The organism is Clostridium sp. CMCC3677 (assembly GCF_023845585.1).
Taxonomy (GTDB): Bacteria; Bacillota; Clostridia; order Clostridiales; family Clostridiaceae; genus Clostridium; species Clostridium aquiflavi.
This window is the reverse complement of record NZ_JAMQHS010000002.1, coordinates 1-57671: the sequence shown is the minus strand read 5'-3', so window position 1 is coordinate 57671 and position 57671 is coordinate 1. Positions and strand designations below refer to the sequence as shown.

41 protein-coding genes, 2 tRNA genes, 1 other RNA gene, 3 pseudogenes and 1 other annotated feature (1 of these 48 running past the window's edge) are annotated in these 57671 nt (G+C 27.3%); of the genes and pseudogenes, 12 read left to right on the top strand and 35 right to left on the bottom strand.

The window, feature by feature from the left end; translation table 11 throughout:
- From NG901_RS02320 to NG901_RS02305, 4 genes are all read right to left on the bottom strand, one after another.
- Positions 1 to 1591, bottom strand: the 5' portion of a protein-coding gene (locus NG901_RS02320; protein WP_252212138.1) for a [FeFe] hydrogenase, group A. The gene continues 350 nt to the left of window position 1, outside the view; only the first 1591 of its 1941 coding nucleotides appear in the window; it begins with the start codon at positions 1589 to 1591; its stop codon lies off the left edge, out of view.
- Between the two features lie 242 nt (positions 1592 to 1833).
- Entirely contained in the window at positions 1834 to 2934 is a 1101-nt protein-coding gene (locus NG901_RS02315; protein ID WP_252212137.1) for an anti-sigma-I factor RsgI family protein, read from the bottom strand.
- Position 2935: 1 nt separating this feature from the next.
- Positions 2936 to 3427, bottom strand: a complete 492-nt coding sequence (locus NG901_RS02310; protein WP_252212136.1) for a sigma-70 family RNA polymerase sigma factor — start codon at positions 3425 to 3427, stop codon at positions 2936 to 2938.
- Positions 3428 to 3737: 310 nt separating this feature from the next.
- Complete coding sequence (locus NG901_RS02305; RefSeq protein WP_252212135.1) at positions 3738 to 4418, bottom strand: SIMPL domain-containing protein; 681 nt, start codon at positions 4416 to 4418, stop codon at positions 3738 to 3740.
- A gap of 313 nt (positions 4419 to 4731) precedes the next feature.
- On the opposite strand from NG901_RS02305, the gene ssrS reads away from it, so the two are divergent.
- A non-coding RNA gene (gene ssrS / locus NG901_RS02300) (6S RNA) lies at positions 4732 to 4922 on the top strand.
- 79 nt (positions 4923 to 5001) lie between these two features.
- Here ssrS and NG901_RS02295 read toward each other — a convergent pair.
- From NG901_RS02295 to NG901_RS02280, 4 genes are all read right to left on the bottom strand, one after another.
- Positions 5002 to 5745 (bottom strand): hypothetical protein, encoded by a 744-nt coding sequence (locus NG901_RS02295; RefSeq protein ID WP_252212134.1) that lies wholly within the window; start codon positions 5743 to 5745, stop codon positions 5002 to 5004.
- A 395-nt stretch (positions 5746 to 6140) separates the two neighbouring features.
- Positions 6141 to 6944, bottom strand: a complete 804-nt coding sequence (locus tag NG901_RS02290) for a DUF4097 family beta strand repeat-containing protein (RefSeq protein ID WP_252212133.1) — start codon at positions 6942 to 6944, stop codon at positions 6141 to 6143.
- Positions 6944 to 7546: a DUF1700 domain-containing protein gene (locus tag NG901_RS02285; protein ID WP_252212132.1), complete on the bottom strand. Its 603-nt coding sequence runs from the start codon at positions 7544 to 7546 to the stop codon at positions 6944 to 6946. The genes NG901_RS02290 and NG901_RS02285 overlap by 1 nt, the downstream gene beginning before the upstream one ends.
- Positions 7539 to 7862, bottom strand: a complete 324-nt coding sequence (locus NG901_RS02280; RefSeq protein ID WP_252212131.1) for a PadR family transcriptional regulator — start codon at positions 7860 to 7862, stop codon at positions 7539 to 7541. Before NG901_RS02280 ends, NG901_RS02285 begins: the two co-directional genes overlap by 8 nt.
- Positions 7863 to 8184: 322 nt before the next feature.
- Here NG901_RS02280 and NG901_RS02275 point away from each other — a divergent pair, with 322 nt between their 5' ends.
- Together NG901_RS02275 and NG901_RS02270 are read left to right on the top strand one after the other, a co-directional pair.
- Positions 8185 to 8931 (top strand): hypothetical protein, encoded by a 747-nt coding sequence (locus NG901_RS02275; protein ID WP_252212130.1) that lies wholly within the window; start codon positions 8185 to 8187, stop codon positions 8929 to 8931.
- 248 nt (positions 8932 to 9179) lie between these two features.
- A complete protein-coding gene (locus NG901_RS02270; RefSeq protein ID WP_252212129.1) occupies positions 9180 to 10079 on the top strand; it encodes a hypothetical protein in 900 nt (299 codons plus the stop codon).
- 55 nt (positions 10080 to 10134) lie between these two features.
- On the opposite strand, the gene NG901_RS02265 is transcribed toward NG901_RS02270, so the two are convergent.
- The 3 genes from NG901_RS02265 to NG901_RS02255 form a co-directional block, all read right to left on the bottom strand.
- A complete protein-coding gene (locus NG901_RS02265; protein ID WP_252212128.1) occupies positions 10135 to 10482 on the bottom strand; it encodes a four-helix bundle copper-binding protein in 348 nt (115 codons plus the stop codon).
- A 228-nt stretch (positions 10483 to 10710) separates the two neighbouring features.
- Positions 10711 to 12639 carry an ATP-binding cassette domain-containing protein gene (locus NG901_RS02260; RefSeq protein ID WP_252212127.1) on the bottom strand — a complete coding sequence of 643 codons (1929 nt, stop codon included), beginning with the start codon at positions 12637 to 12639 and terminating at the stop codon, positions 10711 to 10713.
- 304 nt (positions 12640 to 12943) lie between these two features.
- A complete protein-coding gene (locus tag NG901_RS02255) occupies positions 12944 to 13402 on the bottom strand; it encodes a MarR family winged helix-turn-helix transcriptional regulator (RefSeq protein ID WP_252212126.1) in 459 nt (152 codons plus the stop codon).
- Between the two features lie 318 nt (positions 13403 to 13720).
- Between NG901_RS02255 and NG901_RS02250 the strand changes: the two genes are divergently transcribed.
- Complete coding sequence (locus tag NG901_RS02250) at positions 13721 to 14110, top strand: hypothetical protein (RefSeq protein ID WP_252212125.1); 390 nt, start codon at positions 13721 to 13723, stop codon at positions 14108 to 14110.
- A 218-nt stretch (positions 14111 to 14328) separates the two neighbouring features.
- On the opposite strand, the pseudogene NG901_RS02245 reads toward NG901_RS02250, so the two are convergent.
- Positions 14329 to 14891: pseudogene (locus NG901_RS02245) on the bottom strand (hydrolase).
- 498 nt (positions 14892 to 15389) lie between these two features.
- On the opposite strand from NG901_RS02245, the gene NG901_RS17070 reads away from it, so the two are divergent.
- A complete protein-coding gene (locus NG901_RS17070; protein ID WP_286674020.1) occupies positions 15390 to 15515 on the top strand; it encodes a hypothetical protein in 126 nt (41 codons plus the stop codon).
- Positions 15516 to 16104: 589 nt separating this feature from the next.
- Here NG901_RS17070 and NG901_RS02240 read toward each other — a convergent pair.
- Together NG901_RS02240 and NG901_RS02235 are read right to left on the bottom strand one after the other, a co-directional pair.
- Positions 16105 to 25341 carry a glycoside hydrolase family 94 protein gene (locus NG901_RS02240; RefSeq protein ID WP_252212123.1) on the bottom strand — a complete coding sequence of 3079 codons (9237 nt, stop codon included), beginning with the start codon at positions 25339 to 25341 and terminating at the stop codon, positions 16105 to 16107.
- 276 nt (positions 25342 to 25617) lie between these two features.
- Entirely contained in the window at positions 25618 to 26208 is a 591-nt protein-coding gene (locus NG901_RS02235) for a DUF2238 domain-containing protein (RefSeq protein WP_252212122.1), read from the bottom strand.
- A 276-nt stretch (positions 26209 to 26484) separates the two neighbouring features.
- Between NG901_RS02235 and NG901_RS02230 the strand changes: the two genes are divergently transcribed.
- Positions 26485 to 27408, top strand: coding sequence for a DUF5692 family protein (locus NG901_RS02230; protein ID WP_252212121.1), 924 nt, complete (start codon positions 26485 to 26487; stop codon positions 27406 to 27408).
- A gap of 127 nt (positions 27409 to 27535) precedes the next feature.
- Here NG901_RS02230 and trpS read toward each other — a convergent pair whose 3' ends face one another.
- The 3 genes from trpS to NG901_RS02215 form a co-directional block, all read right to left on the bottom strand.
- Complete coding sequence (gene trpS, locus NG901_RS02225; RefSeq protein ID WP_252212120.1) at positions 27536 to 28555, bottom strand: tryptophan--tRNA ligase; 1020 nt, start codon at positions 28553 to 28555, stop codon at positions 27536 to 27538.
- A gap of 52 nt (positions 28556 to 28607) precedes the next feature.
- Positions 28608 to 28886 (bottom strand) — a binding site (T-box leader).
- A gap of 323 nt (positions 28887 to 29209) precedes the next feature.
- Positions 29210 to 29800, bottom strand: coding sequence for an ECF transporter S component (locus tag NG901_RS02220; RefSeq protein ID WP_252212119.1), 591 nt, complete (start codon positions 29798 to 29800; stop codon positions 29210 to 29212).
- Between the two features lie 141 nt (positions 29801 to 29941).
- Positions 29942 to 31486, bottom strand: coding sequence for a hypothetical protein (locus NG901_RS02215; RefSeq protein ID WP_252212118.1), 1545 nt, complete (start codon positions 31484 to 31486; stop codon positions 29942 to 29944).
- A 127-nt stretch (positions 31487 to 31613) separates the two neighbouring features.
- Between NG901_RS02215 and NG901_RS02210 the strand changes: the two genes are divergently transcribed.
- From NG901_RS02210 to NG901_RS02200, 3 genes are all read left to right on the top strand, one after another.
- Positions 31614 to 32438: a hypothetical protein gene (locus tag NG901_RS02210; protein WP_252212117.1), complete on the top strand. Its 825-nt coding sequence runs from the start codon at positions 31614 to 31616 to the stop codon at positions 32436 to 32438.
- Between the two features lie 128 nt (positions 32439 to 32566).
- Entirely contained in the window at positions 32567 to 33493 is a 927-nt protein-coding gene (locus NG901_RS02205) for a hypothetical protein (protein ID WP_252212116.1), read from the top strand.
- A 247-nt stretch (positions 33494 to 33740) separates the two neighbouring features.
- Positions 33741 to 34469 (top strand): 3'-5' exonuclease, encoded by a 729-nt coding sequence (locus NG901_RS02200; RefSeq protein WP_252212115.1) that lies wholly within the window; start codon positions 33741 to 33743, stop codon positions 34467 to 34469.
- A 127-nt stretch (positions 34470 to 34596) separates the two neighbouring features.
- Here the strand turns inward: NG901_RS02200 and mscL are convergent, their stop codons facing one another.
- Positions 34597 to 35013 carry a large conductance mechanosensitive channel protein MscL gene (gene mscL, locus NG901_RS02195; RefSeq protein ID WP_252212114.1) on the bottom strand — a complete coding sequence of 139 codons (417 nt, stop codon included), beginning with the start codon at positions 35011 to 35013 and terminating at the stop codon, positions 34597 to 34599.
- 175 nt (positions 35014 to 35188) lie between these two features.
- Here mscL and NG901_RS02190 point away from each other — a divergent pair, with 175 nt between their 5' ends.
- Positions 35189 to 35731 (top strand): hypothetical protein, encoded by a 543-nt coding sequence (locus NG901_RS02190; protein WP_252212113.1) that lies wholly within the window; start codon positions 35189 to 35191, stop codon positions 35729 to 35731.
- A 43-nt stretch (positions 35732 to 35774) separates the two neighbouring features.
- On the top strand, positions 35775 to 36653 hold the full coding sequence (locus tag NG901_RS02185; protein WP_252212112.1) for a metallophosphoesterase family protein: 879 nt from the start codon (positions 35775 to 35777) through the stop codon (positions 36651 to 36653).
- 103 nt (positions 36654 to 36756) lie between these two features.
- On the opposite strand, the gene NG901_RS02180 is transcribed toward NG901_RS02185, so the two are convergent.
- The 6 genes and pseudogenes from NG901_RS02180 to NG901_RS02155 form a co-directional block, all read right to left on the bottom strand.
- Complete coding sequence (locus tag NG901_RS02180) at positions 36757 to 38505, bottom strand: ABC transporter ATP-binding protein (protein WP_252212111.1); 1749 nt, start codon at positions 38503 to 38505, stop codon at positions 36757 to 36759.
- On the bottom strand, positions 38498 to 40312 hold the full coding sequence (locus NG901_RS02175; protein WP_252212110.1) for an ABC transporter ATP-binding protein: 1815 nt from the start codon (positions 40310 to 40312) through the stop codon (positions 38498 to 38500). The genes NG901_RS02180 and NG901_RS02175 overlap by 8 nt, the downstream gene beginning before the upstream one ends.
- A 404-nt stretch (positions 40313 to 40716) precedes the next feature.
- The gene (locus NG901_RS17220; RefSeq protein WP_252212109.1) at positions 40717 to 41682 is read right to left on the bottom strand and encodes a helix-turn-helix domain-containing protein; all 966 of its coding nucleotides are present in this window, start codon (positions 41680 to 41682) and stop codon (positions 40717 to 40719) included.
- Between the two features lie 301 nt (positions 41683 to 41983).
- Positions 41984 to 42145: pseudogene (locus NG901_RS02165) on the bottom strand (peptide-methionine (R)-S-oxide reductase); the annotation flags it as partial.
- Positions 42146 to 42198: 53 nt separating this feature from the next.
- The gene (locus NG901_RS02160; RefSeq protein WP_252212108.1) at positions 42199 to 43299 is read right to left on the bottom strand and encodes a PQQ-dependent sugar dehydrogenase; all 1101 of its coding nucleotides are present in this window, start codon (positions 43297 to 43299) and stop codon (positions 42199 to 42201) included.
- 115 nt (positions 43300 to 43414) lie between these two features.
- Positions 43415 to 44515 (bottom strand): response regulator transcription factor, encoded by a 1101-nt coding sequence (locus tag NG901_RS02155; RefSeq protein WP_252212107.1) that lies wholly within the window; start codon positions 44513 to 44515, stop codon positions 43415 to 43417.
- A gap of 201 nt (positions 44516 to 44716) precedes the next feature.
- Between NG901_RS02155 and NG901_RS02150 the strand changes: the two genes are divergently transcribed.
- Positions 44717 to 45517 carry an SDR family NAD(P)-dependent oxidoreductase gene (locus tag NG901_RS02150; RefSeq protein ID WP_252212106.1) on the top strand — a complete coding sequence of 267 codons (801 nt, stop codon included), beginning with the start codon at positions 44717 to 44719 and terminating at the stop codon, positions 45515 to 45517.
- A gap of 128 nt (positions 45518 to 45645) precedes the next feature.
- Here the strand turns inward: NG901_RS02150 and NG901_RS02145 are convergent, their stop codons facing one another.
- The 11 genes and pseudogenes from NG901_RS02145 to NG901_RS02100 all read right to left on the bottom strand — a co-directional run bounded on the left by NG901_RS02145 (position 45646) and on the right by NG901_RS02100 (position 56831).
- Entirely contained in the window at positions 45646 to 46410 is a 765-nt protein-coding gene (locus NG901_RS02145) for a protease inhibitor I42 family protein (RefSeq protein ID WP_252212105.1), read from the bottom strand.
- Between the two features lie 176 nt (positions 46411 to 46586).
- Positions 46587 to 46662, bottom strand: a tRNA-Lys gene (locus tag NG901_RS02140).
- A gap of 4 nt (positions 46663 to 46666) precedes the next feature.
- Positions 46667 to 46743 (bottom strand) — tRNA-Arg (locus NG901_RS02135).
- Between the two features lie 270 nt (positions 46744 to 47013).
- On the bottom strand, positions 47014 to 47835 hold the full coding sequence (locus tag NG901_RS02130; protein ID WP_252212104.1) for a phosphoenolpyruvate hydrolase family protein: 822 nt from the start codon (positions 47833 to 47835) through the stop codon (positions 47014 to 47016).
- A gap of 103 nt (positions 47836 to 47938) precedes the next feature.
- Complete coding sequence (locus NG901_RS02125) at positions 47939 to 49147, bottom strand: Tm-1-like ATP-binding domain-containing protein (protein ID WP_252212103.1); 1209 nt, start codon at positions 49145 to 49147, stop codon at positions 47939 to 47941.
- A gap of 146 nt (positions 49148 to 49293) precedes the next feature.
- Positions 49294 to 50481: a phosphoenolpyruvate hydrolase family protein gene (locus NG901_RS02120; protein ID WP_252212102.1), complete on the bottom strand. Its 1188-nt coding sequence runs from the start codon at positions 50479 to 50481 to the stop codon at positions 49294 to 49296.
- Positions 50482 to 50765: 284 nt separating this feature from the next.
- A complete protein-coding gene (gene hcp / locus NG901_RS02115) occupies positions 50766 to 52469 on the bottom strand; it encodes a hydroxylamine reductase (protein ID WP_252212101.1) in 1704 nt (567 codons plus the stop codon).
- A gap of 307 nt (positions 52470 to 52776) precedes the next feature.
- Positions 52777 to 54033, bottom strand: a complete 1257-nt coding sequence (locus NG901_RS02110) for a cytoplasmic protein (RefSeq protein WP_252212100.1) — start codon at positions 54031 to 54033, stop codon at positions 52777 to 52779.
- Between the two features lie 50 nt (positions 54034 to 54083).
- On the bottom strand, positions 54084 to 55358 hold the full coding sequence (locus NG901_RS02105) for a S41 family peptidase (protein ID WP_252212099.1): 1275 nt from the start codon (positions 55356 to 55358) through the stop codon (positions 54084 to 54086).
- Between the two features lie 403 nt (positions 55359 to 55761).
- Positions 55762 to 56127 (bottom strand): annotated as a pseudogene (locus tag NG901_RS17280) (RpnC/YadD family protein); the annotation flags it as partial.
- A 14-nt stretch (positions 56128 to 56141) separates the two neighbouring features.
- Positions 56142 to 56831 (bottom strand): hypothetical protein, encoded by a 690-nt coding sequence (locus NG901_RS02100; RefSeq protein WP_252212098.1) that lies wholly within the window; start codon positions 56829 to 56831, stop codon positions 56142 to 56144.
- Between the last annotated feature and the right edge of the window lie 840 nt (positions 56832 to 57671).

Sequence of the window (57671 nt, the reverse complement as noted above, 5' to 3'; positions counted from 1 at the left end):
CTTCAAGTTCACAAATTCTAAATCCATCCCATCCTCTAAGGCCTTCAAATTCTATATTATCAATTCTTTTTCCTGTCATATTTTCAATTGCTGTTCTAGTGGCAGCTTCTATAACGCCTCCAGTTCTACCAAAAATAATTCCAGCACCAGTATATTCTCCCATAACAGTATCTATTTCTTCATCTTCAATTTCTTTTAAATCTATTCCTGAATTTTCAAATATTTTTATAAGTTCTTTTGTAGTAATTACATAGTCAACATCGTAATTCATATCTACCGAAAATTCTACTCTTGATGCCTCATATATTTTAGCAACACATGGCATAATAGCAACTGAAGTTACTTCTTCTCTTGAAAGCCCTTTTTCCTTTGCCCATATTTCTTTTGCTATGGTAGCAAACATCTGCATCGGTGATTTTGCAGAAGAAGGAACTTCCAACATATCTGCATAATTATTTTCTATAAACTTAATCCATGAAGGACAACATGAAGTAAGAATTGGAAGCTTAACACTTTCATCTCCTGCCAAATATTTTTCAAGTCTTTCTTGAAGTTCTGCGGCCTCTTCCATTATAGTTAAATCAGCTCCCCAAGTAGTATCAAAAACATAATTCACTCCTAATTTTCTAAGACCAGCTGCTATCTTCTTTTCTACATTTTCCCCTGGTTCAAATCCAAATGCTTCACCTATTGCAACTCTTATAGCTGGTGCCATTTGAGTAATTACAATTTTATTAGGTGTAGCTAAATCTCTAAGAAACTTTATTGTATTATCTCCTGCTGTTATAGCATCAACAGGACAAGCTGATATACATGCTCCACAATGAGTACATTTGTTGTAATCTATATTATGTTGCTTTTTTAATTCTCCTTCTATGCAGTCAACAGGACAAGCTCTTTTACAGCTTCCACATCCAATACATTTTTTTGTAATTGTTAACTTTATAAGATGATTACATTGTGCTGTATAGCATTTCTTTTCTTCTATATGTTCTTCTATTTCTTCATAAAAATTTTCAACTATTTCTTCCATTATATTATGCTTTTGATTCATCTTATCTTTTACAATATCTGCAAGACTTCTTAAAATATACACATCACGCATATCAGATACACCCTTACTTATTCTGTCTAAAACCTTAAGCATTCTAGTTATTTCATCTTTAACTATTTTATAATTTTCATAAGTACCATCTTTAATTTTTGCTAGCAAATATTCTATGTAAAATTTTCCATATTGGATTATACAATCTTCTTCTGATAAAACAATAATAGCTCTACTAATATTTTCATAAAATAATCCAAAATCAAATTCTTTGTCCAAGCTACTTTCATTTAAAAAACCACCAAAAGGAATTCCTATCTGAGCAGATTTAAAACTACTATTGTGTACAAGACCTCCACAAAGCTCTAATATATCTCTAAGCGTTGCACCTTCTGGAACTTCTATTATTCCTGGATTATTTATTTTTCCGCAAATAGCTATACTTCTTTTTTCATTTCCTGTTATTTCTTTCAATTCCCCTTCACTAAAAGTTGAAAATACGGAACCTAATAAACTTTGTATATATGTATTCTTTTTGTGTGACATAATATCAACTCCCTAAATTTAAAATCATATTAAATAATTTTAAGTTTTTCATTAAAATTTATTTTATGTAAAGATAATTACTCTTTAATTATATTATACACTATATTTAACCATTAAAATAAGAGTTTATATATATAAACTCTTAAAAAAAATCTCAAGTTCACTTTAAAGCCGTCGATTTTTTAGCCATGTACCATTTCCAAACGCAGTGTATAAATAATGGTGCGGCATATGATTATTATTTACTTTTTATTTGAATTTTTGCTTTGTGAATTTAATGAAGAATTATTATTCTCTTTTTGTTCTGCTTTATTTAAATTATCATTTTTTGAATTTGAAGAATTATTTTCTTCTTGTTTTTCTGGTTTATTTTGATTAAACTCTTTATCTTTATTGTTATTACTGTTATTATCACTATTCTTCTTCTCTTGTTTAAGTACATTTTCTTTTTCTAAATAATTAGTAGAATCTTCTCGCTGAATTTTATTTTCTATTTCTTCATCAGAAATATTGTTTTCATAATTGTTATTTAAATCATCATTTATTTTATCACTATTTTCTTCATTAGTTACTTTTCTTAATTCTTTATTTTTCTTTTGTATTTCTTTTACAGAAAGATTTTTATAATCTTCTACTTTTATATTTGAATCTAATGCTTGAAGTTTTTGTATAAGATTTAATTTACCTGGTGTTATTCCTAGTTTTCTTGCTTCATCTCTTCTTTGTAATGCAATATTATCTTCTGCAATTTCTGCTTGAATTTCATTTTTATCTAAAACTTCATCTGCTGCAACTTTTAATGAGTCTTCAAGTTCTTCTGAAATTGTAGCATTATCTGTAGCAGTTGTAAGTGATATAACTGCCTCATTATCAGAAGTTATATAACCTTTATCAATAGCATTTTCAATTAATGTACCCACTGCTTCATTAACATTATCATTTTTTAAATCTGTATTTTCTAATATATTTTTACCATCTTCATTATATCCTTCAGCAGATACAACTTGGTCAAGTCTATTTACACCTAATTCAACACTTGGATTAATATCAAGACTTACATATGCTACTGGAGTATTAGCATAAGCGTATCCTCCACCCCCTATTATTACCATTGAACATAACATTACTCCACTTAAAATTAACTTTCTTTTCATAAAAAATCCCCCTAAAAATTCATTCATAAAATTATGATTTTTTCCTTTGTTTTTAACTTTTTTCTTTACAGATTTCATAATACGCCTTTTAGAAAATGAGTTTATAGATAAATTAATATCTTCCTCCAAAAGAACTGTAGTATCCTCAACATTTAAACCATCTAATATATTTGATAATCTATCTTCCAAATTACAAAATTCCTCCTAACATCTTTTTTAACTTTTTTATACACCTTGATACCTTTTTATCAATAGTATTAACTTTTAAATTAATATCCTTAGAAATTTCTTTTGAGCTTTGATTTAAGTAATATTTTCTTATAATTATTTCACTATCAGGTTCTCCAAGAGCTTTTATTGTATCTATTAATTTTGAATACTCTTCTTTTTTAGATACTAAATTAATAACATCATCCCTATGACTACTACAACATACATTATCCATAGATATACTAAATAAACTTTTATTAGCATCTTTTCTTCTATACATATCTATGGCTTTTCTTTTTGCTATAGTTGCTAAAAAACCCTTAATAGAACCTTTATTAAGATCAATTCTATTTCTATTATTAAATATTTCCATAAATACATCACTTACACATTCTTCTATGTCTTCTTTAGAATATATTCCTAAAATCTTATTAGATACTATTGTATAAATAAGAGGTGTATAACAATCCATAATTTCTTCTAATCCTTTTTCAAAATCACTATTAAGTAAATCTAATAACTCAATATCAGAAATAGATATTCACCGCCCTTTCCTTTAGGCATATTCAAAAAATAACACGTCAGTATGCCTTAAAATTTATTCTTACACAATACCATTCGTATTATGTGAAGTAAATCTGACAATAAATTTTAATTTATATTTTTTGCATTAAGTTATAAATAAAATTGAGAGAAAAAGAACCTATCAAAATAGTCTTTTTTAAGTGTCTATTTTATAGGTTCCATTTTACTAACTTAACTGCATTATTATTATATAATTATTAATACTCAGTATATATAAATACGGCTTCAATTTCTGCAGTTACTTTATTTTCTCCAGCTTCAATAGGTGTAGCTCCATTTACTGCTTTAACATTCATTAATGTTAATGGAGTTATATTCCCCTTATCCTGCTCATTTATTTGTATTGGTATAATATTTAATTTTACTTTAAGTTTATTAGCTATAACACTAGCCTTATTTTGAGTATCTTCAACAGCTAAGTTTAATGCTTCGTAATAATGCTTTGTTTGATCCCAAACAATAAACCTAATATCACCTACAGTATTTGCACCATTTTTTACTGCAGTATCAATTATTTCACCTACAGAACTAATATTTCTAACAAAAATTTTTAAATAGTTACTTACTTGATAACCTATAAAAACTCGTTTTCCATCAATATAATCATAATTAGGTCTAATATTATAACTTTGAGTCTGTATATATTTAGGCAATACTCCCATTCCCATTATACTATCTATAACTTGCTGAGTTATCTTAGCATTTTCTTCTTGTGCTACTTCTAATTGTGTATTTTCTGTTATAATACCAATTACCACTTCCGCTCCATCTGGTTTTAAACTTACTGTACCTGTTCCAAAGACTTTAAATTTATTATCACATTTAGTGCTTGAATAATCATTTAAGCTATAATTATCACTATCTCTTAATTTATACATGATTTTCGACCTTTCAAAAGAATTGAGGCATATCCATAAAAATAACCAGTCAGTATACTAGTATATCTGACTTGTTATTTTCTTTCATCTGCCTAATTACTTCATAATATGATTTCTTCTGTTAAATGTCTCCAAGTTGTAATATAACTTTATATATTTTTATATAAAAAATGTATACATCCTATCTTTAACTTGCTATTTTATTTTATTTTATATTCCTAAATTACCAATTATATATCTCTTGTACAGAAAATTTAAATATGTTATTATAATCTCATAGCAAAGAACAACTGTTTATAAATAGTTGTGGTTGTACTTTCTGAAATATTCGTCAACTCTTATTTTGAACCTACATTTAAATTTTGGGAGTTCAATATTTAGATGAAGAAATGTACTTTCATGTGAGTCCTTTTACGGCATTAAAGGTGATTGAAACATCTGTGAGGACACCCACCTATCGAGGGATAGGTGTCAAAATTAGAGTATCGGTATTTTGGATATAATAATTAAAAATTTCAAGCCAATACTTAGTGTTGTTAAGTATTGGCTTTTAAGTTTATTTAAAAATAATTAATTCTACTTTTTACCTTTTATTGATAGCCATTCCATTATCTAATACTAAAATAAATATTTCTTCAAATGATTCAAGCTCATCACTCTTAAATTTATAAGCCTTATATTTATTAATCAATTCATTAACTCCTTGCTCTGTCTTACAAAGTTCATCAAATTCAATACTATTTTCATATAAAGTTAATACTTTATGAATTATATTCATATTCTTTTCCTCAATAAAAACTACTTTTCTTGTTTTTTTATTTTCTTGTTTAAATTTTTTAAATCTCTCTTCACCTATGTTTTTTAATAATGATTTTTTATTCTTTGTATGACCTTCCTTTGCTAATTTAGGTCTATCTCTATATAATCTATATATCTCCTTTGAACTAACTATACCTCCTTTACTATATAGATATTTAAGGAACTCTAATTCATTTTTATTTATTTTAATAAATCTATATCCAGAAACATTTTCCCCAAACTCTTTTAAAATATGATATTGACCATCTATATATTTTGCTAATATCCAGTTATTTTGTATTTCTTCTTCTATATCAGCTAAAAGACAATGCTTGTTTCCATGAGATACAAAATTCCAATGATCTGATATTCTTAAACTTCCTTCTGGTTTATAATCCCAAGAAACTCCTGGTACATTATAATAACTTAAACTATATGGACTTTTATTAATATATTCAAATTTACTAATTTCATCTAATACTTCTTTTGGTGTCACCTTTGCACTTTGTGGTAATAATAATTTTTTCATAAATCTTCTCCTAACTACTTTATGTGAATAGTATGTGTATATTTAAACTTAAAATTACCCTATTATATACCTTTTAATTTTATATTACTTTTTCTATGTAAAACATATTTATAAGTTAATAAAGTTATACTGTATTTTTCTGATAAGTTTCCATGGATGATTATAGGCTTTGATGAAAATATAAAAAAAATGAGATTCTAAACCGGAAGAATTAATAGAATCTGTATCTTTTAATAAAACAAATTATCAAAATACAAATATTTAAAAATTTAATGCTTAAAAACTCTAAGCACATTCAATAGAGTTTTTAAGCATTCTTATTTTTTAATCAAATATAATTATAAAAGAAATTTTTTATAGATAATAATCTAATTCTAAGTAAATCATTATCTTTATTACTTAAAATCTACATTTATATCTCCATTATTGCTAGTAATATCTATACTATGATGAGCATTATTATTACCATTCTTCTCAACCTTATTTGTAAATTTATCTCCATCTATATTTATATCACCATAATCACATGAAGTACTATAATTATATAGTTCTTTAGATATATTAGTTCTAAGATTTATATCTCCATAATGTGATGATATACTAGTAACCCCTTTAAATTCTCCATCTAAATCAATATCTGAATTATTTGATGCTATTTTTAGTCCATTAGCTATAAGATTATTTGACTTTATTTCTCCATAACTACAATTTATAGAAATTTCATTAGCATTAATACTATCCATAGTGATCTTTGTATTACTTGATTTCACATTTATAGTATCTAAATCAGCCGCATCAGGAACATATACCTTAATATAACTAGGTATATGTGTGTTGCCTATACCAAAACTTATATTATTGAATGTATCTTGTGACTTATTTCCCTGTATTGCTAGCTTTCCATCTTTAATTGAATAATTAACATCACTTTCATTGCTATTATATTCAATTTCAATTCCATACTCATATGATTTTATTATATCTATTTTATCTACAGTCGAATTAATATCTATACTTTTAAAATCAGATGACGCCTCAATTTTTACAATTCCATCTTCTTTGTCCAAAATCTTATATCCTGATTTATCCCTTATAATTCCAAACTTTCCTCCCATTGAGAAGCCTATTACAGCAAGGATTAATCCTACTCCAATCATACATATTGAACATATTAACAATTTCTTCTTTGTTCTTACCATTATAGCTCCTCCTTCTTATTTGATTTCTTAACTCTATTTAATAATTTTCTAGCTAATGTTGCAATTCCTTTAAATATTTTCGGTACTAATCTTGAACTCAACACTAACACTAATAATCCCACTCCAATTAATACCAATCCAATTCCAATAAACATAATGGCTGTTGAAAAACCTTGAGTAATAACTGCAAAGCCTGCAAAACTAGTAACAACTCCTGCTACTATCAATGCAATTGTCGTAACTATAAATGTAAAAATAATAGCTCCTGCAACTATAATCATAGTTACTACTAGTATTATAAGTGTGAATGCTAATGGTAATGCTAGTGGTGCAGCTAATATTGCTAAGACAATAAACCATATTGAAGAAATACTTCTTTTAGGTTTAGTAATAGTTATCTCATCATTTTTAAATGCATACTCTGATAACAACTGTGATGCGATAACTGAAGGAGAATCCAATTCTTTTAAAATATCTTGACCATTATCTACTCCTGCATCTTCAAAGTATTCTACATAATACCCTATTGCATTTTCTATTTCTTCCTTTGGTAATCTCTTTAATTTTTTTCTTAACTCTTGAATAAAAATTTCTTTATTCATCTCCTAATATCCCCCCTAAAAGAACTTTATCAACATTCTCTTTATATTGCTCCCACTCATTAAGATACTGACTAAGCATAGTTTTTCCTTTTTCCGTTATCTTGTAGTATCTTCTATTTCTTCCTTGAAAAGCTTGATCATATGTTGTTAGACATTCATTTTTTTGTAATCTTCTGAGCACTGGATAAAGTGTTGATTCTGATATATTCATTATGGATCGTACTTGTTGAGTAAGAACATATCCATAAGTATCTCCCCTTGAAAGAACTGCTAACACACAAGCATCAAGTAAAGCTGCTCCTAATTGAAAAGCCATTCCTTTACCTCCTATATCTATACTATATTTTCTTATATATTATACAACGTATAATATACCCTATATATAATACTATACGTCGTATAATATTATATGTCAATATATTTCAACTTATTTGGATAAAGTATCCACAATGTACTTTATGTATGAATATCTTCTATTTTGAAAATTAAAATAGAAAAAGAGATAGACTACTTATCTAGCCCAAATCCATAATTTTTTATTAGTATACATATCCTATTTGTTTCAATTTATATATGAATTATATTTTTTTATCATATATGTTATAATTTAACTTGGTTTTACTGAAAGGTGTGATTAAATGGAATTTAAAATTAAACCTCCACATAAATTCAAATTAAGAAATATAATGCTTTCATTAATTTTTATATTAGCATATAGTATTTCAACATATGTGACTTTGCAAAAGCCTATCATAATTATTGATCAAAGCTTTATTAATAATAAGATTAAAAATCTATTTATATCTAAAAATGAAAATATATCTTCTAATGATAATACTGAAAATTATAAAGATAATGGTGTAAACTCAGAAAAAAACAATGGTACTTATGAGCAAAATGTTGAAAGTTATTCAGATAATTTTACGTTTTCTAAAAATGACTGTACTCCTACCGATTATAGTAAACTTACAATTAACCAATATGTTAGTACATGTGTTACCGAAACTTTTGGCAAAAAAGATAACCCTTATTTAAGTAGAATACTCTTTTCAAACAATAGTTACACTATATACATAAACATTGGTTTTTATAGAAATAGTGATGAATTAAAAGCAGCTGCAATTAATGCAAGTGTAGAACTTTACAAATCATTATATACCCTTTATCCCGAAAAATTTGGACATACCTTATTTGGAATTGTCGTTAGTGGTGATACCATAAACAAAAAAGGTGACACAACTCATATAGATGAGGCAGCAGTTAGCTGGTATAATGAAAAAACTCTTGAAGCTTTAGATATTAATAACTTAACTGTTAACAACTTTAAAGATACTGTTTATCGCTTTTATGATTATCAAAATCAAAGAGGTATTCAAAGAGATTAACTTATGAAAGGTAAGATACAATCATGAAAGATATTAATAATAAACTAAAATTAACATATTATTTTATTTCACTATTTATTCTTTTAATTTCAATTGATGTACTAATTTATGTGTTACTTCCTATACTAAAAAATAACTTTGCTTTTTTTCTCATTGGAATTTTTAATATCATACTTGATGTAATATTGTGGCTTTGTGTACAACATGGCTTTAACTGGGCTAGATGGACTTTTATTACATCTCTCTTTATGAAAGCAGGAATTTTAATTGGCAGTACTTTAGATGATTTATTTATAATTAATCACTTTAATGTTAAATATATAATACTTATATTGTATATTTTCATTATTCTTATGCTTTTACTTCCAAAAAATATCAGAAAATATTATAAATTATGTTCAATGCATAATTACTATGTTGAACAATGCAAGGAATATATTAAATCATGTTATGATATTCCTATAATATTAGATAAAAAATTTAATATTAGTTCTTTTTTGGACGATGTTATAGTAATATCAGCTCAGTCAATTGTTTATAATTGTTCATTTTCTATAATAATAAAAAATAATATAATTTATGATGACTATTTTCAGCATTACTTTAGAAAGCAAATTAATTCTAAAATAAAATCTGAAATAAACAAATATGCATTAAAATCAAATGAACCATATGCAAACAAATTATTAAACATATGTATAAAAAGAGAACCTGGAAATGATTGTATTGAATTCAGCATTGATTCATCTGTTAATCTATTTAAAGAATATAAAAGCAAAATTCCACCTTATGAAATATTTTATGAAAGAAATTCATCTAAAAATAATGCTTTAAATTTCACCTATTTAATGACTATAGATACTCATGATCTTGAACTTAATATTAAATATATTTATTTAATTTTACACACTCTAAAAAGCTTTAATTATAAATTTGATACTATAAGCTTTTATGGCTATGATACACATATAGGTCTTTCCAACAATAAAACATATAATGATTCAAATTATATTATAAAAGAAATGTCTTACTCTAAAACATGTAGTATTTTAACGAATCAAGATTTATCTTATATTAACGAAAAAGTTCATTCTTATATGATAAATATAGATAAAAATAACAACTTATTTAATACATATGTAGAATAAATATTATAATAAAAATAGCTAGTAACAAATGAAGTTACTAGCTATTTGGGAGAAATTACATTCCAGACATTTTTCTACATTCATCTGCACATGTTTTACATTCTTGTGCACATTTTTGACAATGATCATCTTTAAACATACTACATTCTTGTGCACATGTATCACAAACTGTAGCACACATTTTACAGTGCTCTTTTGCAAATTTTCCATTCATAGACATAATCCCTATTGACATTTCACACATCTTTGCACATTCAATTAGTATTTTTACACAAATTCTTCTATCTTTTAAATCTGGTTCATTAATACATGCCTCAAAACATTCATAACATGCTTGAGTACATCTACTACATTCATCAATACATTTTTGATAATTGTCTGTAGTTGTTGTTACTATACCCATTTAAATCACTCCATTCTTAAATTTAATCTATTAAACAATATTTATTATGTCAATAATAGAAGATTATATTCACATAAAGCTAATGAATATAATGTTAAATATTAAGTAGCCTTTAAATTGTTCTAGATGATCTTAAGCAGATATTTTGCAATTAAAAAGGAAAAAGAATGATACTTTCTCTATTTTTAGTAACTATTTTACAGGTACAATATATATTTTATTAATATATTATCTTTGAGTATATTCTAACAATCTTTTCCCAGTCAAGGATGAAGAACATCGTATAATATTTTCTGGATATCCCATATACATCAATTCTCCACCATTAAAGCCTCCGAAAGGCCCCAAATCAATAATCCAGTCAGCATGGCACATTACACTTAAATTATGTTCTAATGTAATGATTGTTTTACCTCGCTCAATTAATTTGGTTAATAATTCTATTAACTTTTGGATATCTGATTCGTGTAATCCAGTGCTTGGCTCATCCAATATATAAATTTCACCAGTATCATTTAAAAGTGTTGAAGCTATTTTCAATCGCTGAAGTTCTCCTCCTGATAGTGTATCAAGCGATTGTCCAAGTTTAATATAACTTAGATTTACTTCTTGGATAGTATATAATATTTTTTTTATATCTTTGTCAATAAAAACTGTTAAAGCCTCATCAACTGTGAGATTAAGAATATCACTTATTGTATATCCATTATACTTATAATTCAATGCTTCTTTCTTATAACGTTTTCCATCACATAACTCACAAGTTTGTTCCACATCATCCATAAATGCAAGGTCTGTTTTAATTATTCCTTTTCCTTTACACAAAGGACACCCGCCTTCTCCATTAGAACTAAATAATGAATTAGATTGACCACTTGTCTTTCCAAATATAGTTCGGATTTTATCAAACAAACCCATGTATGTAGCTAATATTGAACGAGAAGATGTATAAATTCTTCTTTGGTCTAAAAGGATGCTATCTGGATACTTATTACGGAAAAGACGTGTAATCAACGTACTTTTGCCTGAACCTGCTACTCCTGTTACAATTGTTAATGCGTTTTTAGGTATTTTTACAGATAAATTTTTTAAGTTAAACATTTTTACATTATTAAGTTCATAAAAATAGGTAAAATTTTTATTTGTTTCTTTTATATTATGTTTTTGAGATAAAGCAATACCAGTAGCAGTAGAACTGCTTAATACTTCTGAATATGTTCCTTGAAAAATAATTTTTCCACCATGAACTCCTGATTTTGGTCCCATATCAATAATATGATCTGCTATTTTTATTACATCAGGATCATGTTCGACGATTATAACTGTATTTCCCTTTTCTTTAAGCCCCTTGAATATCTTATTTATACCAGTAATATCATGAGGATGTAATCCAATACTAGGTTCATCAAATATATATAGTATATCATTAAGACTACTATTTAAATGTTTTGACATTTTAATACGTTGAGACTCTCCACCAGATAATGTATTAGTTGTGCGGTTTAGTGTAAGATAATCTAATCCTACTTCTTCTAATGTGCTTAAGTGCTTGAGAATATCATGAGCGACTGCCTGAACTTTTGGTTCGTGGATTGTTTGAATAAAAGATTTTAATTCATTTAATGGCATATCCACACAATCACCAATTGATTTTCCTTTAATTTTACAGGATAAAATCGTAGTATTAAGACGTTTTCCACCACAATGAGGGCAAATCTTTTCATCAACAAGTTGTTCAATTTCTTTTTTGTATTGTTTTTGCTCTTTTTCTAAAAAGGAACTTCTGATTCTGGGAATAAGTCCAGTATACTTGGCTGTTTTATGCCAATTGCTTGTAGGGTTATCAGGTATTTTTTCTTCTTCATAAAGCAACGTATTAAGCTCTAAATTAGAGTAGTCTTTAATAGGTTTTTGAATGTCAAAATAACCAGATTCGGTGTAACGACTTAATCGCCATCCGCCTGGTTTAAATGTAGGAAATTGAATAGCACCTTCATTTAAACTTTTATCAAAATTGATTAACTTATGAATATCAATATCTTTAACTACTCCTAAGCCTTGACAATAGGAACACATACCATTTGTATTATTGAAAGAAAAGTTCATTGAATAACCAACAAAAGGTTTTCCTATTCTCGAAAATAGAAGACGTAACAAGGTATAAATATCAGTAACTGTTCCAACTGTTGAGCGTACATTTCCGCCTATTTTCTTTTGATCTATAATAATAGACACAGGAAGATGATTAATCTTCTCAACATTAGGCCTGCCATAGTGTGGCAACAATCGTTGAATATAGGAAGAATAGGTTTCATTCAGCATTCTCTGAGATTCAGCAGCTAGTGTGTCAAAAATTAGTGAAGATTTTCCTGAACCAGATAGCCCTGTGATTATGGTGATTTTTTTCTTTGGAATATTTACTGATATATCCTTAAGATTATTTTCATTTGCATGAAGTATCTCAATCATTTCTTCTGTCATAGTATCCCCTTCTTTCTCCAAAAATTTTGCTTACTTTAATACATAGTTCAGCAAAAAGTACTTGTTCATTTTCAGTTAAAGCGGATGCTGAAATTTCAGCTAAATGTTCATGTCCTTTCTCAGTATCCTTTAAAAAATTAAACCCTTTATCTGTTAATTCTGTCCAAAGTTCTCTTGCATCATAATTACTTTTCTCTTGTTTTATATAGCCTATCTCTTTAAGAATTTTTAACCCTTTAGATATTTTAGAACGTGAAACACCTAATCTATTACTTAATTCTGCAGGGAGACTTCCATTTGTTTGATATAAACACTCCAATAAATCATACTGAAACCAAGAAATATTATCTGGGTTTATTCTATTTCTTTCAGCAACAAGTTCACATTGAAGTCGTGATAAACCTTCTTCTAATTTAGAATTATATAAATTTTTATTCATAAATAAACACCTCATTAATGTTAATAAAATATAGTTTCCTTTTAGAAATTATTTTAGCACTTTAATAAAATAATTGCAATAAAGAAATTATATATAATGCTATTAACTAACTCACCTTATTGAAGAGAAGTAAATTTTTCTTTATAGTAGACATAAAAATATTTTTTTACTAAAATCCATTATCTAAACAGCGTTATATCTAACTTTATAATATTTTTCCATAATTATTAAATAGTAACACTTTAAGTATAAAATCATATAATATAATATAAATAATAGTTACTAATTCTATAATTAGTGGGGGAACTAAAGATTAATATGGAAGATGCATTTGTTATTCAATTAAAAAACTTGGTAATTCAATTAGGGGAAGCTGGTGTTAAATATGCTATAGAATCATTAGCTGATTGGATTATTCCTAAAAACACACTTTCTTTAAATAGAGATGGTGATACTGAAGTAGTTCGTACAGTTTCTCTTGAAGATGGTACAACTTTTGATATAATTGTAAGATTAAAACAGGAAATGGTAACACAATTATTAAGTATAAATTCAAAACCAACTTATAATTCATTTATTATGCCATTTTCAGCAGATGAAAACCAATGTCCTAACTATGAAGATAATATATCTCTTCAAGTAAAAGCTTATTCACCTAGAAGAGGTGGAATTAACCTTATTAATGGTTTTATATCTATAAATTGGTAATTTAATGTAAAATAAAAAGGGTCGCCTTAATTTTGAGGCGACCTGTTTTTTTATCAAACAAACTAGATTAAAGTCTTAAATAAGCCATCTTTTCTAGTAAATTTGTTGTTGCAAATCAATTTAATACTAGAGTTTGGTGGTTTTCTATTATTTTTTTCTTAGAATTAATTTTGGAAATTATTTAGTTTTTAATTGCCATGAAGTCAGATATGTATTCACTAATTATTATAGATTTCCATTTGATTATATTAATATATTCTTCACAAGAACGCATAGCTAGAATTGTTTCTTCAAATAATTTATCTAATTCCCAACCAAGCATATCTGCACCTTGTTTAATTACATCACGTGAACATCCAGCCGCGAACTTCTTATCCTTAAACTTTTTCTTAAGACTTAAAAGTCCCATATCCATAACGCTCTTAGATGAACGAATTCTTGCAGCTGCACCAATTAATCCTGTAAGTTCATCCACTGCAAATAATACTTTTTCCATCTGATGCTCCGGTTTAGGTTGTTCTTCTGAGCAAAGTCCGTATCCATGACTAGCTGCTGCTCTTATTAATCTCTCATCAACACCGTATTCTCTCATAATTTCTTGAGTTTTGCTACAATGTTGTTCTGGATACATTTCAAAATCCAAATCATGAAGTAACCCTACTATAGACCAAAAGTCTGCTTCATCTACATATCCTAATTTTTCTGAAAAATAATGCATAGTACCTTCAACTGTTAAAGCATGTTGAATATGAAATACTTCTTTATTGTACTCAGTAAGCAAATTCCTTTCTTCTTACAACTCTTAAGTCATAGTAAATATCTTATCTAATAACTATTAAATCTAATTTCATAACAACTATACATCCCCAATAAAAATTTTAGTTAAAAATATTATTTACATAATATTTTATTTTTTTATAGACTTTAATTTTACCATATATTTCCTAATAAAACTATGTTACAATAGTAGCAGGGAGAGGAATTAAAACCAAAAAATTCAAATTAAAGGGAAATATAAATATAATCAATATTCTATAATTGTTAGCTTAAAGTTAAAAATTATATTTGAATGTATTTGCGTAAATAAAAATAGATTCCCATAAATAAAAACCTCTTTATTTTCTTATTTCTCCTTTTATATGTCTATTTACTGAAATATATCCGTATTCTTAACTATAAATCTTATGTAATAGTCCTTACATAGTTTAATAACAATTGTTAAGGTAGAATATTTCAGTTTTATATAGATTATATTGGACTAGAAAGAGAGGAAATGTATATGAAGGTCAAAGGACGTAAAGGAAATAGTTGGTTTGAGATTTTTATTGCAAAAGAAAATGAAAGGTTCTTTGGTATTCTTATATTTTTATTTGGAATTGTTATTGTACTACTTAAATATCTTTGAATATAACAAAAAGACCTTTATATAGTGCATCTCTCCCAAGAAAAACTATACAAAGATCTTAACCAAATAAAAATATTAATTGCATCTTGAGATGGTTCCTTAATTGGAACTATCTCAGCCAAAGTTTTAATCTATATAAATTTATTACATATCTATATAATATACCTAAATTATACCTTATATGTTACTTATTATACAAATATTTTTTTAATCTCATATTTTTATAAGTCTATTATTTATAATATACAAATTCCTACATTAAAATTCATACTATTAATTTTTTAAATTACTCTTTTTCTGTCTTCATTAAATTCATTATAAAAATAGCTTATTATATCATCTTTAATTATTATAGACCATTCTATATCATTGTATACATTATAAAAATATCTTGTTAAATATTTTTTATTTAATTACCATTTCATATAAAACTATTTTACTCATTTTTGATACATTTTATTCCAATTTGATTTTGTTAACAATTTTATCTAAAACTAAGAAGAAACTATACTCTTGATTAAAATTCAATCATTTTGTGACATCTCCTCTTAGTTCTGCCAATGGTTTATATCTTCCTTATTTCCATAAATTATATGTATACAAATACATCTATCTTACCTAAATTTCTTGGTATTATGTTTCCATCAATCTTTTCTCCATTTATAATTATCTTAGGTTTATCATCTTTAATTTGATTTGAATTACTTGTAACTTGTGAATTAACTAAATTATTTGAGTTTTTCCCTTTATCTATATTTCCAACTCTTATTACTTTTATAGCATAATCTTCTTTCTCATTTTGAATTTTTATTTCAAATTCGTTCCATGACTTTGGTATACATGGATTTACCTTATAACCTTTATCTTCAACCCTTTTTAGACCTAAAATATCCTCAATACCAACTCTATACATCCAGCCTGAAGCTCCAGTATACCAGCTCCATCCACCTCTTCCTCCGTGGGGCTCTTTTATGTACACATCTGCAGCCATTACATAAGGTTCTAACTTGTAGATACTACATTCAAGCTCCGTCTTTGTATGATTTATTGGATTAATCATATTGTAGTATTTTGTAGCTTTATCACCTAATCCAAGCTTAGTCAAAGCTAATATTACCCAAGCGGCTGCATGAGTATATTGACCTCCGTTTTCTCTTACTCCTGGTACATACCCTTTTATATATCCTGGTTCAAGATATGAATCACTAAATGGTGGTGCTAATAAAAGTATCAATCCTTTATCCTTTTTCACTAGATTTTTATCAACAGCTTCCATTGCTTCAAGTGCTCTTTCACTGTGTTTTTCTACTGTTCCTATATAACGTTTATTAGAATTGTAATCAGATTCACTACCAGATTTAATTTTCGTAGCACCTGAAATTATGGCCCAGCTTTGTGCTAAAGAATCAATTTGGCATTCAGGATTTTCACGGCTTCCAAGTGGAGTACCATCATCAAAATATGCTCTTCTATACCAGCCACCATCCCAAGCATTTTTCTCTAAGTTCTCCCTTATAAATTCTTTTTGCTCTTCATAATGAACTTTGGTTTCTTCATCCTCTTTAATCTGCGCAATTTTAATGAAACTTTCTAAAATAGAGTACAAGAACCAACCAAGCCATACACTTTCTCCTTTTCCCTTATTCCCAACAGTGCTCATACCATCGTTCCAATCGCCACTACCCATTAATGGAATGTTGTGTACTCCAAACTTTAGAGCTTTTTTTATAGCCCTTAAACAGTGTTCATATATTGTTCCTTCCTTTGAAGATTGGCTGACTATTGTATATCTCTCATCTTCACCATCTCTTAAAGGCTCATCTTCAAGATAAGGTGCAGTTTCTTGTAAAATTTCATAATCTCCAGTTGAATTAATATATTCAGCAGTAACATAAGGAAGCCATAATAAATCATCACTAAATCTAGTCCTTATACCTGAATTTACAACTGGATGCCACCAATGTTGCACATCTCCTTCTACATACTGCCTTGAAGCACTACGTAATATTTGAGCCTTTGGTATTTCTGGATCAACAACTCCAAGTGCCATAGAATCTTGAAGTTGATCTCTAAATCCATATGCTCCACCACTTTGATAAAATGCACTTCTACTTAAATATCTACAGCTTAAAGTTTGATATAAAAGCCATCCATTTAAAAGGTAATTAAAAGATTTATCTGGAGTTTTAACTTGTATATTTCCTAGGAAATTTTTCCAATATTCTTTAACCTTTTCTAATTCTATATCTGCATTTCCTTTAACTTCATATTTTTCAATAACTTTTTCTATGTTTTCTTTTTCTTCCTCACCAAATAAAATTAAAAGCTCTTTCTTTTCACCTTTTTTAAGTTTAATCTTTGTAGTAGCCGCTAAACAAGGATCATAAATTCCTCCACATCGATTTGATAAATTCTCATTATCTAAGGCTTTTGGTGAAGAAACTTCTCCATTAATTCCTATAAATTCTTTGCTATCTCCAGTAAAGCTTAAATTCTCTCCTCCTAAAATAGTTAAATAAGAATTAAATTTTCCAAAATACTCACTGTAAGGATTGAATCCTCTAATGAATCCACTGTGATATACATAGCTAGCACTATTAGATTCCTCACGTTCTACATTTATATTACTATTTTCTTCAAATTCTCCATGAATATATGTTGAAACATATCTAGTACTATCATACTCATAAACACCCATTACAAGCTTTGCATAATAAAATAAAGAAATTTCTCTATCATTTTCACTTAAATTTTCTAAAGTTACTTTCTGAATTTTTATCTTCTCTTTTTTAGGCGCAAATACTTCTAGTTTTCCTTTTAAATCATAAGCAGTATGACTAAATTCAGAATATCCAAAACTATGTTTTATGAAGTAATCTCCTGAATCTCTAACTGGTTTTGGTGTTATGGAAAAATAATTATAAGAATAATCATCTCTAATATAGAGTGCTTCTCCTAATGGATCCCTAATATAATCATTACTCCAAGGTGTTATCTTATTTTCTCTAGAATTTCCACACCATGTATAAGACGAACCACTCTCAGATATATGAAATCCAAAATCATCATTAGAGATGACATTAATCCAAGGTGCTGGAGTATTTTTCAAGTTAGAAAGTTTTATCAAATAACTATTATCAAGCTTACTAAAACCACCATATCCATTAAAGAAATCTAAATCTTGCATATTAAAATTTTTATCAAATTTCTCTATATTTAAGTCTTCCTTATTCATGGACTTTCCTATGCCATCTTCTTTTTCTGCTACCTTTAATCCGTGAATTAAATCCTGTTTTTCTAAAAAGTCTATATCATGATCATATTCTTTATATTCTGTTATATTATCATCTAGATTTGGTATTACTTCATCTGCAACCTCTAATTTATAGTTGATATTTAGAGGCTTAGCTTCCTCTTCTAAATTCTTAGTTTCTACCTTGTTAGGTCTTTTTTCTAACAAATTGTTCTTGCCTTGTGGCATAAAGTTTTCTTCATGATTATCATCTAATATGTTATTGTAATTACGTTTATAACTTTCTTCATCAACAGATTCCTTATATCTTGAAAATTCATTACTATTATTGACTTTAAGCTCTTCAATTTTCGTAATTTGTTCTAAAATTGACCCCTTCTTTGAATCAACATACAGCCTAGCAATTCCTATTATTAAATCTTTAACCTTTGCATCCATAGTAGCTTTATTGTGAACGAATATTCCTCCTGGTGTGTTTAAAGAATTACTTTCATTTGATGTACTTATTAATTGCATTATATTCTTTTGAAGTGGTTCATCATAAGAAATCTCTTCATTATTGTATATAATTAAATCTAATTTTACCCCTTTAAGTTTAAGATAATAATGTAAATTCAACATATTACCTACTAGATTAATATCATCTGTATTTTCAATAGTTAAAAATACAATAGGTAAATCACCTGAAATTCCATAAGACCATAAATCTTTTTGATACTTTGAAATATTTTTTATATATTCTTCTCTATCCTTTCTGCCACTGTGCAAAAAGAATATATATGAAGCTAAACTTTGGAATATATTTGCTTGAGCACTTCTTATACCTAAATTCTTAAGTTCAAGTTGTGTTCTTATACTATAGCCTTCAAAAATCTTCTCCAAATTAACAACTTCTTTATTTTGTTTACATATATCAATAGCAGATTCTCTAGAGTCTGTTGTTCCTGTTATAAAATAAATCTCTTTTTTTGAATTTCCTTCTAATCTTATCCTAGCTCTAATACTCATTATTGGATCTAAAACTGTTCCAACAGTATTATCTAATGATTTGTCATTATCCATAGCCAAGGGAAATTTAAGTTCTCTATTTCTTCCTATAAAATTAATTCTAGAAGTTTCATAACTTATGTTTCCTTCTAATTCTCCATTTACTATAACTTTATGAAATATGTAAGGAACTTTTGCTCCTTTAACTCTACCTCTTCTACTTCCTATAAGCACATCTTCATTATTATCATATTCTGTTTGAACAAATAAATTAGAGAAAGTTGGATGTACTGCATCTGCACTAAATGTGGTCAATGTCACTTCCATATAACTTGTTATTTCAAGGCTTCTTCCCTTATCACTTAAATTATTTAAAGTGATTTTTCTAACTTCAAAATTCTCATCTGGAGAAATAACAACTTCCATTTGAGTTTCGATATTTCCATCCTTTCTATTAAACTTAGCCTTATCTAAATTAAATTCAGTAACATATTTATCTCCATGATTCTTACATGGCTCAAAAGTTGAACTCCAATAATCATTAGAATTTAAGTTTTTTATGTAAAAAAACATACCACTATCATCGCTTGTGGTGTTTCCTTTCCATCTATAAAGCATCATATCATTCTTCTTAGAATAACCACTTCCAGCTACAGTTATCATTGACGAATATTGGCCATTAGATAACAATAAAACTTCAGGATTATCTTGATTTGCTCCTTTAAATTTCCTTGGAATCAAGTTTTCTCCTTCAAAATACGTATTCTTTATAGAAAAATCTTCATTTCTCTCAAAGGTTACATTATTAGGAATCTTTTCTTTTAATAAAAGCTCAGTTGCCTTAACCTCTGGCAAACTATGAAATCTATTAACTAAAATATCATTAAGAAGTACATTATCAAGAGCCATTAAAGACATTCCCAAATGGTGTACCATATATGTCATAATTCTATTAGGCTTTATACCATCACTATATACACTATCAACTATTTGTTCATTATTTAAGTTTTTTGTATCACTATCAATTAAACAATTATCCTTATTATTAGTGTCCATTGCATTTTTTATAACATATTTATCTTCTCTTGCCTTAGTGTAATCTATAGCTTCAATAAATCCATATATTCCAAGACAACCTATTTCCTCTAATTTTCTAAGATTTTTAATTCCACTGTTCTTAGAAAATGGTAATGTCATCAAGGTTGAGTAAGGTGATATTACAATTTCATCTTCAAGACCTCTCTTTAGTCCAATGCCTGGAATTCCAAAAGCTTTATATTGATAATTTTCATCTACATCAAATTTATAAAATGCACATTCTGATATTCCCCAAGGTGTTTTCTTCTGCTTCGAAAAACTTTTTTGGGCTTTTATTACAGATTTATATGTTTTGCTAAGCAAAGTTTTAGGATAACTTTTCATTATTAAAGAAGGCATAAAATATTCAAACATAGTCCCACTCCAAGATACAAGAGAATGAGTGTGAAATGCATTTGTCATAGATCTACCTAATTTAAACCAATGAGATATAGGAACATCATTTTTCGCTATAGCAACAAATGATGCTATTCTTGATTCTGATGCCAATAAATCATAGTAAGAATTTCCAAGTGAATCTTCCTCTACGTTATAACCAATAAAGAATAATTGTCTAGTTTTATCATAAAGAAATTTAAAATCCATCTTTTCTGAAATCACATTAATATCTTTAATTATATTATCTATTTTTCTACTATATATTTTGAAATTATCAATCTTTACCTCAAATGTATTATTAAAATTATCACCAAATTCATTCTTATATTCTTCACACCTATCAATTAAGTCTCTAATACTAGGAACTCCTTCAAAAAATTCTTTACTATATAATTTTTCTAATCCATTAAATATGTAATTATAATGTTTAAGCTTTTTATTAGCCTCGTCAAAAAACTTATCTATCCAATATTTACTTTCTTCATTCTCTTTTCCTTGTAAGTAAGCTTTATTTTTATTGTCACTATTACTTTCCTCACATTGTGTAAGTTGTTGAATTTCAGCTAATATCTTATTTAAAGCATCTTTATATTCACCAATACTAATATTTGAACCAAATATAGCTTCAATTGAAGCTTCATCTTTTTCAATTATATTATAGATATCTTTTAATGACATAAGTTCATTTATTCTTATAACTTCTTTATCCTTTAATTCCTCCATAGCTTGTTTCAGCACCCACAAATCTCCCAAAAGATTTCCGCTATCAACAGTTGATACATATCTTGGCCATAGTGGAGCTTTAGTTTTTGTATCATACCAATTTAGATAATGTCCATGAACCATTTGTAGATCTTTCATGCTATTTAATATCATCTCTGTTTTATCAATAAACTCCATCATTGTTATATATCCTAAGTCATAAGCCACTACATTTGAAACAAGCCCCATACCTATATTAGTTGGAGATGTTCTATGAGCAATTCCTTTAAAAGGTTTTTCTTGATAATTATCTGGTGCTAAATAATTATTTTCTTCATTAACAAAATCCTCATAGTAAGCATATATTCTTCTTGATATTTTCCTTAAATAAACAATTTCTTCATCATCTAAAATCATTTTATTTTTAGAAATTTTTCTACTTATACAATAAGCTACATATGGACTTACTATCCAAAGTGCAGCAACAATTACGCTATAAACAATAACCCCAATAGGATTATAGATAGATAAATATAATACTAATAATCCCATTATTGGAGCAATCCACATTCTTTTTAAATATGATTTAAAAGTATTACTATATTTTTTTTCTACAGAATCAGAAGATTGCCACTCTAAAAGATTTCTTTTAGATATACATAGTCTAAATAATGTTCTTATTATTGCATCCATCATTAAAAATGCTTGATACGGAATAAATGTAAATATTAAAAGTATTTGCTGAAAACTTTTAAATGTTCCCATAAGTTTATTTTTAGGGGTAACAACAAAATCTGTAACTGTAAACACTAAAGAATTCATAAGTGCTAAAAAGCAGAGTAATGCAATCTGACTTCTTCCATTTAAAATAGTCAAAGAAAGAATCAATGCTATTAATAAATTAGGTGCTAAAAGGCTTCTTCTTAAATTATCAAATATTTTCCACTTGTTAAGAGAACTTATTTTTTTAGAAAATAACCAACCTATAAGTTGCCAATCCCCCCTAACCCATCTATGCAATCTTCTACAACTACTCTCATAAAAAGCTGGATATCCATCTATGAATTCCACCTGACTAACTAAGGCACATCTTGCAAGAGCTCCTTCTAAAAGATCATGACTCAAAATTCTATCATCTTTTATTGAAGTATTTAGTATATTATAAAATTCATCTATATTAATTATTCCCTTGCCTGTAAAAGATCCTTGACCAAACAAATCCTGATATGTATCAGAATAAGCTACTGAATAACCATCTACGCCTCCTTCTCCACCAAAAATATTTGAGAAATATGTTTGATTTTTAGATTCTAAACTTATGCTAACCTTAGGTTGCATAACACCATATCCTCTTAAAACTTCATTATCCTTAACATAGGGTACATTAAGTACATGGCTCATGGCACCTATAAGTTTAAAAGTGCTTTCTCTTGGCATAAATGTATCTTCATCTAAAGTAATTAAATATTTAACATCCTTAAGTATTTTTATTTCTGAACTTAGAACATTATAAGTATGATTTGTTTTTCCTCTGATGAGAGCCATAAATTCCATAAGCTTTCCACGTTTTCTTTCTCTTCCCATGAAAACATTTTGCTTTTTATTATAAATTCTCTCTCTACTAAAAAAGAAAAATCTTGCTTCATTATTATTTAGGTAATTATCTTTAGAATATTTATTATTTAACTTTCTTGCACATTCAATTCCACATTTAATTATTTCCTTATCATTCTCTTCAACCTGAAAATTTGAATCCGCAAAGTCACTAAGTAATGCAAAATAAATGTTTTTGTCCTTATTTCCACAATAAGCAACTTCCAATTTTTCCATAAGAGATTTAACCTTTTCTTTGCAATTTACAATTGCAGGAATGACTACTACTGTCTTGCAATCATCTGGAATTCCTTCACTAAAATCCATCTTAGGTACTAATCTAATCTGTACGGTTTTACTTACAATCCAATTAATAAGTCCAATTATAATTTCATTTATAGGAATTATACTGACTAAAAATAAAATTAGGTACTCAGCCTTAGTATACTTTACGCCACCCAAGCTACTTATAAATAAAAAAAGTGTACTTATAAGAAATGTTCCCAAAATATTTATTGCTAAATATGTACCTTCAGAAATTGCATGATTTACATTATTATAATATCCATCCAATTCACTTATACCATTATCAATTAAGTAATATCCAACATGACACTTATAAGATTCCTTGTTCTCATTTTTGTTCTTTATTGAAAGTTGTAATACATTATGTGCTACTTTAAGTTCATTTTTATTAGTTATTCTAGCTATACTTTCAAGTTTATGCCTATAATAATCCTTAGATTCAAAATCCATGCTTCCATAAACATTAACAGGATCTTCTCTTAGAATCCTTTCTACTAAAGATGTATTTTCAAAGAAATTTCTCCAACTTATATTCTCAATTTTTCTAATTGAAGTTATATAGTTCCCAATATATCTTTCTAAAAATTCCTCTCTTAAGTTGCTCCTAGTAGTATAATTATTAAGATCTTCTTCTATTCCCCATTTAAGCCTTACAAAATCATAAATACTCTTATTCTCTATGGAATTCTCCCTTAAAATTCTAAAAAATTCTCTTAAAAATAACGGACTAACTTTAGCATTAATATTTTCAAGTTCCTCATTAAGTTTATTGTTACTTATAGCATCTACAACTCTCTCAGCAACAATTTTTCCCTGTAAGATTTCCTTTTGAATATCAACAAGATTATTAGTATATTGTGATAAATTTATTATTATTGCTGTTTTAAGCATAAGTGGAAAAGCCCAAAGTTCACCAATAGTAAAAGCCATATCTTTATTTACAATATTAATATCCTCTTTTGGTCCATCTATATTACTCCTACTGTTATCTATTTTACTAAACAATTTTTCACTTACATTATTACACTCTAAATCCACACCTAAATTTTCTTCCTGAATTTTATTAATATATTTAATAAAGCTCTCACCATCAATATCTCCGCCTAAATTTACATAATTCTTTGCAACTACAAAAATACGGGGAAGTTCATTTTCAGATTCATTATAATTTTCATAATTTTTCTTTTCAAAATCTCTTTTCTCATCAAAATTCTTACTTTTAAATGTATTATTAATTTCATGCGTTCTCTTATGATCTATATTATCAATAAATTCTGTCATGGACGGTAATAACTTAAAATAATCAATAGGCATTTCCTTCTTAATTGCCTTATATTCTTTTTCAATTAAATATATATTATCAAGAAGCCACTCAGATGCTCCAAGAACTTTATTTCTTCCTTTGGATAACTTTCTAAAATACTTAAAATTTTCATGAATACAAGAAAATCCTTGATTAAGCTCTCTTAAAACATTCCTTCTTAATCCATAAGAATTGTTTTTCTTCAAGTAAAAAACTCCCTTCTTAATTAAATATGACTTAAGCATAGTTCTCAATGAAGTTATTTTTACCAAAACTACAAAAAAAATTCTTAAATTTTAAAATAAGCAAAGAAAGAACTCGTCAAAATTAGCGTATCGATATTTTGGATATCATAATTAAAAATTTCAAGCCAATACTTATTGTTAAGCATTGGCTTTTAAGTTTATTAAAAAAATAATAGATGATTCCTTTAACAGCTAAAACTCTATTACCAATCATATTAGATCTAAAATTCACTATTTTTAGTTCCTCGATTCACTATAATAACATATTATAGAAGTAATAAAGGCAGATAAAACTTTTACAATGAGATCTGATAACGTATCTTCAAGGCCACCCTTTATCATAGTTGTTTTAAATAGATAATCTCCTACAAACTCAAATACTTCCCATATAGTACCTAAAGCAATTGAAAAACTAAATGCAAATATTAGGCTAAAAATAGTAAATCGTTGTTTAGTTGTTTGTTTATTCTTTGTAATAATTCCTTGAATTAAATTCAATGCTATAATAACTGCATAACTACCATATATAGCATGAATAAGTAAATCCCACCACCAAAATGTAATATAGAATTTCTTAAATTCTCCAAAGTATAGTGTAAGTAAAATAAATAATATCCATACTAATTGAAAGCTAGAAGGTAGTACTATATTCTTTCTATTAGCAATATTGGTAATTATAAAAGGAAGTATAATACATATAATAGCTAAGAGTAACAAAGCTGAACTCTTCCATTGTTTTGATATAATACTAAAAACAGCAGAAATCACTAAAATTATTTCAAATAATACTGCTATTCTAATAGTTAGCTTACTATTTCTATTATTCATTAAAAATCTTTTCCTTTCGAGATATTTTTATTTCTAAAAAAACAAATATAATTGCATATAAAATTAATTATTTATTTATATCTTTTCCTTTTACGTAAAAAATATAAATACAAAAATAAAAGAATTAGTAGAAATGAACATTAACTCTAAGATTATAAAAAATTTTAAATTTAGTTATAAAGCATTATATAGATGTGTATACTAATATTAGTAAATAATAACAAAATTAGTTATAAAATGCTATAACAATTGTATTTTTACTAAGGGGGATTAATTATGTTTTTTTTTGAAGCACAGCCTTTTTCGAATTGGCTTATGCTATTAACAGTATTCCTAATGTTAATTGTACTTAATGAATTAGGCCGTAGGTTTAAATGGGGTGGACTATTGCTTTTCATTATCTTACCGTTATTTCTTACTTTTGTTGTATGGCCCAAAACTACTAAAGGGACAAGCGTAAATGATTGGTTTCATTATGCTAAAGTATATTCATCACTAGCAGGATGTATTGGTTTCTTTCTAATTAGACATATAAAAGGTGCTAGTAGCAAAAAGTGGGCTTTATGTTTCCCACCATTAATTTTAGCAATCAATATTTGTGAAGCAGTAGCACGTGATTTTCAAATTTACGGACTACATCTTAATAAAGAAGTGTTTGAGGGAATGGTTACTGTAAGCGGTTCTTGGAATGTTATGAATGGGATTGCTGGTATCTTAAATATCATTACAATTACAGGTTGGTTTGGAATCTGTATCAGTAAGGATAAGAGCAAAGATATGTTATGGCCTGATATGCTTTGGTTCTGGATTATAGCATATGATATTTGGAACTTTGCATACACATATAATTGCCTACCTAACCATGCATGGTACTGTGGTCTAGCATTACTTTTTGCTCCTACAATTGCCGCTTTCTTTATAAAGAAAGGTGCTTGGTTACAACATCGTGCACAAACACTTGCATTGTGGTGCATGTTTGCAATGACATGTCCTAGTTTCATTGATGAATCTCAATTTGCAGTTAGATCATCACATAATACAACTGCTTTATTTATCGTAAGCTTAGCAGCATTATTATCAAATATCGCAGTATTTGTATACTATATTTATAAGATTAAGAAAACAAAACGTAATCCTATAAAGGGAGAACTTTATACAGATCTTAATAGCTACAAAGAAATTAAATCCTTATCTGAATAATACTATAATGAGGTGGCTGTATTAAAATAAATTTGATACAGCCACCTAATTAAATATTTATTTAGATTTTTTAAAATAATTCTGTCTATACTCTTTTTATTGATTTTTCATTTAAAATCTGAACTCTCTAATATTTAAAGTATTCTATTCCTATTGCTTCTCTAACTTCTGAAAGAGTATTTGCTGCTATATTTCTGGCATTATCACTTCCATTTTTTAAAACATCATATACATATGCTATATCTCTTTTAAATTCTTTTCTTTTATTTCTTATTGGTTCAAGTTCTGCTTGAAGTATTTCATTTAAATACTTCTTTACTTTTATATCACCTAAACCACCTCTCTTATAATGTTCTTTCATCTCTTCTAACTTAATCTTATCATTACAAAATGCATCTAAATATGTAAAAACAGTATTATTATTTACTTCACCTGGATCCTCTACCTTAATATGATTTGGATCTGTATACATAGACATAATCTTGTTTTTTATTATATCTGGTTCATCTGATAGATATATTGCATTATTTAACGACTTACTCATTTTATTCTTCCCATCAATTCCTGGTAATCTTCCTAATCCCTCCTTTGGAAGTACTGCTCTTGGCTCTATTAATATATCCTTTTTATAAATTGAGTTAAAACTTCTTACTATTTCCCTAGTTTGCTCAATCATAGGAAGTTGATCTTCTCCAACTGGAACAACATCTGCCTTAAAAGCTGTAATATCTGCTGCTTGACTTACAGGATAAATAAGAAATCCAGTTGGAATACTTACATTAAAATCTTTTTCTTTAATTTCACTTTTAACTGTTGGATTTCTTTCTAACCTTGAAACTGTAACTAAATTTAAATAATGCATAGTTAATTCATTAAGCTCTGGGATTTGAGATTGAATGAAAATTGTAGATTTTGATGGATCTATTCCAATTGCCAAATAATCTAATGCAACCTCTATTAAACTTTTCCTTATTTTTTCTGGATTTCGTGCATTATCAGTTAATGCTTGTTGATCTGCTATCATTATATAGTTATTATACAAACCACAATTTTGTAACTGAACTCTATTCATTAAAGACCCTACATAATGTCCAATATGCAATTTTCCTGTTGGTCTATCTCCTGTTAAAATTATTTCTTTTTTCATAAAACTCACTCCTTGATTTAATTTTATTAAACAAAAAAACTCCGTCCTAAATTAATAGGACGGAGATAATATCCGTGTTGCCACCTAAATTGTGTAATAAAAAATAATTGTAAGCAAACCCTAATTTTTTATAATTACACCACTCAAAATCAAGTACTAACATACTCTATCTGCTATAAGGTGCAGCACACCATTCCGATACTCTCTAACTATGATTTCTCTTTATTCCTCTGAGGCCCATTCATTAAATCTCTTCTTACTAGGATTTCACCGTCCCTAGCTCTCTTTATTGAAGCTTAATCTAATTACTCTTCCTCTTCATCAGATTATTAATATATTTTTTACTATTATAATTTTATTTTTCTAAATTGTCAATGATATCTACTTCAAGTACATCCCTATTCTTTATTATAGTGATAAACCGCTAGTACAACAAAAAAAGTCCTAATATATAGACTATTTTTTTAGTTAAAAGTTCTTTGTTATACTTAATAAATAAAAGTGTAAATTATATTCTCATTGTTGAAACTACCTCTGCCTTTCTTTAATTTATTATATTATATAATACTTATTATTCTATTAAAACACGCCAATAAAATTTAGTAGTAACTCGTACTATAAATATAAGTTACTACTTTTTTATTAATTAATGCTTTAATCATTTAATAGTAATCCTGACTTTATTAAAATTGGTCTTATTGCATTATATATAAAACTAACTAAAACCACAGATACTACTGCATTAATAAATGTAGTCACTGCACTTAGTTTTGCTAAAACAGAGGCCATTTGTTGAGGTTGACCTAATATATATTGTTTATAAAAATATCCAACTATAGGATCAAATACAACATTAAATGCTAAACCACAAATTGCAGCAATTGTACTCCATTTAAATATATATTGTTTATCACTGCTACTATCAATTTTTGCATATCTATGTGCTATGACTCCTGTTATTAAACCTATACAAAATTTTAATACAAAAGTTTTTGGTGCACCTAAAATATATACAGGATCAAGTATATCTGCTATTGTCATTCCAATAGCTCCTGCAAATCCACCATACCATCCGCCAAGAAGTAATGCTGCAAGTACACAAAAAGCATTTCCTATATGCAATGAAGTAGCATCTCCCCCTGGTACTGGAATTTTAATTTGAAGAAATGTAAATGATACAAAACATAATGCTGCAAGTATAGCTGTTTGTATTAATTTCATAATCTTTTTATTCTTATTTTCCATATAATTATCTCCCCTTGTAATTTATATCTTACTTTCAAAATACTGCAAAATAATTATATTACTCAAAGAGATTTATTGCAATTGTATGGATACAAGTCTTTCAAGTAAAATTCTTTATTAATCTTCCATTCTTCATATAATTTAATTTTTCTTAATTAAATTTACTATATGCTGAAATATTCTTATCATAATATTATTGGATTTATTTGATACTTCCATATATTCTACATTTAAAATTTCATTTTCTAATTTAACAAGCTTATTTTCTTCTTCACCTGAATCTTCATGATTTTCTAAATAATTCCCTTCAAATTGTTTATCTATTACCAGCTCTAATACCTCACATAATTTTTGTTGTTCCTCTTTTACAGATTCATCTGAATGTTTACTACCTTCATCAACTAAATCATCTATCTCTTCATTATATTTACCTAATTTATGGTTTTCTTCTTTTATAAATTCAGTATAATAAATATTATCACCTTTAAATTTATTACCTATTATTCCATTATGACCTCTCATCTGACCTTCTCCACCTTTTCCACCTTTTCCACCCTTAAAGTAAATATCACCTATAGCAACTTCCACTTTGAAATCATTAGAATTTATAAAATTACCACCATCCCCACCGTCATTTCCTAATATATTTTCATTATTAAAATAAACTCCAGAATTTCCACCATCTCCGCCTTTAGCTTGTACACAATTATCAATTTTTATTTTAACTTTTTTTAACTTTTCATCTAACTCACTTTCTGAAATTGAAATACAATCCCCACCTTTTCCACCCTTAGAAATAACATTTTTACACTTGGAGCTAATACTTCCACCTTTTCCGCCTTTTAAAATAGCTGGACTATTAATATTAATTAATCCGCTCTTAATTTTAATAGCATCTCCACCATTTGCACAATTGCCACAAGCATATTCTCCTATACTTTCTCCACTGTCCCCTCCTATAAGTTCTAAAACACCTAAACCTATTTTTTCAAAGCTGCTATTATCTCCTATACTTATTGCAGCACCACCACAACCACTACATTTATTTAATGCTATACTAGAAATACTTTGACCATTTCCACCTATTGCCTTTAAATTTACATTTTCTAATATCTTTATTGTTGAAGTGTCGTTAATATTTGTCTCACAAAATCCTATAGCATAAGAACCACACTTTCCTTTATGTTCTAAATTCTCATAACATTTACATCCAGCTCCACCTATTATTTCAATATTGCCATATCCTGAAAATATAAGATGTCCCCCTCCTGCTGTCCATTCGTTATTTCCTATTGCTGGCATCTCTGATCCACCATTTATATTTAATCTACAATTTTCACAACCTGTTATTTCAACAGTTTGATTATTACTTATACAAATACCAATATTATCTTCACTCATTATAGTATTAATTCCTGAATATACTAATTTATTTTTATAATCACAATTTTTTCCTCCTCTGAAATCAATCGCAATTTGATTAACAGAATTTAAATACACATTATTTATTTTAATTATTAAATCACTATTTCTATTCTTAACAAGTATTCCTGCATTGCATTCATTTCCTTCACTTGTAAAAGTAATTTCATTTATATCTGAAGTTATTATTATTATCTTGTTCTTATAATTAATTAAATTAATTATATCTTTATCTTTAATATTATTTTCTTCATCTTTATACATATAAAATTCCTTTCTATTAATCACTTATTACTTCATATTATGAAATAACAACTTACTTGTATTCATAAAATCCCCAATTAGTTGTATATGAATATACTGTAAGTATTAAAAATTTAAGGAGAAAAATATGCTTAAATTAAAAAAACAAATCAAAATTAATCCTGTCATTTCTACTTCCACTGATGAGTATCTACCTGTAGAATTTAATATTCCATTTTATGAAAATTGTCCTAAACAATTATATTTTAGCAATAATAATAATTATAATTTGTCCTCTAATTTTAAAATCAAAACTAATGATATAATATCAGTAAATTTAATTTTTAAAAATGAAAGTAATAGTACTATTTATCCTTTAAAATTGAAATTTTCAAATGACAGCAATTTTAAATTCATCCCAGGTTCTTTAATCAATTCTAATACAAAAGAAGTATATTCCTGTGACAATTTTAATGACAACTGTGTATGTTTATGTAAATTAGAACCAAATGAAAAGTTAGATGTTGTATTTTACATTAAAGCTATCTTCAAAAACTTAATTAATTCATCTATCAGTAATTATATAAATCTTTTATCTCCCCTATCATCAAATGAGCCTTTTATTGAGGAAGATAATATGCCTTTGATAATTACTGTTGACCAAGCTATTTTACAAATAAATACTGATTCTAATTGTGGAAAGATAGAAATAGAAAATACTGGTTGTGCACCTGTAAATAATATGATTTATAAATATTCAACACCTATAGGTTTTATTTCTGATATATCCTGTGTTACTGCTAAATTAAATAATAAACCTTTTAAAGTGTATGCAAAGAAAATAGATAATGATGTACTTTTTAATATAAGCAATATTCCAAAATGTGATAATAATATTCCATCAAAATTAATTATTTCTTTTGATTCCCAAAACTTCAAAAATATACATTCAAGTTCAATGACTATTATGTAAAAAAGTAAAATTTTGTTTTATATGTATTGTGTATCAATATTTAATAAATAATCATATTATATATTAATAATTATTCAAACAAAATTAATTATTAATTAAACTAACTTAATATATAGGGAGGATAAAAAATGCGTATTTCAACCGGTTCAATATTACAATTTGATGTTATATTTAATATCCCAGTAAATACAACATTTGACGAAATAACTATTACTGATCCATTAGCTGCAGGTTTATCTTATAATACAACTACAAAACCAGCTAAAATTTATATAAATGATAGTACTACAGCAACTACTGCTGGAGTCACTGATACTTCTACAGCAACTAGTATAGCATTAGCTCTTGACAACACAATAGTAGGAAATCTTACTGCAATAAAAAAAGTAAAAGCTTCAATTCCTGTTACTGTAACAAATGCTGATACTTTACTTGCTGCTATAGCTGCTGCTGCTGCTGCAGGTACTCCATTAAAAAATATCGCAACTATTAAAGCATTAAATGCAACTGGTACTGAATTATCTACTACTACTGCTGAAGCAACACTTAATACCTTTGGAAAATGTAATCTATTTGGATTTGGAAGTGCCTATACTGTAGAAAAAGCTCCTAACAAAGATTTATACCTTATGGCTAATATTCCTGGTATAGGCAGTATGGAAACTACTGAATTAGAATATGAAATAGTTATAACTGCTGAAAGCCACCTTGTTCCTGGACCTGAAGCAAATATAAAGGTATATATTGGAGATGCAGCTCAAACTCCAGTTACTCCAACTGTAGCTACAATTGTTGGTAATGTTATAACTATTAAATTTACTCAAAGCCAAAACATGAAGAATAACACAGTTTATATTGAAGTACCAGCAAAGACAGGTACTAACATCGCTGATGTAACTGATGATTTTGTTAATAGTGATGCAACTGCAAAACTTGTTTATACACCATCAGGTGGAACTGCTTCAACAGTATGTACTTCACCAGATTTCGTTATAACAACTAATTTAACTCCAGCAGCTCCTATTCTTAGTAGTGCTCAAAAAGTAATTGTATAATTGTATTAAAACAAAGAATCTCAGATTATTAAATATATTATTTTGTTATTAGCTTAAAACTATAATAGAATGTAAAATCTCAATTTAGTGCTATATAAGAAGTATTATTAAATATTACTCCTTATATAGCATTTTTTTATTCTTTCACTCCTGTAGTTTATTTAATAAATTTGTATTTATAGATTTTATTTTTATAGTGGTTATACTAATATTAATATATACGAGATATAAAAGGACGGTAAATATAATGAACTATATAGTATATGATTTAGAATTTAATCAACAACAGTCAAAGGACGCCAATGCTTCCAAACTTACTTTTGAAATAATCCAAATTGGAGCACTAAAACTTAATAATGACTTAGAAATAACTTCAACCTTTAATAGATTAGTTAAACCTACTATTCATACAGAAATTCATCCTTATATAGAAAACTTAACTAAAATAACAACTGCAATGGTAAATTTACATAATTATTTTCCTGATGTATATAATGATTTCGTAAATTTTATTAGTGATGAAGAATTTACATTATGTATTTGGGGAACTTCTGACATTAAAGAACTTATGAAAAATATAAAATTTCACAATTTAAGCTCAATAGATAACTTTAAAAAATATATCGATGTTCAAAAAATCGCTTCAAAATATATAAAAACTCCCAAGGGAACCAGAATCGGCTTAAGATCTGCTGTTGAATTTTTTAATATTCCTATTAAAGAAGATTTTCACGATGCGTTTAATGATGCTTATTATACTGCTGAAATATTTAAAAAACTTTATACTCCTGAAATAGAAGCTAGTACCTATAATAATATTAGTACAAAAAGAATTTCAAAGCCTAAGCAAGACGTTAATACTAAGGGATTATTTGCTCAATTTGAAAAAATGTATAATAAAAAAATGTCTGAAGAAGAAAAGTCAATAATAAAGCTTGCCTACAATATGGGCAGAACTAATCAATTCTTGAAATAATAAATATATTATCATGGTAAAATTTAACTTGCTATTATTAATATAACATTTTTAACTTCATAATTTATTAAAGGTACACATATTAAATACATGTACCTTTAATAAAATCCTATTAATAATTTAAATTTTATTCTTCTAACTGAGATGTACATTTAGGACAACGAGTGGCTTTTATGTCAATTTCACTACAACAAAAAGGACATTCTTTATTTGTAGGTTCTTTTACTTCTTCAACTTTATTTTTTATTCCTAAATCACTTAATTTGTTTACACCTTTAACAAGTAAAAATATTAAAAATGCCATAATTAAAAAATTTATGACTGCAGTTATAAAAGAGCCATATTTAATACTTACACTAAAAATTTCTAATGTTAAATCACTAAAATCCTTGTTGGCAAACACCCCTATTATTGGTGATATTATATCATTTGTTAATGATTTTACTATTCCTTGAAATGCACCACCTATTAATACACCAACTGCTAAGTCAATTACACTTCCTTTTAGTGCAAATTGTTTAAATTCACTCAAAAATTTCTTCATAAAGTTTTCTTTTTTCCTCCTTCGTTTTTCTAATGGCTATATATCTTGATATTTTATCACATAACGTGTCTAAAAAGGAAATACTAATTTTCCTGATGTGAAAAATAAAAAATAAATATATTAATCAAAAAATTATTCTTAATCATATATTAATCTTATATTACTATATGATTAGGTGATTATTATTAAACTATATGCTGGATTCAATATAAAACACTTGAAATTTTTAGGCGCTGGAACTCAAGGTAAAGTATACAAAATTGACTCACATAAATGTATAAAAGTTTTTAAAAGAAAACAAGTTTGCCATGATGAAATAGAAACTTTGGCTATGGCTCAAATAGATTCTCATTTTCCAAGACTTTATTCATTTGGTGAAGATTATATTATACGTGAATATATAGATGGTATTGAGTTAGATAAATACTTATCAACACATTGCCTTACTGGAAATATTTCAAATAAGATTATTGAAATTTATGAAGCTATGAACTTGGTAGGATATTCCCGATTGGATGCAGCACTATTTCATATTTTTCTGACATCATCAAATGAAATAAGACTCATTGATACTGCTAGAGCTATGAAAAAGAAAACTATATACCCATATTTAATTATTAGAAGCTTACAAAAACTTGGTTATAAAAAACAATTTTTAGATTTTGTAAAAACTAATAGACCTAATATTTATACTAAATGGTTAAATTACTCTAAGTAAATTATCATTAAATTAATCAATTACTATTATAAGAGGAGAAAAAATGAGATTTATAATTTTTAGTGACTCAAAAGGCAAAAAAAATGGTATAAATGAAAAAGTATTAAAAGAAATAATGAACGAGACATGCAAATTAGATCCTGAGCCTGAATTTATTGTAATGTGTGGAGATACTGTAGCTGGAAGTTGTAAAGAGGAAGTACTAACCTTTCAATTAAATAGATTAAGAAACTTAATAGAAAAATATCATCCAGATAAACCATTGATACCTGTAGTAGGTAACCATGAAGTTAATATAGAGCCTATAGATGATAGATTTGAAAAAATCTTTAGTACTATTTATAGTGATTTAAAACCTAGTGAATTTCTTGATGAATATAATAAGACAGTTTATTATATAGATTTTGATGATACTAGAATTATAGTACTTAATGCTTTTCACTATGGATCAACCCATAAAATTGATAAAGTTCAACTTAACTGGTTTGAAAAAAAAGTCTCTGAATATAAGAAAAATAAGCTTGTTTTTGTACATTCACCAGCATTTCCTACAGGAGCTCATCTTGGTCACTGTCTTGATTTATATCCTGAATATAGAGATTATTTTTGGAAAATAATTGATAAATATGATATAGATATAGTTTTCTCCGGACATGAACATAATTATTCTAGAAGAATAATTAATAATTCATTTAATAACGGAAAATTTGCTTACGAAAGAGAGATCATTCAAGTAATTGCAGGTGGTGGTGGTGAAAAACTTCGTGATAAATATAAAAGTAAACAAGGAGTTATAGTACCCCCTATTGCTATATATCATTTTTTAGTCGTAGATATAGATTCAGATTGTATAAAAGTATGTGCAATAAGCTCAAAAGGTAAAAAACTTGATGAATTTAAAATAGACAAGACTTTTTTTTAATTTTTAAGCCAATGCTTAGTATTATTAAGCATTGGCTTTTTAATTTATCACTGTATTTTAAAAAAGTGTTAATATTCTAGTATAAGGCGAACTGGCATTAGAATTACTTAATTAACTTCCATTCACTACTTTTCTTTTGTAGTCTTACCATGTTAGTATAAATTCCATCATTATTTAATAATTCTTTTGGTGATCCCATTTCTGCTACATGTCCATCACTTAAGACAACGATTTTATCAGCTCCTGCTACTGTCCTCATTCTATGAGCAATTACAAGAACTGTTTTATTCTTAACAAGTTCACTAATTGCTTCTTGGATTTTTGTCTCATTTTCTACATCAAGTGACGCTGTTGCCTCATCAAGGAGTACAACTGGAGCATCCTTTAATAATGCTCTTGCAATAGACAACCTTTGCCTTTCTCCTCCAGATAATGTACAACCATTTTCACCAATAATAGTCTTATATCCTTGTGGCATTTTAGATATGAATTCCTCACATCTTGCAGCCTTAGCTGCTTTAATAACCTCTTCATCTGTAGCATTTCTTTTACCTATACGAATATTTTCCATAACAGTGTTATTAAATAAAACTACGTCTTGAAATACTATAGAATAATTTTTAAGCAAATGTTCAGGATCAACCTGTGAAATATCAGTACCACCTAAAGTAATTGTGCCTTTATCAATATCCCAAAATCTTGCTGCTAACTTAGCTGCAGTACTTTTACCTCCACCGCTTGGACCTACTAATGCAGTAATTTCTCCTTGCTTTGCTATAAATGATACATTATTTAAGACTTGTTCATTATCATTATAAGAAAATCCAACATTCTCAAAGCACATATCATATCCATTGTATGTGGCATTATCTATTCCTGTTTGAATCTTTTGACCTTCAATTTCTTGCATACGCTTTATTTGAAGTAATGTACTAAATATAGCTGCAAGATTAATAAGTGATGAAGAAAGAGGATCAAATATTCTAGAAGCAGCAATTAAAAACATAATAAAAGTAAGTAAATCCGTCTCTCCTTTTAATAAACTCATTCCTCCAACTAGTACAACTGTTGCAATTCCAATCTTTAATAACATCTGTGCTGAAACAACAAACATTGCCGTATTAAGTTCTGCTTTAATTTGAATACTCTCAGATTTTTTTAGTTTTTTATCTAATTCTTTTAGATAACTATTACTTTTATTATTAGCTTTAAGTTCACGAATTGTTTCAATACATTCTTGAATATTATCATTATAATCAAGCTTTATTTGTTTATTTATATTATTTACTTTATCTTGTTGTGCCTTACCAATAACTACAATTATAAATGCTACTGGTATAACCCATAAAAGTGCTATTGATAATTTCCAGTCCATAACAAACAAACCAATCGACGCAATAATGACAGATAATACAGCACCTATTAATTCAGGAATATAGTGAGAAAAAGCTGTTTCAAGACCTGCACAATCTCCCATTATAGTTGTTGTTAAATCTGATAAATCTTTTTTACCAAAAAAAGATAAAGGTAATTTTCTTAATTGTTCCGCCAAAGATATTCTCTTATTAGCACTTTCTGTATATGAAGCAAAAAATGTTTTATTATATTGAAAATATTGGAATACAAATATAAGAATTAATACTACTATTGAAAGAACTATATATTTTCCTAAATTAAACGATGGATTTCCTCCATTTAATATAGGATCTATCATTTCCTTTAAAAGAATATATATAATTCCAATTGGAAACATTAAACTTATATTTGTTAAAGTACAAGCAATACTTGCTTTAATTAAATCCTTTGCCCCTTGTTCACTTAATGCAAATTTATATCTCAAATAATTAACCATTCAAAGCTCCCTCCTCTCTCTTATTTTCAACATAAGAGTTTTCTACTCTCCAAGTAATAGAACTTTGATAATCTTTCCACATTGAAGCATAAGTTTCACCATTTTTAATCAACTCACTATGAGTACCTTTCTCTATAGCTTCTCCATCTTTTAATACCATAATGCAATCTGAATTTTGTATTGTTGATAACCTATGTGCAATCATAAGTACAGTTTTACCCTTTGTTAAATTTTCAAAAGCAAGTTGTATTTGATATTCATTCTCTGGATCTGCAAAGGCTGTTGCTTCATCAAGAAGTACAATTGGAGCATCTTTTAAAATTGCTCTTGCTAAAGCAATACGTTGAGCTTCTCCTCCTGATAAATATACTCCTTTAGTTCCAACAATTGTATCCATTCCATCTGGAAATTTTTCAAATATTTCTTCACATTGTGCCGCTTTTGCAGCCTTTAATACTTCTTCTCTTGTAGCATTAGGTTTTGATAATCTAATATTTTCAAAAAGGCTTTCTTTAAATAAATTTGTTTCTTGGAACACAAAAGATACCATATTCATTAAATCCTTTGTCTTAATATTTCTTACATCTGCACCACCAATTGTTATGCTTCCTGTATCCACATCCCAAAATCTTGGAATCAAACTTGCAACTGTTGTTTTACCGCCTCCTGATGGCCCAACAAATGCTACTGTTGATCCTTCCTTTATCTTAAATGATAAATTCTTAATTGCTGGTTTAGTTGCATCTTTGTAAGTAAAAGAAACATTATTAAATTCAATAGTTGAATTCTTTGGTTTTCTTGGATTTTTTGTTTCATTTAATGTTTCTTCATTTAATATATTCCAAACACGTTTTACTGAATCTTTAGCCATGATAGTTCCTTCTCCCATGAACATTATACGATTGACCATAATTGTAATAATTGGAGTAAATATAATATAAAATATAAAATTTAATAAAAATGCTTTATAATCTACTGCACTTGCAATTAATAAGATACCAGCTGGAATTAAAAATACAAAAATACCATTAATAGCCACAGTAAAATTACACATAGGAATTCTAAGTGATACAGTATAATTTACTGTCCATTTTGTATATCTCATAATTGCATCATGAAAATTCTTAAATGAAAATATACTTTGTCCAAATGTCTTAACTACAGGAATTCCTCTTATATATTCTACAGCTTCATTGTTCATATCCTCTAATGCATTCTGATATTCTTCTACAGCTGATTTCCTTTTATCTCCCATCATTCTACTTAAAAATACAAATGATATAATAATAGGAATTAAGCTAATTATACCTAATCTCCAATCAAACGCTAATAAAAGTACTAACATAGCAATTGGAGTTACAATTGCACCTACTAAATCTGGTAATTGATGTGCTAAAAATGTTTCTGTTTGCCCTGAACTTTCATCAATTATTCTACGAAGCTTACCGCTTCCATTCTCTGTAAAATATCCAAGTGGTAATTTTACTATATGATGAAGTGCCTGACTTCTCATATTTCTTGCCACACGAAAAGCTGATAAATGAGTACACATAAGAGCTATAAAATATATTAAAATTGCTCCAACTGAAAAAGCTACTGCCATCCAACCATAATATGCAATATTTGACGCATTATTAATATTAGGCAATGCCATAAATATCTCATATACTACCTTCCATATATATAAATATGGCACAAGTGCTAATATTGCACTAATTCCTGACAGGATACATCCTAATATTGTTAAATATTTATAATTACCTGCAAATGAAAGTATACTAATTTTTTCATCATCTTTTTCTTTCATATTCACCTCTCCTTTTAATAATTTTCTAAATTTTAAACAAATACTGATATTGTTCTATAATTTAAATTTAATATTAAGACTTAAATTTTAAAGTAGTATTTATACTTTAAAATATCAATAATTTTTTAAAATCTAGATAAAAAAATAAAATATGAATTAACCAGAGATTCCTCTAGCTAAGGCACATTAAAATAAATAATAAGTCAGTATGCTGGTCTATTTTGCATCATACTGTGTCGATAAAATCATCCCATAGCCTGTTATGAGATGATTTTATCTCCTTGTCTGGCACAAAATATACGTCGCATCTTTGAGTTGTTATTTTCTTTAATGTGACTAATTCATATTTTACTAATCCATCTATTCTTTCTCTACTCCAAAAAAATTAAAATAATCCATTTGAATTAAAAATTGTTTCTATACTTAAGCGGTGTACTTCCCATGACTTTTTTAAATGCAGATGCAAACTTACTTGGGTTATCATAGCCAACACATAATGCAATTTCCATAATACTTTGATTTGTCTCTTTTATCATTTTTGCAGCTTTATATATTCGAAATTCCCTAATATATTCTGCTACTGTTTTACCTAAAATATCTTTAAATCCATTTTGCAAAAAAGTTGTGCTTACATTATAAATCTTTGATAATTCCTTTACTGTGATTTTTCTATTATAATATTCAAAAATTGAATTTCTAACATCCTTAATTAAATTAACTTGTTCTTTTGTATAATAATAAGATTTTTCTTGATCTTTTACATCTCTATATTTACTTAAAAACAAAAATACTTCTAAAACTTTTAATTTATAAAAATATAATTTATTAATTGATGGTGTATTATATAAATCTTTAAAAATATTTACAATTTCAGGTTTCGATTTTTCAATAAAATACCAATTATTGTTAAACATTAATCTTTTCATCTTGCCTAAATCAATATTTAAATCATTATAATTGCATAAAAAAAATTTTTTTGCTATAGAATAGTCTATTAATATTGAGCAACCTTCATAATGCCCCATTGGAAATCCACCTGATTCATAGTTAGATCCAACAATATTGTATGCTAAATCTCCTTCCTTTAAATATTCATATTTATTGCCATCAAATATACTTTCATACCTCCCTTTATGACAATAATTAATTTCTATTAGTTCACTCTTTAAGTTATGAGCTTCTTCACAGTGATAGGAATGGAAATCATTAAAAATTAAATCTATTCCTGGAAAAACATGATAACATGTCATAACTCCAAATCCATCTTTACATTTAATATTACATATAGTTTTTAAGTCTGTTTTTCTATATATCTTCATATCAGAATCAAAAAAATTATACTTTTCTATAATAGCTTGTATAATTATCACCTACTTCTATCTAAATTCCTATTATTACATATCCGTCTAGCTTTATTTGTAAATTGGATTTTTAGCATAATAAAGTTTTTATTTTATTGATAATAAATTTCATTATTTATTGATAATTTTAGTATATATCTATTGTAATAATCTGTCAATATAATAGATTTAGATTAATACTTGCTATCTTATTCTTATTGATTTTGATGTTTTATTGATTTATTTAACTCATTTAATACTTCAATATTATCTATAAAGAACATAAAAAATGCCCAAAAATCTTTCTGGGCATTTTTCATTTCATTAGAACCTATACTTTATTTAACCATTCTCTATAACCTTCTTCTTCCACTTTATTCTTTGGAATAAATTTTAAAGAAGCAGAATTTATATAATATCTAAGTCCTCCAAGTTCTTTTGGTTCATCATTAAATACATGACCAATATGTGAATCGTTATTTTTACTTCTTACCTATATTAATTTTCTTAAAACACAAAAGGAAAGCAATATAAATTTATGTTCTTTTATTTTAAAACAAGTCTAATAATTCTATCATCAGTTATATCAGGATTTCCTCTTCCATCTCTATTGCTTGTTGTTAAATAAATTGATCCATCTTTTCTCTGAACAACTTCACGTAAACGTCCATACTCATTACTTAACCAAGATTCTACATTCTTTACTACCGTTCCTTTGCCATTAAGTGAGATTGCCAATAGTTGTTGTCCACGTAAATTAGCAACAAGTAATTTTCCTTGCCATGGTCCTTGATTTACAAATGCAATTCCAGAAGGTGCCCATGTGTTTTCTCCACTTTGTATTAATGGTTTTTGTGTCACAACTTCCTTAGACTCTTCATTTCCTTGAACGAGAGGCCACCCATAATTTGAACCTTTTTCTATTATATTGATCTCATCATGTGCTAATTGTCCATGTTCTGATTCATATAAAACATTCTCTGAATTCCATGCTAAACCTTGTGGATTTCGATGTCCTAAACTATAGACAGAAGAATTAGGAATTGGATTATCTTTAGGAATAGTGCCATCTAATTCTATTCTTAATATTTTTCCAGCTGTACTTTTAGAATCTTGTGCCAATGCAGAATTTCCTGCATCTCCTGTCGTAATATATAATTTCTGATCCAGACCTATCTTTATCCTTCCTCCATTATGAATTCTTCCACCGGGGATTTTATCTAATAGAATCTTGTTGATGAATGCTCTATTATTATTTTCTAACAATCTAACAACACGATTATATATTTGATTACCTTCATTATATGAATACATAACATACATATAATGATTTTGTGAATAATTGGGATCTAAAGCAATTCCCATTAGCCCTCCTTCACCTTGACTTATAAATGGTGAATCCAATGTTATTAATGGCTGCGAAGAAAGTTTACCATCTTTAATAATTCTAATTGCACCAGACCTCTCTGTAAAATATAGAGTACCTTCATCACTTATTGCTATAGCCCAAGGTACATGTAAATTTTCAGCAATAACTTCAATTTTATAAGGAAACTGCCTTGATGTAATTTCTCTTGTTTTTATTTTAGTTGTATTTCTTCCGTGAAATATAGTATTAGATAAAATATTATAAATTGTTTTTTTCATACTGCTATCCTCCAAATTTAAATAAATACACCTATCAAGTTTCATTGTAAAAAAATACAGATTCCTTTAAAAAAATCTATTGTATTTTATCTGTATTATTTATTTAATTACTATATTACTTATTTAAAAATGTAATGTTATTAATTTTATATATGAGGCTTGTTCTATTATCAACTTGTGTCTTTTTAAATATATTTTCCATATGTGTTTTTACAGTATGACAGCTTATAAATAATTTTTGTGAAATTTCTTTGTTGCTCAAACCTTTTGAAACAAGATTTATAACTTCCACTTCTCTATTAGTTAAATTATAATCTGAAATAATTTTATCAAAAGTTTTATCTTCATTTAATATTTCTTTAGTTATATAAATATACATAAGTGATTCCAATCCATTAAAAGCATCTGGCACTATAGATGAAACCACCTTAAAATTATAGTTCTTAATAGTACTATACATAAAAGATGAAGAGTCATCTTTTTTAAATTCACCCTCCATAAATAATTTATCTATTACATACTGAATTGGACTTAAGCATGTTCTATCATTTAATATATCTAAACAAAAATCTTCAGCAATATTATTGGAATATATTATAGAATATCTATTATTTAAAACAGCTAGTCCTATAGGTGCCTTTGATGTTATGTCTTTTAAAAATTCTTGTTCATACGATATTTTATTTAGTTTAATATAATTATTAAGAGCATTAGAAATAATACCACTAAGTTTTTCTAAAATCAAAATATCCTTAGATGTAAAATTTCCTAATTCCTTAGGTCTAAAAGCTCCTATTCCCCCTAGCAAGCTCTCTCCTATCCTTAAGGGAATTGCAATTTCATAATACAAATTATCTAAACACAAAAAATCCCTATAATATTCAGTATTCTCAAATTGCTTATATGGCATTATATCTGTTATTGATATAACATTTTTTTGAAATATTTCATTAGATTCTTTTACTAGATAAAAGATATCTGTACTGTAGTAATAGTTTATATATTTTTTAGTTAATATTGGATTTATGTTAGTAGCTATTGGATTTATAAGACTTCCATTTTTGTCTGCTAAAAAAAATGTTAGATAATTATATCCAAAAATATTTGAAAGATTCATTAATATTGTACTTCTAAAATTAATTTGTATATTTTGAACTTGAGTTGCAAATTCAAATATTTTTTCATAGTCTTTTTTATTAAGCTGAGACTTAATCATAAAACCACCATTCCCTTCATTTGGTTATAATGCCATGTATATTTAAAAGTTCCTTATTATTATATACCAAATTATATTTATACCATAGAAAATAGGTAAAAAGTCGTATTTAGCATAATACTTTTCATCCCTTTTACCCATAGATATTAATTATAAAATTTGCAATAATTTAGTTAGATAATTAAGGAAGGACGTGCAATAATGTGTGAAAATATAAAAAATCAAATTGCAGTTATAACTGGCGGTGGTTCAGGTATAGGACGTGATATATGTATAGAATTTGCTAAACGTGGTATTAAAGTTATGATTACTGGAAGAAGAGATGCCAATATCAATGAAACTAAAAAACTAATTGAAGATTTAAACGGATATGCAGAAACTTATAAAATGGATGTTTCTAATAAAGAAAATGTAGAAAGTGTATTTAAAGAAATATATACTAAACATGGTAAAATTGACATTCTCATAAACAATGCCGGACTTTCAACACCTCCTACATTTTGCACTAATATGTCAGATAGTGATTGGGATAGTCTTATAAAAACTCATTTATACGGAGCTTTTTATTGTTCAAGAGCATGTGCTAAATTTATGAAAAATAATAATTATGGAAGAATCGTAAATATGTCATCTATTGCAGGTGTATTTGGTTTTGCAGGAAATATTAATTATTCTACTGCTAAAACAGCACTCGTTGGATTTACTTATTCATTAGCTAAAGAACTTGGCTCATATGGAATAACAGTGAATGCAATACAACCTGGAATTATAAGGACTTCTATGACTGAAGAAGCATTAAATGCTTTAGAAACAAAATTTGTTAATGAAACACCTTTGAAAAAGATTGGTGAGCCAAAGGATATTGCTTCAGCAGTTTCATTCCTATGTAGCCCTGATTCAGGATTTATTACAGGTGTAATACTTAGAGTTGATGGAGGATATATTCTAAATAGTGGAATGGACATCCTTATGATGCAAACATGTTCTACTGAAGAACAATAGTAACTAAAACAAAGTCAAAAATGCCTAAAGATTTTTCTCTAGGCATTTATTACTTCATTTTAAAAATAGACTCTAATTTAACATCATTATAAATTACTGTATCTATATATTTTTTATTTTATCATCAATTATATATTGCATTCCTCTACTGTAATATTAAGATCTTTATCTACTGTAAAAATATAAGTTTTTGTTTCTAATATCTCATTTTCCCAAGGACGATAATATTTAAAAGTAACTTTCGTAGTACCTTCTTTTACAGCTGAAAACTTCCAAGTGTACGTTCCACCCGCTCCTTGAATTTCTGAATCAACATTATCTTGTTTATAATCTTTCCATTCTTCCTTTATAATACCACCTGTATTAAATTCATAATTCCAAGTATAACCAGTTGTAGGATTACCGTCAATATTTATCTCTACTACTTTTCCACTAGCTACATAAACATTATTAATTTTAGTAGGTTCTGTTTCAACTCCATTTGATAAAAATGCCTTTGTTGCTTGTGGAATTTTATCCCCTATAGATTCCCCTGACATTGCAAAAGTATATGTTCTTTTATTAATTACAATATTTCCTTTGGCCATTGCTCCGCTTTTATCTAAGTAATATGTTTTTCCATTTACCTCAATAACACCACTTTGTATTGCTCCATTTAAGTCTGCATAATACCAAGTTCCGTTATCATAAATCCATCCTGTTTTCATGTATCCATTATTATCAAAATAATACCATGCATTATTTATTTGCTTCCAGCCTATCGCATAATTTAATTGCGAATACCACCAGCCATTTGTATCCTTAATCCAAGCAGCATTAGCTTCTTTAGGAACAAATGAAAAACTAAGTACCACACCTAAAATACCTGTTAACAAAATCTTTGATTTTTTCATTATATCTCGCCTCTCTATATTGTTTTTATGCTAAAGATTATTTTTATTTATATTAATAATATAAATAATCTATTTTATTACATTTTAACATACTTTTTTAGGTATTAATTTCATAATCTTCTTATAAAATAAAAAAATCTAAAGTAAAAATCTACATTTCTACTTTAGACTAAGTTTGGTGGCTCACCCGGGAATCGAACCCGGGACACCATGATTAAAAGTCATGTGCTCTACCGACTGAGCTAGTGAACCAAAATGGTGCGTTTTAAGGGATTCGAACCCCTGGCCCACGCCTTAGAAGGGCGTTGCTCTATCCAGCTGAGCTAAAAACGCATAATTTAACATATGTATCTTATAACCAAATTTTAAACTTTATTATTTAAAACATTCTCAAACATAAAGTCTCTACAACTTGACTGCTTGATTATTATAAGATACATAATATAAATTGTCAACACTGTTTTTACAATTTGCCCACTAAAATCCTAATATAGTATAAATTTAGACATTTGTTATTTCCATTTTATGGACCCCAGGGGTAATATGTATATATTAACACGCTGCTAAAACATAGCCTTAAATTAAATATTATATTAGTATTTATTATTTTTTAATTGATTTAAATGCTTCTGCTTGTGCTTTTATACCTCTTTCAGCAGCAAATCTTTCAATACTTGATGCACCAAAGAAACCATCTATTCCTTCTGTTTTTTCAATTACATATGCTGCATCATCAGGTTCTGCAATTGGACCTCCATGGCAAATAACCATAATATCTGGATTAACAGCTCTACCAGCTTTTATAATAGCTTCTATTTTTTCAACACAGTCATCAAGTGTTAAAGCAGTCTTAGCTCCAATTGTTCCTTTTGTAGTTAATCCCATATGAGCTACTAGAATATCTGCACCAGCTTCAGCCATTGCTTTTGCTTGTTCTGGATCAAATACATATGGAGTAGTAAGCATGTCTAATTCATGTGCTTTTCTAATCATTTCAACTTCTAAGTCATATCCCATTCCTGTTTCTTCAAGATTTTGTCTAAACACTCCATCTATTAAACCAACAGTTGGGAAGTTTTGAACGCCTGAAAATCCTTGTTCTTTAAGTTGCTTTAAATAAACTTCCATTACTCTAAATGGATCTGTACCACAAACTCCTGCAAGTACTGGAGTATGTTTAACAACTGGTAATACTTCTGCTCCCATTTCTACAACAATTTGATTTGCATCACCATATGATAATAATCCTGCTAAAGATCCACGACCTGCCATTCTATATTTTCCTGAATTATATATTATAAGCATATCTGCTCCACCAGCTTCACTACTTTTAGCTGTAATACCTGTACCGGCGCCAACTCCTAATAAAGAATTTCCTTTAGCTATTTCCTCTTTAAATTTCTTAATAATTTCTGCTCTTTTCATAATTAATTCCTCCTAATTTTACTGTTTTTAAATTCTATTTTTAATAATGTTAATAGTTATCTATAAATATCATTATTTTCTAGTAATAAGACTTTAAACTATATTATTTACTCATTAAATCTATAAGCTTTTTAGCTGCTGCTTCTCCAAACTCTTTGTCATTTATTGCAAGATTTAGTTCTTCTATCTCTACAACATCTTTATTTATACAATTCTTTAATGTATCAAAAAGCATTTTATCTTCTTCTTCTCCATAGAATTGTTGTCCCTTTTCATCTAACATTGATACGCCTTTTAAAGGTAAGAATAGTGCTGTATTTCCTGTAGCCATATTTAACTTTTCAGCTATCTTTTCACCAATGATTTTATTTTCTTCAACAGTAGTTCTCATTAATGTAACAGTTGGGTTATGTTTATAGAAATTTCTACCTTCAAACTTCTTTGGAACAGTGTCTATTGGTCCAAAGTTTACCATGTCTAATGCTCCTACTGATACAACTTGAGGTATATTATTCTTTCCAGCTGCTTCTAATCTGTTGTGACCTGCACCTAACACGCCTCCAACTAGTTCATCACACCATTCTGTAGTTGTTAAATCCAAAACGCCCTTGATAAAACCACCTTTTATTAGATGCTCCATAGATTTCCCACCAACTCCTGTTGCATGGAATACTAATACTTCATATCCTCTTTCTTCAAGATATTTTCTTGCATAATTTACACATGGCGTTGTTACACCAAACATTGTTGCGGCTACTAGTGGTTTCTTTTCTATAATCTCTTTATTTTCAAAATTCACCATTCCAGCTATTGCAAACACAGCATTTGCAAAGATTTTTGTTGATATTGAATTAAGACCAGCCACATCAACTATTGATGGTACCATGACTATATCACTTGAACCAACATATTGTTCAGTATTTCCTGAAGCTACTGTTGATACCATAACTTTTGGTACTCCAATTGGTAGAGCTCTCATAGCTGGTGTAATAAGTGATGTTCCACCAGTACCACCAAATGAAATAATTCCATCAAACTTACCTTGTTCATATAATTTAGGAACCAATTTCTCCATTCCTTTTGAAAGAATTTCTGTTGCCAATGCTCTATCCTTTTTAGCTGCAATTTCGTAAATATCTTCACCAACTGCTCTAGCCACCTCTTGATTTGAAACATCTGGTTTAAATTTTGGTTCAAATACACCTGTATGAATAGTAAATGGTTTTAATCCTATACCCTCAATTAATTTTTTTACATATAAATATTCAACACCCTTTGAATCAAAAGTTCCTGCAATTGCTATAGTTTTCATAATCCTCAACTCCCCATAATATAAATTAATTTTTACCTTGTCCACTCATAATTTTTAGTTTTAAAAAAACGTTATCACAACTTACAAGTTAATGATAACGTTTTTCTAATTTGCAGTAAATGTACTTATGTATTTTAAAATTGTGTTTATGTACTTTCCCTGTATATTTTTGGTGATTTTCCTATATATTTTTTAAACATTTTACTAAAATGTGCATAATCATCATATCCAACTAATTCTGCAACCTCTGATAATCGTATATTTTCTTTTTTTATTATTTCTGCTGCTTTATTCATTCTAAATTTAACTAAATATTGTGGGAAGCTACATCCAACTTCTTTTTTAAAAAGACTACTTAAATGTGTTCTAGAAATATTTGCAACCATAGCTAATTCTAAAAAAGATATATTATTCATGTAGTTTTTAGATACATATTCTTTTACAAATTCTACATAGTCATAATGCTTTGTTATTCCATCTAACATTTTATTTAAAAAATCATCTTTTTCTAAATTACCTGAATATTTAAATTCTCTAGTTATATTAGTTATATATTTTTCAGATGGTATTCTTTCAAAAGCTGATCCACCAATATATCCCATAGTGTTGCAATTATTATACATATATTGAACGTCTACTGGTGTTTTAATAGGTCCCCCATATATCATTTTAATTACATTTGGTCTAATTTTATCACATAAATCAAAAATTGATTTTGCCTTTTCCTTAGCTGCCTCTAAAGATAATATCTTTTTAGCTCCAAGCATTCCACCCTCTGTTAATCCTAAATGCACACATATAATATCTGCTCCTGCATCTAACATATCACTTGCTTGTTCTTTACTAAAAACAAATGCTATAGTAAATAAGTTCTTTTTATGAGCAATTTTAATAGCTTCAACTTCTAAACTGTAACTGCATCCCTCTTCTTCCAATGCCTTTCCAAATATTCCATCAATTATTCCTACAGTCGGATAATTATTAATTCCCGAAAATCCTTTATTTTGTATATTCTCTATATATTCTTCTAAATCTATTGTTGGATCTGTTGCATTTAATCCAAAAATAACAGGAATATCTTTTATAAGTGGAACAACTTCCCTTAATGCAAATTCCATTACCATATCATTGCTATTGGCAAATGGTAGTATTCCTGCAAGTGAGCTTCTTCCCATCTGTCTAAATCTTCCTGAATTAAGAGTAAGCAATAGATCAGCTCCACCCCTTTGTGCATATTTAGCCGTAACACCAGCACCTGTTGCAACACCAATAATATGACTATTAATTTTTATTTGTAAATTTAAATTTCTAATTATCTCTTCTCTTGACACCATGTTTTATACCTCATTACCTAATTCTAATACTTTAATTACTATATTTAAATCTAATCCTAATGTGTTATCTAATAAAAAACCAACTTTTTATCTTTAATTAAATTCATTTTACCATATCAAGAAAATTTAATTTAACATAAAATATATTTTTAATAATATAAATTCCTAAAGAATAAAATATCCCTTTATAGAAACAGTTTTATTATTTTAACTGTCTACTATAAAGGGAACATATCATTTTTCTTTATAATTTTCTAATTTTTTTAACTAGACTTTCACTGTTGTTAACTTTCCATAAACATCTTCATATCATCTTCTACATTAGTTATTCCACCAATTCCAAAGTTATCTATTAATACTTTAGCAACATTTGGTGAAAGGAATGCTGGAAGTGTTGGTCCTAAATGAATGTTTTTAACACCTAAATGTAATAATGATAATAATACTATTACAGCTTTTTGTTCATACCATGCTATATTATATGATATAGGTAATTTATTCACATCATCTAGTCCAAATACTTCTTGAAGTTTTAGTGCTATAACAACTAATGAATATGAATCATTACATTGTCCTGCATCTAACACTCTTGGAATTCCACCAATATCACCTAAATTTAATTTATTATATTTATATTTAGCACATCCTGCAGTTAATATAACTGTATCTTTAGGTAATTTTTCTGCAAAATCAGTATAATAATTTCTTGATTTAGCTCTTCCATCACAACCAGCCATTACAAAGAATCTCTTTATAGCACCAGTTTTAACAGCATCTACAACTTTGTCTGCAAGGCCTAAAACTTGGTTATGCGCAAATCCACCAACGATTTGTCCTTTTTCTATTTCAGTAGGTGCACTGCATTTTTTAGCCATTTCTATAACTTCTGAAAAATCTTTTGTTCCATCAGCCTTAGCTTCTATATGAGCACATCCTGGCATTCCTGTAGCACCAGTTGTAAATAATCTGTTTTTATAAGAATCCTTTGGAATAACTATACAGTTTGTAGTCATAAGGATTGGTCCATTAAACTTTTCAAATTCTTCTTTTTGTTTCCACCATGCATTACCATAATTTCCTGCAAAATGTTTATATTTCTTAAATTTTGGATAATATTGTCCAGCAAGCATTTCTCCATGAGTATATACATCGACTCCAGTTCCTTCTGTTTGCTTAAGTAACATTTCTAAGTCTTTTAAATCATGTCCTGAAATTAATATTCCTGGATTAGTTCTAACTCCAATATCTACAGTTGTTATTTCAGGATGTCCATAACTTTCAGTATTAGCTTTATCAAGTAATGCCATACCATCTACACCAAATTTACCAGCTTCTAATGCAAGTGTAACTAATTCATCAACAGTTAAACTATCATTTATTGTAGCTGCTAATGCTTTTGCCATGAATGCATGAACTTCTTCATTGTTATATTTTAAGTTCATAGCATGCTTCATATAAGCAGATAATCCTTTTAATCCATAAGTTATAAGTTCTCTTAAGCTTCTTATATCCTCATTTTCAGTTGAAAGAACCCCAACTTTTTCAGCCTTTGCATCAAATTCTATCGTATTATCAGCTGTCCAAGTTGCTGCATCTGGCATTATCATTTCTGTAGTTTGCATTCCAAATATTTTTTTGAAGAAACCACCACTTACTTTTACCTCTCCAACTTTACCACCAGCTTTAATAACTTTAGCTTTTAGAATTTCTCTTAATTTTAAAGTTTCTCTTACTCTATCTAAAATAGAATCTCTATCAAAATTAGCATTTGTAATTGTTATAAATAAATTTTCTGTTATGTATTTATCAACTTTACTATCTGTAACTCCAACTTTTCTTCCCTCATTACTTACTATAGCTAGTCCTTTAGTTACATATATTAATAAATCTTGAGCCTTTGCTACATGTTCGTCTTTACCACAAACACCTACTTTAGTACAGCCTTTACACCCTGCTGTTTCTTGACATTGATAACAAAACATTGACATATTATGTCCTCCTATTTCTCTTTTTATATAAAAATTATTAATTTCTTTTTGTTATTTCTTAACTTTAACAATTCAAATTTTACTATATTCTTTTCACTTTTTCTGTAACATATGTTACTAATTTAAAATTAATAATTTTTTTATAATTATTTAATACAAAAAAAAGAACCTAATTGATGTTATAGCATTCATCAATTAAATTCTTTTAAATATATGCTGACTATGTGTCTGTTTTTATCTTTACTTATATACTCATTGTAATCAAGTTTTTTAATTCTTTAAAATCATAAAAAATTAAAATATACTACTAAATTAGTCTTTTAAAATATTCATCAATAATATGTTTCATATTATTATGTCCATACTCAAATCCATACTCAACCAACAAATTAACAAACAATTCCTGAACCTCTTCATCATTATATTGAGATAAAAACATTACACATTCATCCCAAAGATTTTGAAAGCACTCTAATAAAAGAATAGAAAAACAAAGTTCTCTTGCTCCTTTTTTATCATTAACTCTAAGATTATAAAATACTTCCTCAAGTTCCTCTAATGGATCTTCACCAATATAATTTAATAAATCTCTTATTTTTTCTTCAGATGTATCACTAGCAAGAGTTGATAATGCATAAGTATCATAGTCTGGAAATTTTTCTTTAGGAATACCAATATCAATAGATTTAATATCTTTTTCTTTTAGATAAACCTCTTTATATGAAATATTCCTTTTTTTATTTTCACTCTTCTTTTCATAAAACTCCTTTATACTATCTCCATCTTTTATATCAGAATATTTAATATTATTGCCTGTATAGGAAATTCCTTCTTCTTTAGAATTAAAATTCTTATATGAAAATGTGTTTATAATGGTTATGCAGCGTATTGGTTTTCCTTCCAAATAACAAGCTGTAGCCTTATGATGTCCATCTATTAATAATCCAAGTGCACCCCTCATTTCAATAGCTAAGCCAAAGAACTTTTCTCCATTTCTAATTTTCTCTCTATAATAATCTACTCTATCTTTGTTATAACAATCAGTTCCTTGAGAAGGTAATAAAAACTTAGGTTCTATAATAACAGTTCCATAATTAGGAGCATAATAGTCTGCACTTGCCATATAATTTTTAGCCTTCATTTTTAAATTCCAAAAGAAATTTCCTTCACCATCTGTAGGAAAAAACTCTGTTTCTTTTAAAACATAGTATCCATCTTCTAGTAAAGATAATATGGAACTTATTTTAGAAAAACTATCTTCTAAACCTTCTATATTATTTAGTTCACTTAAAATTTCAACAACCTCATCATCTGCTTCATCTCTTCCTTCAGCTAACGCAATCATTGTAGAACAAGTTGGACAATATTCTGAATTACACATAATTAACGGAGTATCTCCTAAATAAAATGTTGCCTTTATATCACTGTTTATATCCTTAGCAAATTTCATAGTTAATTTTCCAAGACCGTTTTTTACTTTAAATAATATATCTTCCCCATTTAAATTATCCATTTTAGTTACTGATGGTTTATTAAATTTTTCTAGTATTTTATTAATTAACATTTTTCCTCCTAATAATTTAGCAATCTATTCCTATGCAATTATAGTATTTATTATCTTATTACATAATCCAAAAAGTCATCTTGTCCATTAAAGAATGATTCTGCATTTAAATTTATTTCTATATCTGGATAAATTGAATCTGTATCTTTATCTGAGGTTTTAAAATAATTGCTTGAATAATTAACATCAATATTCACATTAGATAAATGTATAGTTTTTACCTCTCCAAAATGATTAGGTTTTCCACCTGTTGGCTCTCCTATTAATGTAGCATTAGTTTCATTTCTAAGGCTCATTGCATTTAGTACTGCTGATGAGAATGTTCTCCTTCCTATAATAGCATAGAGATTCCCTTCTTTATTTATATCTTCTCTTTTCTTTATTTCATCTAAAAATGCTTCAAAAATTCTAGAATTCCCTCCACCATTATCTCTTAAATCTACAACTAATTTAATTGCATTTTTTGTATCAATAACATTAAATACATCCTTAGTGAAGTTAGAAAAAGAATACTCCTTCATTTCCATACATGAATTGTATTTTACATACACAGTATTTTCTTCTTCAATGTACTTAAACCAATAATTATCATTTGAGTTCTGTTTTGATATAGGAAATCTATTTTTAAACTCTTCATCACTTGATAATGTTGTTATATTCATATACTCTTCCATTGTAACTGGTTTTATCATAACATCAGCATTAGATGAATCCTCAAATGTAAAGGTTGCATTATCTTCCTTTACTATTCCACTAAGTTTTAATACTTCTACACATTTTAATAATATTGAAAATTGATTTTTACTTATAGCTTCATTATCCTTGGATATAAAAGGTTCTAATTTTTCTTTTAATTCATTTATTGAATATCCATTTATTGAAACAAGCTTTTTTCCCAAATACTCTTTATATTCTGAATCCCCATCAACAAGATATATATCATTTCCAAACTGAAAGAAATTTAATGGATAAGCTAGTGAACCCATAATATCTACATTAGTATGACTGTCATTAATAGATACTATTATTTTTGCAAGTTCACCATTTATCTCTTCATCACTATATCTTGAAACATTGTTAATTAGTGAGTCAATCTCATCATTAAATTCTTCTTCTGATTTAGAAAAAAATAAATTCTTATGCTTTTTAGGTAATTCCTTTTTTAAGAACTCAATATCTGCTATAAATTTCTCATTTCTATCTTCACTTTTAATCATAGGAGAGTTAGTTACTCTATGAAATATTTTAAAAGCAAATATTCCTATAACTACTGCAATTACAAGTACAATAGTAGCAATAACCTTCCCCTTCTTATTAAATTTCATTATTAATACCCCCATCACTAAATTATTATTTATAGTAATCTAATATACACTATATTTCTATAAATTTCTTTGCAAATTCTATTATACTCTATATTTTTCCATATAAAAATCAAAAAACACCAACACATTCGGTGCTGATGTTTGTAATATAATTAAATACATCTCATGTTAAGGTTAAACATTATTTACACTAGTTATCATGGTTTCCATGCCATTATTTAAATACATCTCATGTTAAGGTTAATCACCGTAAAATATCCATTTTCTTAAATTAAAGGGTTTTATATAAATTTATGGCTGGTAAAATAGACTGTTTAGTATTCTAGTTAAATTATACACTTTAATAGAATTGCACAGAAAAAAACACCTAAGATAATTAAATCCTAAGTGTTTCTAAAAAATACTAATTACCTTCTTTTTTTCTAAGAGCATATATTTCTTCTTCTGTTAATCCAGTTTTTATTGCTATTGTTTTATTATCTAAGATATCTAGTAAATTTTTTGCTATTTCTAGCGCCTTAATTTTTTCTCCTTCTTCTTTACCTTTTTATGTATAATGTCTTTTTCTTATTTCATCAACAGTCATTTTCAATGCCCCTCCTTTTTTCTTTTTATAATCATCATATTTCTTTTCTATTTCAGAACTTTGAATTAAAAATAAATACTCTAAAAAATCTACCAAGGCTTTTATTTGCTAATTATTTTTTACCTTATCATAGTTTACTAATTCTTCTGCTAGGTTTATTTTTGCTTCATAAATATCTTCATCTTACTTAACCTAGTTTAAATACTATTTATTTTAATTTTTTTATTATGTTTAATTTTGGTTATCTTTAAATATACCTGATGTTGAATTTTAAATTCCTCTACATCATAAATTGTCCAATATAAATTATCAAAAATATCTTTACATTCTATTTCTATTTTTCCTACATTTCCTTCCATTCTATTTCCTTGAGAGTTTCTTATTGAGTACTCTTTTACAACTCCATCTTTTTCCAATAAGTTGATATAGAATTCACTAATATTAGAATTATTTTTAGTTATTGCACTTATTTTTATATCTTTAGCAATCCCTATTCCTACATTTTTTATTTCATGTAAATTTACATTTGTATTATATATTGTGCCAATACTAAATCTCACTTCTTTAACATAATCGTTACCTAAATCTTGTTCTTTTAATATTAATATTGGTTTATTTCTTTTTACATCTTCCAAATATTCTTTGTACATTATAGCTTTCTTATTTTCTTGTTGAATTTTTCTTGTTTCTTCTGTAGTTATAACAACAGCTATTAAAGTTCCTGTACCTCCAACAAATCCTCCTAATAGACATCCTATTGTTGAATAATATAACTTATAATCTCCACCTTTACTTATCCATAATAAAAATATACATAAAATAACTAATACGATTATTATAGTAAATGTTATTAGATATTTTTTTACTTTGTCTTTATAATTATCCAAATAAGACACCTCCTAAAACAATATTTTATATTAAAACTATCTTATATCTATATAAACTGTTATTTAATTCAATCCATAAAATTATCAATATTTTTAACTAGCTGATGCCTAAACCATATTTAATTTTATTACTATAAATATTTAAATTTAATATTATTATGTATCTCTACTTTATTGCATCATAAAAGAACCCTATTTCTAGAGTTCTTAATTTTAATTTCTATTATATTCTACCCCATTAATAAATTCTCTATGTATTTTTGTTCTTAGCTTCATCATTCTTACTTATTTCTTCTATTTTATTTTGTCCAAAACTTCTTTTATTTCACCTTCCGACATAGATTCATTTTCCTTATTACACTTTAACTTTTCTAACTTAGTAACTCCATTCTCCACTTTGTTCCTTATCGCAAATTTTTGTTCAATCGACAGATTATACACTTTCTTAATGTTACGTAGTATTTAACTTTTTAGATTTTGCATATAAAGATGGGAGCTTAAGGAATATGTACCTACTAAAGAGGATTTAGAATTTGCACAAAAATTTATTCAGTGGAACAATTTAACTCATGGAATTCAAAGAGTTGATGCTTGTAGAACTGAAGAAAATGAACTTTTGTTAGTGGAATTAGAAGATTTGAATCCTTATCTTTGACTACTAATACTGCCAATTTAAATATATAAATACCTCTCATTTTATATACTTTTAAGTGTATAACAAGTTCTTATTTCACATTATATTTAAATATGTTATTTATTTCCAAATTAAATAATGTACAAATAAGAAACTCATTTAAGAAACTCATTAACAAACTGAAATTTAAGGTCTTAAATCTCTAT

What these genes read in the sequence shown, in the direction of transcription:
- NG901_RS02105 (WP_252212099.1), bottom strand. Translation starts at nt 55,358, where the DNA reads ATGAAATTTAATAAGAAGGGGAAGGTTATTGCTACTATTGTACTTGTA.
- hcp (WP_252212101.1), bottom strand. Translation starts at nt 52,469, where the DNA reads ATGTCAATGTTTTGTTATCAATGTCAAGAAACAGCAGGGTGTAAAGGC.
- NG901_RS02265 (WP_252212128.1), bottom strand. Translation starts at nt 10,482, where the DNA reads ATGGGTATAGTAACAACAACTACAGACAATTATCAAAAATGTATTGAT.
- NG901_RS02180 (WP_252212111.1), bottom strand. Translation starts at nt 38,505, where the DNA reads ATGGTTAATTATTTGAGATATAAATTTGCATTAAGTGAACAAGGGGCA.
- NG901_RS02275 (WP_252212130.1), top strand. Translation starts at nt 8,185, where the DNA reads ATGGAATTTAAAATTAAACCTCCACATAAATTCAAATTAAGAAATATA.
- NG901_RS02210 (WP_252212117.1), top strand. Translation starts at nt 31,614, where the DNA reads ATGCTTAAATTAAAAAAACAAATCAAAATTAATCCTGTCATTTCTACT.
- mscL (WP_252212114.1), bottom strand. Translation starts at nt 35,013, where the DNA reads ATGAAGAAATTTTTGAGTGAATTTAAACAATTTGCACTAAAAGGAAGT.
- NG901_RS02270 (WP_252212129.1), top strand. Translation starts at nt 9,180, where the DNA reads ATGAAAGCAGGAATTTTAATTGGCAGTACTTTAGATGATTTATTTATA.
- NG901_RS02235 (WP_252212122.1), bottom strand. Translation starts at nt 26,208, where the DNA reads ATGAATAATAGAAATAGTAAGCTAACTATTAGAATAGCAGTATTATTT.
- NG901_RS17070 (WP_286674020.1), top strand. Translation starts at nt 15,390, where the DNA reads ATGAAGGTCAAAGGACGTAAAGGAAATAGTTGGTTTGAGATTTTTATT.
- NG901_RS02250 (WP_252212125.1), top strand. Translation starts at nt 13,721, where the DNA reads ATGGAAGATGCATTTGTTATTCAATTAAAAAACTTGGTAATTCAATTA.
- NG901_RS02220 (WP_252212119.1), bottom strand. Translation starts at nt 29,800, where the DNA reads ATGGAAAATAAGAATAAAAAGATTATGAAATTAATACAAACAGCTATA.
- NG901_RS02120 (WP_252212102.1), bottom strand. Translation starts at nt 50,481, where the DNA reads ATGGTGTCAAGAGAAGAGATAATTAGAAATTTAAATTTACAAATAAAA.
- NG901_RS02255 (WP_252212126.1), bottom strand. Translation starts at nt 13,402, where the DNA reads ATGAATAAAAATTTATATAATTCTAAATTAGAAGAAGGTTTATCACGA.
- NG901_RS02205 (WP_252212116.1), top strand. Translation starts at nt 32,567, where the DNA reads ATGCGTATTTCAACCGGTTCAATATTACAATTTGATGTTATATTTAAT.
- NG901_RS02175 (WP_252212110.1), bottom strand. Translation starts at nt 40,312, where the DNA reads ATGAAAGAAAAAGATGATGAAAAAATTAGTATACTTTCATTTGCAGGT.
- NG901_RS02280 (WP_252212131.1), bottom strand. Translation starts at nt 7,862, where the DNA reads ATGGCTTTTCAATTAGGAGCAGCTTTACTTGATGCTTGTGTGTTAGCA.
- NG901_RS02310 (WP_252212136.1), bottom strand. Translation starts at nt 3,427, where the DNA reads ATGGATTGTTATACACCTCTTATTTATACAATAGTATCTAATAAGATT.
- NG901_RS02185 (WP_252212112.1), top strand. Translation starts at nt 35,775, where the DNA reads ATGAGATTTATAATTTTTAGTGACTCAAAAGGCAAAAAAAATGGTATA.
- NG901_RS02305 (WP_252212135.1), bottom strand. Translation starts at nt 4,418, where the DNA reads ATGTATAAATTAAGAGATAGTGATAATTATAGCTTAAATGATTATTCA.
- NG901_RS02290 (WP_252212133.1), bottom strand. Translation starts at nt 6,944, where the DNA reads ATGGTAAGAACAAAGAAGAAATTGTTAATATGTTCAATATGTATGATT.
- trpS (WP_252212120.1), bottom strand. Translation starts at nt 28,555, where the DNA reads ATGAAAAAAGAAATAATTTTAACAGGAGATAGACCAACAGGAAAATTG.
- NG901_RS02110 (WP_252212100.1), bottom strand. Translation starts at nt 54,033, where the DNA reads ATGTTAATTAATAAAATACTAGAAAAATTTAATAAACCATCAGTAACT.
- NG901_RS02145 (WP_252212105.1), bottom strand. Translation starts at nt 46,410, where the DNA reads ATGAAAAAATCAAAGATTTTGTTAACAGGTATTTTAGGTGTGGTACTT.
- NG901_RS02200 (WP_252212115.1), top strand. Translation starts at nt 33,741, where the DNA reads ATGAACTATATAGTATATGATTTAGAATTTAATCAACAACAGTCAAAG.
- NG901_RS02150 (WP_252212106.1), top strand. Translation starts at nt 44,717, where the DNA reads ATGTGTGAAAATATAAAAAATCAAATTGCAGTTATAACTGGCGGTGGT.
- NG901_RS02155 (WP_252212107.1), bottom strand. Translation starts at nt 44,515, where the DNA reads ATGATTAAGTCTCAGCTTAATAAAAAAGACTATGAAAAAATATTTGAA.
- NG901_RS02230 (WP_252212121.1), top strand. Translation starts at nt 26,485, where the DNA reads ATGTTTTTTTTTGAAGCACAGCCTTTTTCGAATTGGCTTATGCTATTA.
- NG901_RS02285 (WP_252212132.1), bottom strand. Translation starts at nt 7,546, where the DNA reads ATGAATAAAGAAATTTTTATTCAAGAGTTAAGAAAAAAATTAAAGAGA.
- NG901_RS02215 (WP_252212118.1), bottom strand. Translation starts at nt 31,486, where the DNA reads ATGTATAAAGATGAAGAAAATAATATTAAAGATAAAGATATAATTAAT.
- NG901_RS02295 (WP_252212134.1), bottom strand. Translation starts at nt 5,745, where the DNA reads ATGAAAAAATTATTATTACCACAAAGTGCAAAGGTGACACCAAAAGAA.
- NG901_RS02160 (WP_252212108.1), bottom strand. Translation starts at nt 43,299, where the DNA reads ATGAAAAAAACAATTTATAATATTTTATCTAATACTATATTTCACGGA.
- NG901_RS02130 (WP_252212104.1), bottom strand. Translation starts at nt 47,835, where the DNA reads ATGAAAAGAGCAGAAATTATTAAGAAATTTAAAGAGGAAATAGCTAAA.
- NG901_RS02125 (WP_252212103.1), bottom strand. Translation starts at nt 49,147, where the DNA reads ATGAAAACTATAGCAATTGCAGGAACTTTTGATTCAAAGGGTGTTGAA.